This is a genomic window from Citrobacter sp. wls613 (assembly GCF_005281195.1).
Lineage (GTDB): Bacteria > Pseudomonadota > Gammaproteobacteria > Enterobacterales > Enterobacteriaceae > Citrobacter > Citrobacter gillenii.
Genome location: NZ_SZXN01000021.1, coordinates 1 through 57671, shown reverse-complemented (window position 1 = coordinate 57671; position 57671 = coordinate 1). Strand labels below are relative to the sequence as shown.

Below are 57671 nucleotides of genomic sequence, written 5' to 3'. Positions count from 1 at the left end.
GCCGGGGTGCTGTTCAACGCGCTGGATTTTGGAATCGACATCTCAATTCAGGCGGGCACCAAATACCTGATTGGCCATTCCGATGCAATGGTCGGTACGGCGGTATCAAATGCCCGCTGCTGGGACCAACTGCGCGAAAACGCCTATTTAATGGGGCAAATGCTGGATGCCGATACCGCCTATATGACCAGCCGCGGACTGCGGACTCTGGGCGTTCGTCTGCGCCAGCATCACGAAAGCAGCCTGAAGGTTGCCGAATGGCTGGCCGATCATCCGCAGGTCGCCCGCGTCAACCACCCCGCGCTTCCCGGCAGCAAAGGGCACGAATTCTGGAAACGTGATTTTACCGGCAGCAGCGGTCTGTTCTCGTTTGTGTTGAATAAGAAGCTGAACAATGACGAGCTGTCAGCGTATTTGGATCACTTTACGCTGTTCAGCATGGCCTACTCCTGGGGCGGGTTTGAATCACTGATTCTGGCCAATCAACCCGAACACATTGCCGCCATCCGTCCTGAAGGCAACGTGGACTTCAGCGGAACGCTCATCCGTTTACACATCGGTTTAGAAAATGTTGACGATCTGATTGCGGATTTAGCCGCCGGATTCGCCCGAATCGAGTAACATTGCCGCAGTTGGACATATATGCAGACACTTCTGGTGGAAAAGTCTGCAATTGTTGCGTCCGGGATCAAGGCATCCCGGACAATTCAGGAGTACAATCCACTCATAAATGCTGTTCCACAGGAAAGTCCATGGTAGTCATTCAAGATATTATCTCCGCGCTCTGGCAACACGATTTTGCCGCGCTGGCAGATCCGCACGTTGTGAGTGTGGTGTACTTCGTCATGTTTGCCACGTTGTTTTTAGAAAATGGTCTGCTGCCTGCTTCCTTTTTACCCGGAGACAGCCTGCTGTTACTGGCCGGAGCGCTGATCGCGCAGGACGTGATGAGCTTTCTCCCGACAATTGCTATTCTGACTGCCGCAGCCAGTCTGGGCTGTTGGCTGAGCTATATTCAAGGGCGCTGGTTGGGCAATACGCGGACGGTGAAAAGCTGGCTGGCGCAATTACCTGAAAAATATCATCAGCGTGCCACCTGTATGTTTGACCAACACGGTCTGATGGCGCTGCTCGCGGGACGTTTCCTGGCATTTGTTCGCACCCTGCTGCCAACAATGGCGGGGATTTCAGGTCTGCCTAACCGCCGGTTTCAGTTCTTTAACTGGCTGAGCGGCCTGCTGTGGGTCACCGTGGTCACCAGCTTTGGCTATGCTCTCAGCATGATCCCATTCGTTAAACGCCATGAAGATCAGGTGATGACCTTTCTGATGATCCTACCCATCGCGCTGTTAACTGCTGGTCTGCTAGGTACCTTGTTCGTGGTGATTAAAAAAAAATGCTGTAGCGCCTGAGTCGTCATCGTTGGCCGGGTAAAATCACCCGGCATTTTCGCCTGATGCCGCTTTGCTAATCAGGCCAACGGTGAACATCATTAACTTCCCTGCATCGTCCGAATTCTTGCCGCATCCTCCCCCGGCGTTACGCCAAAGTACCGTTTAAACTCGCGGCTAAACTGCGACGCGCTCTCATAGCCAACCCGCATTGCTGCCGCGCTGGCCTTCATGCCGTCGTGAATGATCATCATCCGAGCCTTATGCAGGCGATAACTCTTCAGATACTGCAGCGGTGAAGTGCTGGTCACCGATTTAAAATTATGATGAAACGCCGACACGCTCATGTTGGCTTCTGCCGCCAGTTGCTCAACGTTGAGGTTCTCGGTGTACTTGTTTTCGATGCGCTTCAGCACGCGACTGATCAAACTGAAATGCGTCTGACGACTGACCAACGCAAGCAGCGCGCCACCGCGTGGACCGGTCAGCACATGGTACAAAATCTCACGGATGATCTGTTTTCCCAGAATTCGCGCGTCCAGCGGTCGCTCCATCACATCCAGCAAACGCTCGGCCGCGCAAAGAATCTCATCAGAAAGCGTGGCCGAGTTTATTCCGCTCGCCGCCATTGCAGGCTGGAACAGTTCATCTTCGCCAATGTCCATCAGGAGTTCCTGCAATTGCAGGATATCGACATTCAGCCGCAGACCGGCCAGTGGAATCTCCGGTGTCGCATACGTTTCACATTCAAAGGGTAAAGGTACGGTGAGCAGCAGGTATTCGTTGGCGTCATAACGAAATACACGCTCATTGATGTAACCAATTTTATGACCAGAGAAGAGAAATATAATGCCAGGTTCATACATCACAGGGGTGCGCAGCCCAGGCTCCATGCCATACAGTAAACGCACATCAGGCAGCAATTTATTGAGTTTATTTTCATTATTTTTCAGCTGCTTAATTTTTTCCGTCAGCAGAAGGCAGACATCATCACGGTTCATAGAGCGCCCTTTCGTCATCGAATTGTAACGTCCACAGTGTGCGTATTTTTATCCGTTTTCTCCAGTAGTCTGTAGAAATAGGCAAGACATTGGCAGAAATGAGCATTGAGAGGAATGCGTCTGACGACCACAATGTTCACCATCAGGCAGACACTCACCTGCCCTCTTTTTTTACCCACACAAGGTAACGAGCAATGAATAACTTTAACCTCCATACCCCAACCCGCATTTTGTTCGGTAAAGGCGCTATCGCTGAACTGCGCGATCAAATCCCTCAGGATGCTCGCGTGCTGATTACCTACGGCGGCGGCAGCGTGAAAAAAACCGGCGTACTGGCACAGGTTCAGGATGCCCTGAAAGGTCTGGATGTACTGGAGTTTGGCGGAATTGAGCCGAACCCGTCTTATGAAACGCTGATGAATGCGGTCAACATCGTGCGTGATGAGAAGGTGACATTCCTGCTGGCCGTCGGCGGCGGCTCTGTTCTCGATGGCACTAAATTCATCGCCGCAGCGGCCCATTACGCTGAAGGTGTCGATCCGTGGCGCATCCTGGAAACTCACGGCAACGACGTAAAAAGCGCCATCCCGATGGGCTCCGTTTTGACCCTGCCGGCAACCGGCTCTGAATCAAACTCCGGCGCGGTAATTTCCCGCAAAACCACCGGCGATAAGCTGGCCTTTATGACACCGTTTGTCCAGCCGGTCTTTGCCGTGCTGGATCCGGTTTACACCTACACTCTGCCGCCGCGTCAGGTCGCAAACGGCGTAGTGGACGCGTTTGTTCACACCGTAGAGCAATACGTAACATACCCGGTCAACGGCAAAATACAGGACCGCTTTGCCGAAGGTATTTTGCTCACATTGATAGAAGAGGGCCCGAAAGCGTTGCAGGAGCCAGAAAACTACGATGTCCGCGCCAACGTCATGTGGGCAGCGACCCAGGCGCTGAACGGCCTGATTGGCGCAGGTGTACCGCAGGATTGGGCTACCCATATGCTCGGTCACGAACTGACCGCGATGCACGGTCTCGATCACGCACAAACACTGGCCATCGTTCTGCCGGCACTGTGGAATGAAAAACGCGACACTAAGCGCGCCAAACTGCTGCAATACGCGGAGCGCGTCTGGAATATCACCGAAGGGAGTGATGACCAGCGTATCGATGCCGCCATTGCCGCGACACGTCAATTCTTCGAGAAGATGGGCGTCCCAACCCGCATGTCCGACTACGGTCTGGATGGCAGTTCCATCCCGGCGTTGCTGGAAAAACTGGCAGCGCACGGTGGGACGAAACTGGGCGAACATCAGGACATTACGCTGGACGTCAGCCGCCGCATTTACGAAGCGGCACGCTAGGTTTTTTGACCTCTGACTTTCGTTTTTGGGTATTTATACCAGGCTTAAGTCACACAAGCCTCACCGGGGCTGCTCCGGTGAACTCAATTTACACCCAATCATTCATGGTGCATCGAGGCGGCAATTGAGTGAATCCCCGGGAGCGTACATAAGTACGTGACCGGGGTAAACGCAAGCAGCCAACAAAGAGGCAGCCTGAAGGATTCAGTGTAGGGGGGAATTATGACCAGTCCGACCATTATCAAGCTACAGGATGGTAACGTCATGCCTCAACTGGGCCTGGGGGTCTGGAAGGCAAGTAATGAGGAAGTCATCTCCGCGATCCATAAAGCGCTGGAAGTCGGTTATCGCTCTATTGATACCGCTGCCGCGTATAAAAATGAAGACGGTGTCGGTAAAGCATTACGCGACAGCGGCGTGCCCCGGGAGGAGTTATTCATCACCACTAAACTGTGGAATGACGACCAGAAACGACCCCGAGAAGCGTTGCTCGAAAGCATGGAGAAACTCCAGCTCGATTACCTCGATCTTTACCTCATGCACTGGCCCGTCCCGGCAATCGACCATTACGTTGAAGCATGGGAAAACATGATCGACCTGCAAAAACAGGGACTCATTAAAAGCATTGGCGTGTGCAACTTCCAGATCAACCATCTCCAGCGCCTGATGGATGAAACGGGCGTTGCGCCAGTGATTAACCAAATCGAGCTGCACCCGCTTTTACAGCAGCGGCAGCTTCATGCCTGGAACGCCACGCATAAAATCCAGACTGAATCCTGGAGCCCGCTGGCACAAGGCGGCAAAGATGTGTTCGATCAAAAGATAGTTCGCGATCTCGCCGAAAAATACGGTAAATCACCGGCACAAATTGTCATTCGCTGGCATCTGGATAGCGGCCTGGTGGTGATCCCTAAATCAGTCACTCCTGCGCGTATCGCGGAGAACTTTGATGTCTGGGACTTCCGCCTGGACAAAGATGAACTAGGCGAAATGGCCAAACTCGACCAGGGCAAACGTCTGGGGCCGGACCCGGACCAGTTCGGCGGCTAATCCCTTCTCTCCAGCCCGGCATCCCAGTCGGGCTCTTCCTGCATGGAAATATCAAGAAACAATTCACTTACATTTATTGATGTATTTATTTCAGTCGCTGGAGCAGCATTGCGCCACATAACCTACTAATTATTCACTAAATATATTCATACGGTGAATATATTCACAATGTATATAGGTGCATGACCGTGGCTGAAAAAAAATCGCAGGGAGTTAAATGGCTCCCATTAATTCTAATAATTTTGATTTCAGCCGGGCTCTGGCAACTTACCCCACCAACGGGATTAAGCGCTTCCGCCTGGCATTCGGCAATTATTTTCGTGGCCACTATCGCCTCTATCGTGGCAAAAGTTCTGCCCATTGGCGCAGTCGGTATTATTGGCATAACCGTCTTTGCCCTCGCCTATGCCGCCGGGGATAAAACCGCCAGCGGTGCGATTACCACCGCTCTGAGCGAACTGAACAGTTCACTCATCTGGCTGATCGTCGTTGCCTTTATGATTGCCCGCGGGTTTATCAAAACCGGCCTTGGTCGACGTATCGCCCTGCAGATGATCCGCCTGCTCGGCAAGCGCACGCTCGGACTTGCCTACGGCCTGGCGTTTGCCGATCTGATCCTCTCTCCGGCGATGCCCAGCAATACGGCACGCTGCGGCGGCGTCATCTATCCGATTGCCGACTCACTGGCGCGCAGTTTTCATTCCAATCCGGAAGATGAATCGCGCAGCAAAATCGGCACCTTCCTCATTACCTGCATTGGCAACGTCAACGACGTCACCGCCGCACTGTTTATGACCGGCTATACCGGCAACCTACTGGCAGTAAAACTGGCGGCCAACGCCGGGGTCACGCTAACCTGGGGAAGCTGGTTTATGGCGGCGCTGCTGCCTTGCATGGTGTCTTTGCTGTTGGTTCCGCTGCTGGTGTACTGGCTGGTGCGTCCGGAAATTAAACACACGCCGGATGCCCCGAACCTGGCCCGTCAGGAACTGGCGGAAATGGGCAGCATGTCACGCGGTGAGTGGTTGATGCTGGGTACCGTTGGCGTCCTGCTGGTGCTGTGGATTTTTGGCGATACGCTAGGCGTCGATGCCACCACCGCGTCGTTCGTTGGACTCTCAATTTTACTGCTCAGCGGTGTGCTGAGCTGGGAAGACGTCAAAAGCGAAAAAGGTGCATGGGACACGCTGATTTGGTTTGCCGCACTGCTGATGATGGCAAACCAATTGAAGAAGCTCGGTTTCACCACCTGGTTTGGTAATCTGATTGGCGATAGCCTCAGCAGTACCATGCATGGCACCAGTTGGGTGGTCGTCCTGCTGCTGCTTAACGCCGCCTACTTCTACACCCACTACTTTTTTGCGAGCGGAAATGCGCAGATCGCCGCATTGTACGCGGTATTCCTTGGCGTCGGCCTACATCTGAATATCCCGGCAGCCCCGACCGCGTTGATGCTGGCTTTCACCAGCAGCCTGTACTGCTCTCTCACCCAGTACACACATGCGCGTGGTCCGATCCTGTTTGGTGCGGGGTATGTGCCGACGGGCGTCTGGTGGCGAACAGGGTTTATCGTCAGCCTGTTTAACCAGGCAGTCTTTATTACCGTAGGTCTGATGTGGTGGAAGGTGTTGGGGCTGTACTAAAACAGATTTGCCGGATGGCGGTGCAAGCACCTCATCCGGCTTTCAAAGCAGTGGCCCAGTAAGCAGAGCGCTACCGGGCTTCAGGATTAACGCCCTGCTACTTTGCCACGTTTTTTATTCGCGGCGGGCGTCTGGCGCTGGTGTGCAACAGGCGTGTGCTTGGTCAGTGCCGGGCGAGTATGACGATTCTGGCGACGCGCTTCACGCATTTCTTCCAGCGTAGGCGACGGAACCAGACATTCACGACGACCGCCAATCAGGTGCTTTTTACCCATATCTTCCAGCGCCTGACGGATTAACGGCCAGTTAGCCGGATCGTGGTAGCGCAGCAGCGCTTTATGTAAACGACGCTGCTTATCGCCTTTCGGCACCACCACATCTTCACTCTTATAACCAATTTTACCCAGCGGATTTTTCCCGGTGTAATACATGGTTGTCGAGTTCGCCAGCGGTGATGGGTAGAAGTTCTGTACCTGATCAAGGCGGAAACGACGCTGCTTCAACCACAACGCCAGATTCACCATATCTTCGTCACGCGTACCCGGGTGCGCAGAGATAAAGTAAGGGATCAGATACTGCTCTTTACCGGCCTGCTTCGAGTAGGTGTCGAACAGCTCTTTAAAGCGGTCGTAGCTACCCATGCCCGGCTTCATCATCTTCGACAGCGGACCTTCTTCGGTATGTTCCGGTGCAATCTTCAGATAGCCACCAACGTGGTGGGTCGCCAGCTCTTTGATGTAGCGCGGATCTTCCACGGCGATGTCGTAGCGCACGCCGGACGCAATCAAAATCTTTTTGATGCCTTTCAAATCACGCGCGCGACGATAGAGGTTAATCGTCGGTTCGTGGTTGGTGTCCATATGCGGGCAGATGTCCGGATAAAGGCACGACAGACGACGGCAGGTCTGTTCCGCACGTGGCGACTTACAGCGCAGCATGTACATGTTGGCCGTTGGGCCACCCAGATCAGAAATCACGCCGGTGAAGCCCGGTACGGTATCGCGAATCGCCTCGATCTCGTTGATGATCGAATCTTCAGAACGGCTCTGGATGATGCGTCCTTCATGCTCGGTGATCGAACAGAAAGAACAGCCGCCAAAGCAGCCGCGCATAATGTTGATGGAAAAACGGATCATCTCGTAGGCCGGAATACGGCTGTTGCCATATGCCGGGTGCGGGACACGTTTATACGGCAGCGCGAAGACGCTATCCATCTCTTCGGTCGACAGCGGGATCGCCGGAGGGTTAACCCAAATGTAGCGGTCGCCGTGTTTTTGCATCAGGGCGCGCGCGCAGCCAGGGTTGGTTTCGTGGTGCAGAATACGTGAGGCGTGAGCGTACAACACTTTGTCGCCTTTCACCTTCTCATAAGACGGCAGCAGCACGTAGGTTTTTTCCCACGGCTTCGGACGCGCAGGCTGAACGGTCACCGCTTTGGCTTCCTGCTTTTTAGGCGCTACTGGCTTGTTATCTGCACACGGTAAATCTTCACCGTACGGATGCGGGATAGGGTCAATTTTCCCCGGCATATCCAGACGCGTGGAATCCACACCGCTCCAGCCGGGCAGCGCTTCTTTAACCATAATCGCGGTGTTACGCACGTCGCGGATTTGGTCGATGGTTTCACCCATCGCCAGGCGGTGCGCAACCTCAACCAGCGGACGTTCACCGTTGCCGAACATCAGCATATCCGCTTTGGAATCCACCAGCACCGAGCGGCGCACGGTATCAGACCAGTAATCGTAATGCGCGGTACGACGCAGGCTGGCTTCAATACCACCAAGGATCACCGGCACGTCTTTCCATGCTTCACGACAACGTTGGGTATAAACCAGTGTGGCGCGGTCCGGGCGCTTACCGGCGACGTTGTCCGGCGTATAGGCATCATCATGGCGCAGGCGACGATCGGCAGTATAGCGGTTGATCATCGAGTCCATGTTACCGGCGGTTACGCCGAAGAACAGATTCGGTTTACCCAGACGCATAAAGTCGTCTTTACTGTTCCAGTCCGGCTGGGCGATAATCCCGACGCGAAAACCCTGGGCTTCCAGCATACGGCCACAAATGGCCATACCGAAACTCGGGTGATCAACATAGGCATCACCGGTAACCAGAATAATGTCGCAGCTATCCCAGCCAAGTTGGTCCATCTCTTCTCGCGACATTGGCAGAAACGGCGCGGGGCCAAAACAGGCGGCCCAGTACTGCGGCCAGGAGAAAAGGTCTCTGTCCGGTTGGATCAGGGATATTGCGCTCATAATGCTTCCAAAAATGGTAAAAAAATAATCAAAGGCCGGGGATTATACGCTGTATGTCCGCCAGAAATGAAGCGGAGTCTGAGCCAGACGAGTAGAAAGTTAAATAAATTGTTAAATTTTACTACGCCTACTTTTATCTATACCCAAAATAATTCGAGTTGCATGAAGGCGGCAAGTGAGTGACAAATTCGTCAGGAAAGAATTTGAACAGCCAAAGGCTGGCCTCCGGTGAGGGACATGGATGTCCCTCATTAATCTCCAGGAGCATAGATAACTATGTGACTGGGGTGAACGAACATAGCTAACGCACATGCTACTTGAAGTATGACGGGTATATCATAATTGACATCATGTCTTGCCAGCCGTACCAGGTCTTTTTGGCGGGGGATTTTCCATTGCATCGCAACGAATCACTTAATATTTCCCAGCTGCGGGTTGTTCTTCACCTGTGCGGATTTCTGGTTCTCCTGTACAGCTTCTCTATGCTGCCGCCGATGGCCATCGCCTTGCTGAACAAAGAACGGAGTTATTTTGCTTTTTTGAGCACCTTTGCCGTTTTTTTTTCCCTCGGCGGCGGTGCCTGGCTGGCGACAAAACGTGCGGGCATTCAGCTACGAACCCGCGATGGGTTCGTCATCATCGTTCTTTTTTGGCTACTTTTTTCATTCATCAGCGCCATGCCGATGTGGATGGAAGACGGGTTAAATCTCTCCTTTGCCGACGCCCTGTTTGAAGGCGTCTCCGGTATTACCACCACCGGGGCGACGGTTATTGACGATGTCGGCGCGATGCCCAGATCTTATCTGTATTATCGGGCACAGCTCAATTTCATCGGCGGTCTTGGCGTTATCGTCCTCGCCGTTGCCGTCCTGCCGCTGCTGGGGATCGGCGGCATGAAGCTGTATCAGTCTGAAATGCCAGGGCCGTTTAAAGAAGAACGCCTGACCCCACGACTTGCCGATACCGCACGTACGCTGTGGCTAACCTATGTCACCCTGGGGTTTGTTTGTACGCTGGCCTACTGGATTGCCGGCATGTCGTTTTTCGATGCGTTATGCCATGGGCTTTCGACAGTCTCCCTCGGTGGGTTCTCCACCCGAAGCGAAAGTATCGGTTTTTATAACAGCCACGCCATTGAGCTTGTCGCCGGGCTGTTTTCGCTGCTATCTGCCTTTAACTTCACCCTCTGGTACGTCGCCATCGTCAAACGGACCTTCAAGCCCTTTCGCCGTAATGCCGAACTGCAGCTGTTTCTGATCATTGCGCTGGTGATCACCCTGATAGCCACCTGGCAGGTCTGGCGGGCAGGTATGTACAATTTAACGGACAGTCTGGTGCATGCTTTTTTTCTGGCAAGCTCAATGCTCACAGACAACGGCCTGTCGACGGCGGATTACGCCCAGTGGCCTTCACATACTATCTTCATGCTTCTCATCGCCAGTTTCTTCGGGGGGTGTATCGGTTCGACCTGCGGGGGTATTAAGGCGCTGCGTTTTTTAATTATGTTCAAGCAGTGCCGACAGGAATTACACCAACTGGCCCATCCTCGTGCATTGCTGAATATCAAAGTGGGTAATAGCGTGGTTAACGAGCGCGTGATCCGCTCAGTGTGGAGCTTCTTTTTTCTCTATGCTTTGTTTACCAGTTTTTTCGTCTGGGCGCTTAATCTGATGGGCTACGATCTCTTTTCCTCGTTCGCCACCGCCGCGGCCTGTATCAATAATATGGGGCTGGGATTTGGCGTCACGGCGGTCACGTTTGGTACTTTAAACGAAGAGGCAAAGCTGTTGATGTGCGCGGCCATGATCATGGGGCGTCTGGAAATCTACCCCATTTTGATCCTTTTCTCGCGCATGTTCTGGCGGGCGTAATAGCCTGCCCGGCACATTATGGCGCCGGGTTAACCAGCATCTGTCCGATCGAGCCACGATCGGCCATTTCCAGCGTCTGGCTGTTAAAGTAGAACGGGAAATGCGCCCAGGAAGGCTGTCCGTAATACACCAGCAGCTCAACCTGACCATCCACCCAAACGGTATCTTTCCAGCCCCGGTCTTCCGGGAACGGCATCGCGCCGTTCACATTGCGGATCAGGAAAGAGACGCCTTCGATATGGAAAGACTGCGGCATATCCGCCCGCACCGTCCAGCGCTCCCAGGAGCCCTGCTGAGCGGTAATGTCCATGCGGTTTACATCCCACAACTGCCCATTAATGCCGGGATCGTCATCAAGGCTGATCTCACGACTGCGAATCGGTGAGCCGCTTAAAATTTCCGTAGGCAACAAACGCATCGGCAGATTGTCGGTCACCAGCGGCAGCAGCCCGGTCGGGCGCAGGGTCAGTACCAGCGTGGAAATCAGAATACTGGAGGGCTCGAAGAAGCCGCGGATCCGGTCGACAATGCTGGCCGCCTCACCACAGGTGATCGACACTTCATCGCCGTTGGTCATGTCCACCAGAATCTCCCGGCGTTCGCCCGGGGCCAGCGAGAGTTGCTTCACCGAAACCGGCGCGGGTAAAAAGCCCTGATCGCCGGAAATCACATGCAGCGCGCGACCGTCACTCATTTGCAGTTGGTAACGACGCGAGTTCGACGCATTGAGTAAACGCAAACGCACCCAGCCGCGAGACACTTCCACATACGGGCTTTGTGCCCCGTTAACCAATAGCGTATCACCAACAAACCCGCCGCTGCCTGGCTCACTGTATTCAGGCGTGCCGAAGTTATCCAGGCGCTTGTCCTGAATAATGACCGGAAAATCATCCACGCCATAATGGTTGGGAATTGGCAGCGACTTACTGACTTCATCTTCAATCAGCCACATACCAGCCAGACCGTTATAGACCTGCTGCGCGGTACGGTTCGGCGTATTGGCGTGATACCACAACGTGGCGGCGTCCTGGCGAATGGGCAATACCGGCGCCCAGTCCGCATTCGGTGACATCATGCGTGCCGGCCCGCCCATCAGTGGGCCAGGAACCTGCAGCCCGGCGACGGTCATTGAAACATTCTCGGTAAGACGGTTGCTGTAAATAAGCTTGACGTCATCCCCTTTCCAGACGCGGATGGTCGGCCCCAGGTAACGCCCGTTAATCCCCCAGACCGGCGCGCGGGTGCCTTGCGTAAAGGACCAGTGAGCGCGTTGCAGGGTCATAAATAGCGGCTGTCCACGGCGAGACTCCAGCAGCGGTGGAACAGGTAACGGTTGTTGCTGACCGGCAGCATTAGCCTTCAGCGGAATAGCACCTGCACACAGTGCGATCCCCGATGTCTGAATGAACTGACGCCGACTGAGTGACATATAAGCTCCATGTAAAACTGGCGATTAACACGCAGGAAAGTATTTCCTGTAACAAACTCGGATGGCGCGAATCACACCTTACCGGTAGCTTCACGCTCGGCAACTTCTTTGTCGAGTTCGGCGATTTTTTGTTCCATTAACGTGCGGCAATGCGCGGCCAGTTCACGAACCTGATCCTTACCATAGTGGCTGATATCTACTGGCGGTAACATCTCGACGATCGCCAGACCATTATTTAATCGGTTAAGTTTAATCTTATTTGAGGTCGTTGAGACGCACACCGGGATCACCGGAACACCCGCGGCAATTGCCGCATGAAACGCGCCAGTTTTAAACGGCAGCAGACCACGACCACGGCTACGCGTACCTTCCGGGAACATCCAGATAGAGATACGACGTTTTTTAAAATGATTAACGACCGTCGCAATGGTGCTGTGCGCTTTGGCGCGATTGTTTCTGTCGATCAACAGGTTACCGGTGAGCCAGTACAGCAGGCCGAAGAACGGGATCCACAGCAGGCTTTTTTTACCGACCGTAACCGTCGGTGGTTGCACGATCTTCGCGGCGGTAACCATGTCATAGTTATTCTGGTGGTTACAAATATAGATAGCGTTGCCGTAGTCCTTTGCGTCCGGCGGCATGCGGCATTCCACCTTCAGGCCGTACAGGGGGGCCAGTCGACCAAACATATGGCCAAACGTCGAGACGTGTTTTGGATTTCGTGGGCTGAACAGACAATATATACAACCAAAAAAACAGACCAGAATGCAGTAAATTACGGTAATGAATAAACGAAAAATATATAGCATAACAACCTCTAAGGCCTAAGAGCCTGGCATTTTACGTCACCGGATGCAGAACCCTGCGTCAGGTTAGGGCTTTGTTAAGAGCGGCTCTCTGGAAAAGCGTATTGTTAATCGCAATGCACGAATAAACAACGGTTTCACGGGAATTTTTAATGTTGACTCTCCCTGCGTAAAAGCAGGGAGAGTCAGACGACAGCGTTATTCTTCGCTGTCGCCCTGACCGGCACGTCGTGGCGAGTCAATTTCGATACGGTCGATGCGCTGTAAACCGCGCATCAGCGTACCGCGACGCCCACGCTCGCCGGTCACCTTCTGCAGTTCTTCAGGACGCAGTTTAATTTTGCGTTTACCAACGTGAATGGTCAGCGTACTTTGCGGCGGCAACACGTAGAGGTGCGCCAGCCCATCATCCCCTTTCGCCGCTTCTGCAGACGGAATGTTGATGATCTTGTTCCCTTTCCCTTTCGACAATTGCGGCAGGTCACTGACCGGGAACATCAGCATACGCCCGGCATGGGTGATCGCCAGCAGCATGTCGCTTTCATCTTCAAGCACCACCGGCGGCATCACATGCGCGTTCTCCGGTAACGTAATCAATGCTTTACCTGCACGGTTGCGCGCCACTAAGTCATTGAAGGTGCAGACGAAACCGTAGCCAGCATCGGAGGCCATCAGCAGTTTCTGGTCATCACTTTCCATCAGCATATGCTCAACCGTCGCTCCCGGCGGTAGCGTCAGCTTACCGGTCAGCGGTTCACCCTGACCACGTGCCGACGGCAGCGTAATCGGGTCGATGGCATAGCTGCGCCCGGTTGAATCCACGAACACCACCGGCTGGTTGCTCTTGCCCTTCACCGCCGCCTTGTAGCTGTCACCCGCCTTATAGCTTAAGCCCGGCGCATCAATATCATGGCCTTTGGCGCTACGCACCCAGCCGCTTTGCGACAGTACAATGGTGACCGGCTCAGACGGCAGCATGTCGTGCTCGCTCATCGCCTTCGCTTCTTCGCGCTCTTTCAGCGGAGAACGGCGATCGTCGCCATAGGCATCTGAGTCTGCCTGCAGCTCTTTCTTCAGCAGGTTACTCATCTTGCGCTCAGAGGCCAGAATGCCCTGCAGCTGATCGCGTTCTTTCGCCAGCTCGTCCTGCTCGCCACGAATTTTGATCTCTTCCAGTTTGGCAAGATGACGCAACTTCAGTTCGAGGATGGCTTCAGCCTGGGTTTCAGAAATGCCAAACCGCGACATCAGCTCAGGCTTCGGTTCATCTTCATGACGAATGATTTCAATCACTTCGTCAATGTTGAGGAACGCCACCAGCAAACCTTCGAGGATGTGCAGGCGCTTGAGGACTTTTTCCAGACGATAGTTCAGACGACGACGCACGGTATCGCGGCGGAACGCCAGCCATTCGGTGAGGATCTCCAGCAGGTTTTTCACCGCCGGGCGACCGTCGAGGCCAATCATGTTCAGGTTGATGCGGTAGCTTTTTTCCAGATCGGTGGTGGCAAACAGGTGGTTCATCACCTGCTCCATATCCACACGGTTGGAGCGCGGCACGATCACCAGACGGGTCGGGTTTTCGTGATCCGACTCATCGCGCAGATCGTCCACCATCGGCAGCTTTTTATTGCGCATCTGGGCGGCAATCTGTTCCAGCACTTTGGCACCGGAAACCTGATGTGGCAGCGCGGAAATCACCACCGCGCCATCTTCTTTGGTCCAGACCGCACGCATACGCACGGAGCCACGTCCGTTTTCGTAAATCTTACGAATTTCTGCACGCGGGGTAATGATTTCTGCTTCGGTCGGGTAATCCGGTCCCTGGACGATATCCAGCAGCTGATCCAGCGTCGTTTTCGGCTGCTCAATCAGCGTAATCGCCGCTTTTGCCACTTCACGCAGGTTATGTGGCGGAATGTCCGTTGCCATGCCGACCGCAATACCGGTGGTGCCGTTCAGCAGAATATTCGGCAAACGCGCAGGCAGCATCTTCGGCTCCTGCATGGTGCCGTCGAAGTTTGGCACCCAGTCCGACGTCCCCTGGCCGAGTTCCCCCAGCAGCAGTTCCGCATATTTAGACAGTCGAGATTCGGTATAACGCATCGCCGCGAACGATTTCGGATCGTCCGGTGCCCCCCAGTTCCCCTGCCCGTCAACCAGCGGATAACGGTAAGAGAACGGCTGCGCCATCAGCACCATCGCTTCATAGCAGGCGCTGTCGCCGTGTGGGTGGTATTTACCCAGTACGTCGCCGACGGTACGGGCGGATTTTTTAAATTTGGCGCTGGCATTCAGCCCCAGTTCGGACATCGCGTAAACGATGCGTCGCTGAACGGGTTTCAGACCATCACCAATAAACGGCAACGCCCTGTCCATGATGACGTACATGGAATAGTTCAGATAGGCGTTTTCCGTGAATTCATGCAGCGCAAGGCGCTCTGCCATATCGCTCATTAATCGTGGTTCCTCAACTGTTAGCCCGAACAATACCCGGTATTCGTCAGGCAATATTGCCGCAGATACTACCCTATCTGGCGAGTTGAGTCACAAAGAAAAGGGCCGCGAACGCGGCCCTGATGGGGATTATTTGGTGACTTTGGTAATCTGTTTTACGTCGATTTCAACGGAGTTCCAGTCTTTATCCACTTCGCCCTGGATTTCTACGACATCCTGCGGCGTGACGGTTAAACCGTTCCAGCGCTTGTGGTCGATATCCACGTTCACCGTGCCAGATGCATCTTTAAACAGGTACAGATCGTCGGAGATACGCTCAACGATGTTACCGCGCAGCGTGACCCAGGTATCATCACGCAGCGATTTTGCGCTTTCTACCGTCGTGCTGCTGCCATTCGGACCCACAAATCCGCCCGCCTGGCTTTGCGTCGCCGTTGGGCCAGAGAATCCGCCCTGCTGCGCTGCCAGAACAGGTGCGGAACACAGTGCCATCACGGCAACCATTGCAGCTAATTTTTTCATCTTCATGTCTCCCTTATCATGTTGTTTCACGACTATTTAATAAGTTAATCCTTAACAACTTCTTAAGGCAAAAAAAGATTCTTTTTTTGCTGTACATCCCCGGTTGACACAAGGTTTACTGGCAGCCAACTGAGTGAGCGCAGGGAAGAACATATGCGTATTTTACTGGTAGAAGATGACGCGTTGATTGGCGACGGTCTGAAAACGGGCCTGAGTAAAATGGGGTTCACCATCGACTGGTTTACCGAAGGTCGTCAGGGTAAAGAGGCGCTTTACAGTGCGCCTTATGACGCGGTGATCCTCGACCTGACGCTGCCGGGTATTGACGGCCGCGATATCCTGCGCGAATGGCGCACAAAAGGAAAACAGGAGCCGGTGCTGATTTTAACGGCTCGCGACGCGCTGGCAGAACGTGTGGAAGGTCTGCGCCTCGGTGCGGATGACTACCTGTGTAAACCCTTTGCACTGATTGAAGTGGCCGCCCGACTGGAAGCGCTGGTACGTCGCGCCAGCGGTCAGGCTACCAGCGAACTACGCCACGGTCAGGTGACGCTTAATCCCGGCGCACTGGTCGCCACGTTCGCAGGCGAGCCATTGTCGCTCAAGCCGAAGGAGTTCGCACTGTTGGAACTGCTGATGCGTAATAAAGGGCGCGTCCTGCCCCGTAAACACATTGAAGAAAAACTGTATAACTGGGACGAAAACGTCTCCAGCAATGCGGTTGAAGTGCACGTCCATCACTTACGCCGTAAGCTCGGCAGTGATTTTATCCGCACCGTGCACGGTATTGGTTACACCCTGGGTGATGCATGAAATTCACACAACGCCTCAGCCTGCGCGTCAGGCTAACGCTTATCTTCACCATTTTGGTGCTGGTGACCTGGCTGATTTCCAGTTTTGTCGCCTGGAAGCAAACCACCGATAACGTCGACGAGATGTTTGACACACAGCTGATGCTGTTTGCCAAACGGCTGGTCACGCTGGATCTTGACGAACTAAAAGCCTCTGAGCGCTTTGCCCAAACGCCAAAGAAATTCAAACACGGCCATATTGACGACGATGTGCTGACCTTTGCGGTCTACACCCCGGACGGAAAAATGGTTCTGCACGACGGCGACAATGGTCAGTACATTCCCTATAGCTATCGCCGGGAAGGGTTTGACGACGGATATCTGAACGGTGACAACGATAAATGGCGCTTTATCTGGCTGACTTCAGCAGATAAAAAGTACCGGGTCGTGGTCGGTCAGGAGTGGGAATACCGCGAAGATATGGCGCTGGCGATTGTGACGGCCCAGCTGGTGCCGTGGCTGGTCGCCCTGCCGTTGATGCTGCTGATCCTGATTGTACTGTTAAGTCTTGAACTTAAGCCGCTGAAAAAGCTGGCGCAGGCTTTACGTTTGCGCGATCCGGAATCTGAAGAACCGCTGAGCTTGAAAGGCATTCCCGGCGAGGTTCGCCCACTGGTTGAGTCGCTCAATCAGCTGTTTACCCGTATTCACACCACCATGGTACGCGAGCGGCGCTTTACCTCAGATGCCGCGCACGAACTGCGTAGCCCGCTGACGGCGCTCAAGGTTCAAACCGAAGTGGCGCAACTGTCTGACGATGACCCGCAGTCACGACAAAAAGCGCTAATGCAGATGCAGACAGGTATTGACCGCGCCACACGCCTGGTCGATCAGCTGCTCACGCTTTCGCGTCTCGATTCGCTCAACAATCTTCAGGATGTCGCCGATATCTCACTCGAAGAGTTACTGCAATCCGCCGTCATGGATATCTACCACCCGGCACAGCAGGCCCACATCGACGTGCGCTTGCAGATTAACGCTCACGACGTTAAACGCACCGGCCAACCGCTGTTGCTTAGCCTGATGGTCCGCAATCTGCTGGATAATGCAATCCGCTACAGCCCGCAGGGTAGCGTCGTGGACGTGACGCTCAACAACCACTGTTTCAGCGTCAAAGATAACGGTCCGGGCGTTGCGCCAGAGGTATTACTGCACATTGGTGAGCGTTTCTATCGTCCACCGGGACAAAACGCGACCGGCAGTGGGCTGGGCCTGTCAATCGTCCGGCGTATTGCGACGTTGCACGGTATGTCCGTGTCATTCGCCAACGCCGCGGAAGGTGGATTTGAAGCCAAAATCAGCTGGTAGCGTTGAATTATTGCGCTACCAGCAAAAGACTTTGCACATTTTGCTAATTTCACCGCACCGATCATCGGCGTAAAATCGCTCTCAAACGTAATTCTTTGAGGACACAACATGAGCAACATTCTGATTATCAATGGCGCTAAAAAATTCGGCCATTCCAATGGTCAGTTGAATGACACCCTGACCGAGGTCGCGGACGGTATCCTGCGCGACCTCGGACATGATGTTAGAGTCGTGCGCGCAGACAGCGATTACGACGTACAAACAGAAGTGCAGAACTTTGTCTGGGCTGACGCCGTTATTTGGCAAATGCCGGGCTGGTGGATGGGTGCACCGTGGACAGTGAAAAAATACATCGATGATGTGTTCACTGCAGGGCACGGTACGCTGTACGCCAGCGATGGTCGCACACGTTCTGATACCAATAAAAAATACGGTTCTGGCGGCCTGATTCAAGGCAAAAAATACATGTTGTCCCTGACCTGGAATGCACCGATGGAAGCCTTTACTGACAAAGATCAGTTCTTCCACGGCGTCGGCGTTGATGGCGTTTATCTGCCGTTCCATAAAGCAAACCAGTTTTTAGGTATGGAAGCGCTGCCGACTTTTATCACCAATGATGTGATTAAAATGCCGGATGTCCCGCGTTATATCGCAGAATATCGCAAGCATCTGACCGAGATTTTTGGTTAACTAGTTACCTGGAATTAGAAGGAGTTAACCATGCTTACCGTTATTGCAGAAATCCGTACACGTCCAGGTCAACACCACCGCCAGGCGGTGCTGGATCAGTTTGCTAAAATCGTTCCAACCGTCCTGAAGGAAGAAGGCTGTCATGGCTACGCGCCGATGGTCGATCACGCCGCGGGTGTGAGTTTTCAGACCACAGCGCCGGATTCAATCGTGATGATTGAACAGTGGGAAAGCATTGCGCACCTTGAAGCGCATTTGCAAACCCCGCATATGAAAGCTTACAGCGAAGCCGTGAAAGGTGATGTGCTGGACATGAGCATTCGTATTCTGGAATCAGGTATTTAAGGTTGTTGATGTACCGGATGACGTCGCCCGCGACGTATCCGGTCTACACACGATCGGTAAGCCCGGTAAGCACAGTGCAACCGGGCCAATAAACTTACCAGTACAACTTCCAGCACTGCGTAAAACGGGTTAACGCCTCAACGTAAAAGTAATCTCCCCAGCTTGCGCACTCATCGACCCCTTTATTGCTCGCAAGATGGTAAACCGAGTGTTTCAGTAGCCCGTTGCCCTTCTCATCTTTGCCCATCAGATAATGCTGCGTCAGCGATGACATGATCCCCATCGCCCATTGTTGATAACGTTCACGATCCGGATCGGTCACCGGCAGGTGTTTAATCAACTCCAGCAGGCCACATACCGCAATGGCCGCCGAAGAAGAATCACGCAGCGCATCGGTGCCCACCAGCGCCAGATCCCAGTGACAAACGGCATCATCCGGCAGGCGATTGAGAAAGTAGTTGGCCAGTTTTTTCGACAGCTGCACCATCTCGCGATCGCCGGTATAGATATAGCTCAACAGAAAACCATAAATCCCCCACGCCTGCCCACGCGACCAGCATGAATCATCAGCGTAACCCTGCTGGGTATTACCGTAGCGCGGCGCGCCGGTTTGCACGTCCATGTAGTAGGTATGGAACGTCGAGGCATCTTCACGGATCAGATATTTCGCCGCCTGCGCCACGTGCGCTTTTGCCGCATTGGCAAAGCGCGGATCGCCCGTCTGTTCACTGGCCCAGTACAGCAGCGGCAGGTTCATATTGCAGTCAATGATCATCCGACCGGCCTGCTCGGGATCGCGGAGATCGCCCCATGCCTGAATGATCTGCGCCTTCTCGTGAAAACGTTCGAGCAGCGCTTCTGCCGCCATCAGCGAAAAACCGCGCGCATCGCGATTGCCCGTCAACCGCCAGGCCGCCACACAGGAGAGCGTGTACAGGAAGCCCAGGTCGTGGGTGTTGGTGTCATGACGCCCGGCAATACGCAAACCAAATGAGCGCACGTGCTTTTCGGCCATTTCACGAAATGTCGCTTCACCGCTCATTTCCCACGCCAGCCACAGTTGCCCAGTCCAGAAACTGGTGGTCCACTCCACATTATCCGTCAGCGGGTAATAACCGTTGACGCAGGTTTCGGCAGGAAAGTATTCACCGAATTCCGTTAAATGACGGCTAAGCAGCTCGAGGACATGTTCCCTGGCGCCATTCATTTGTTCCTGAAAGGCTGCGGTATTAAGCGGGCTACCAGGAAAAGCGCGCAACGTTTCCTCAACGATATGCTTTAACATATTTTTGTTCCTTATTACGTAGATTATCTTGTCGCGTTATTTTCGGCGATATCGAGCGCGGTATTATTGCGACGTTTACTTTGGCAGGCGGATAACGTAAATGTCGAAATCAGCGTAAAGGTCAGCGCAATAATACCCATAATGATATAGGTCTTTTCAAAACCAATTCGGTCATACATTAATCCGGCAGGTGAAGACACCACCACGTTGCCAACATACAGCATCGCCTGATAACCCAGTAAATACATGGTTGCGTTGACGCGTTTATCAAAATGTTCGGCAATGTATTTAAAGACAGAAACCAGCAATAAACAGATTTCCAGGCCATACAACGGTTTTAGCACTGAAATTAACAGATGCGAGTCGCACAGTCCGGAGATAACCAGACGCGCGCCAACCAGTGCCCCGACAATCAGCAATCCCCGCTTCGCGCCGATGTAGTTAACGAACAGCGGGATCACCATATACATAATAAATTCCATACCTGACTGCACGGTGCCCAGATATCCAAATACCGCATTGCCTTTATGTACATCAGCAAAGAAAGTGACAAAATAACGCGAGAATTGCTGTTCGGCGATAAACATCATCCACGCCACGCCTGCGACATACAGGCAAAACGCCCAGAACTTGCGGTTACGCAGCAGCGCGTAAACATCCACAGGAGAGATTTTATCTTTGGTCAGTACCTCTGAGGCATTGGCTGAATTTACGTTCACTTTCAGGCTTAGCAGGACAATCAGCATCACCACCGACGCCACACTACCTAACATAAAGTTATACGCCGGAGAGAGGTTAAACAGCAGCCCCGAGAACGACGACGCGACTGCCCAACCGAGCGATCCCCACATGCGGATTTGCCCAAACTCCATGCCGTTTAAACGACTGTAGCGGTCAGAATAGGATTCGCAGGCGGCCACACCGGCGTACCACGCAAAGCTTAAGTAAATTGCGCCGACAATAATACCCAGCAGGGTATTGGAGATTAATAGCGGCTGATATACATAAATAAAAAACGGTGCCATTAATGCCGACATAATCACGACAAAATAGAGCAGGTATTTACTCATACCGATTCTGTCGAGGATATAGCCATAAATCGGCTTCAGTATCACCGAGAAAATACCGTTCACAGCAAATACGGTACCGATAACCGTCCCACTTAACTGCGCTTTCTGCCCCAACCAAATGGCCAGCAAACCAATACTGGCCGACCAGGTAAAGAAATAAAGAAAAATAAAGCTACTAATTTTATAATATTCTGTTCTGTTACTCGCTGAACTCTTTTTCATACCATCCTCGCTATAAAAAGAACGACAACTGACGTGCACCGTCAGGTTCGCGAATAACGACCTGGTTACGGTTAATTTGCAGCAGTGGGACCGTGAGCACGTTTTTTTGCTTGCCGCTGGCATTCACGGCGCAGCACAGCCAGCTCTCGCCCGGCAGGATCTCGGTGGTCAGCGTCGGAATAGCCGCGCACTCGGCAAACATAATGCTGCTGTTAGGCGGCGTGACCACACTGTCCGGCTGGCGGATGATGACAGGCGACAGATCCACAATCGCACTGGTCCCGTTACGCGCTGCCAGCAGACATCCCCGTGCGCTGAGCTGCGGCTCTGTCTTCATCACTGCAAAGCCCCCTTCCACCGTTTGCAGCGTTCTCGCACTGTGAATGCGGTGCAAACGAATATGCCACTCGCCAAACGGCACCAGCCAGGTCTCAATACTGACGTCATGCCACGGCGACCAACGGGACCAGAGATAATTTTCATCAACGCGAACGTCATCGCACTGACGACGTCCACGGAAGTAATTATCGCCATCTGCCAGCAGCAGCATGGAATCGCACGCCGCATGTTTGATGCCGTAGCGCCCGCGCTCAATGGTGAAGCCAAAACGGCTGGAGTAGGCAAATTTGGTGTACTTGGCCTCGGTATTCACATAGTTGTTCAGCTCAAGCTGCCCTGACGCCAGCATCGTGACATGCGCAGAATCTTCGCTGTGTTGCAGGATCTGCCCGGCATGGGTAATCACCCGTTTTTCGTCAAGCACCGGGAGCGGCAACTCTTCAGCCTGCCAGAACGCGTGATCGTCTGGTAACGCGAGGATCAAAAAGACTTTCAGTGCCCAGTACGGCGATCCCGGCGAATTGTAGTCTTCACACATCGCCAGGTTTGGATAGGCAAAGCCCAACGTCAGGATGCCGTCTCGATCAAAAATCGGCTGCTGTTGCCACCAGCGCAGATGGCGCAGGATCACCCCTTTGATAACCCCGGGTGAGAACACATCCAGTTCAGCAAAGGCCACCGCACTCCAGAAGGCGACCATGGCAAAGCGGTAGGTCAGGCTGCGACCAAACGGCACCGATGCCCCGTCGGCGGCAGACATAAAGATAAAATCCGCGGCAAACAGCCGGGAACGTTCACGCAAGGTAGCGGCGCGACGGGTGTCCTCCGGGCTGAGGGTGGCATACAGCAGGCCATAAAAATGAAAGGCCATGGAGATGTAATAATCTTTAGGTCGCCCGGGACCGTCGGAATACCAGCCATCGCCGAGGTAGTAGGCGTCCATCATCTCAAATCGCCGATCGATAGCCTGTTGGTCAAACGGTAATCCTGCACGTTTAAAGCCAAGCTGCACGATAATGGCGAAATAGTTCCAGTTGCTGTCCGGCATCTGAGCATCGGTAATTTGATTCAACCAGCGGTGCAGATTGTCCTGCTCCATTGCGCTGAACATCCCGGTTAAACGCGTCTGCAATAACGCCAGGCCCAGACCATACGCCGCCATCTCGACCAGACGCTGATCGTAAGGACCGGTATCCCCCCAATAGTGCGAGCTGTGGGGATCGGTGCCGAGTTTTATCGCCTGAATATATTTGTCGGCAAACGGCACATCCGCCCCGCCGGCCATCAGCGGAAATAGCCCCCACAGCGCTCGGGAAAGCCCTTCCATGCAGGCAATATCCACGCTGTAATGCGCGCAGGTATCACCGAGAGAAAACTGAGCCTGTCCTGCTGGGAATTGCTTGTCGAGTGCCCGTAAAAGGGTATTAACGGCACGCGTAACGTCTTCGCGGGATGACAATGGATTTGATTTTTCTTCAGTTGCCGACCACATACTCTGCCCCTCTGAATTAAGTGGCTAAAGAATAGTGAATGGCAGACAAGCAGAAATGTTACTTCAATCACACCACAAACATTAAAATAAAACAGTGATTGAAGAAATTTAAAAATAGGGTTTATAAACAGGAATTCGCCGGCAAAAGTTTAAATTTATTGCACTATGAACTTATCTTCCCCTCAAGAGTACCTGGAGCTGATTGCCCTCAACGACGCGGTGGTGTCGTTCAGTCGTTTATTTGCCAATACGGTTCGTTATCACCATTGGCATCAGTGTCTGGAAGTGTTGTACGTGGAAGAAGGGTTTGGCGTGGTGACGGTCGATCATAAGCAATACACCATGCGTCCAGGACGGATGTTCTTTTTCCCGCCGTTTACGCTGCATAAAATTTTTGTCGACGAGCAGGTGCGGGACCGTTATCGGCGGACCATTATTCATCTCGACCAGCACGCAGTGCTGAAGGTGTTACGCGACTTTCCACTTCATCAACAGCGTCTACAACACCTGAGTGTACGCGGGAGCGAGGCGTGGGTCATCGACGCCGCAGACGTCCATACGCACATTGATTTTCTGTTCAGCCGCTATGCAAAACTGGCCGCGCAGAAACCGCTTAACACTGAGCACGTTGCCTGCCTGTTATTGAATTTATTCAGCCTGTTACCCGAAGATAACGTCAATATGCATGATAGTGATACGGGGATGGCCAGCCAGGTGATGTTCTGGCTTGATGAGCACTACATGCATAAATTTAGCCTGGTGACGCTGGCACAAGCGTTAGGAAAATCAAAAAGTTATGTTTCTCGGCGTTTTCAGGTAGAAACAGGCGAGAGCATCCTCGGGTATCTCAACACGCTGAGGTTGAGAAAAGCCTGCGAGGCGCTGTTACACAGCGAGGCAAGCGTCAGAGAGATTGCGCAAAAAGTGGGGTTTTCTGATGTGACTTATTTTATCAGCGCCTTCGGAAAAGGCATTGGCGAGACGCCGTTACAGTACAGGAAGCGGCATAAGCCGTAACGCCTGATGGCGACGCTAACGCGTCTTATCAGGCCTACGGGCACAATGCGAATGTAGGCCGGATAAGCGAAGCGCTATCCGGCATTCACAACATCATGCTTACCCTTCGAGATCTGCCAGATCGCCTTTCTCCTGCAGCCAGTTACGGCGATCTTCAGAGCGCTTCTTCGCCAGCAGCATATCCATCATGGCGTTGGTGCGCTGATCGTCTTCATCATCAATGATGAGCTGCACCAGGCGACGGGTATTTGGATCCAGCGTGGTTTCGCGCAGCTGCATCGGGTTCATTTCACCCAGACCTTTAAAGCGCTGGACGTTCGGCTTGCCTTTCTTACGCTTCAGCTGCTCCAGTACGCCCGCTTTCTCTTCTTCCGTGAGCGCGTAATACACTTCTTTCCCGAGGTCGATACGGTACAGCGGCGGCAGCGCTACGTAGACGTGTCCGTGTTTGACCAACGTGCGGAAGTGCTTCACAAACAATGCGCACAGCAGCGTAGCAATGTGCAGACCATCGGAGTCCGCATCCGCGAGGATACACACCTTGCCGTAGCGCAACTGGCTGAGATCGTCGCTGTCCGGATCGATACCGATCGCTACCGAGATATCGTGAACTTCCTGGGAGGCCAGCACTTCATCAGAAGAGACTTCCCAGGTGTTCAGGATCTTACCCTTCAGCGGCATGATCGCCTGATACTCACGATCGCGCGCCTGCTTGGCCGATCCGCCCGCCGAGTCACCTTCCACCAGGAACAGCTCGGTGCGGTTAAGATCCTGTGCGGTGCAGTCCGCCAGCTTACCCGGCAGTGCCGGACCGCTGGTGAGTTTTTTACGCACCACTTTTTTCGCTGCACGCAGACGACGCTGAGCGCTGGAAATCGCCATTTCCGCCAGCAGCTCTGCTGACTGCACGTTCTGGTTCAGCCACAGGCTAAAGGCATCTTTTACCACCCCAGAAACGAACGCCGCGCACTGGCGCGAAGAGAGACGCTCTTTGGTCTGACCGGCAAACTGTGGATCCTGCATCTTCACGGACAGCACGTAGGCGCAGCGATCCCAGATATCCTCCGCCGACAGCTTCACGCCGCGCGGCAGGATATTGCGGTATTCACAGAATTCACGCATCGCATCCAACAGACCCTGACGCAGGCCATTGACGTGCGTCCCGCCCTGCATGGTTGGGATCAGGTTAACGTAGCTTTCGGTCAGCAGTTCACCGCCTTCCGGCAGCCACAGCAGCGCCCAGTCCACCGCTTCCGTATCACCGGAGAACGTCCCGACAAAGGGTTTTTCCGGCAGCAACGGCAGGCCGTTCACCGCTTCGCTCAGGTAGTCGGTCAGGCCATCGGCGTAGCGCCAGGTCTGTTCGGTATCGTTGACCTTATCCTTGAAGATGATCTCCACGCCCGGGCAGAGTACCGCTTTGGCTTTCAGCAGATGGCTCAGGCGAGAAGCGGAGAAACGTGGGCTGTCAAAGAAGCTTTCATCCGGCCAGAAGTGCACGCTGGTCCCGGTATTGCGCTTTCCACAGGTGCCGGAAACGTGCAGGTCTTCGACCTTTTCACCATGTTCAAAGGCGATACTGTGAATCTGACCATCACGACGAACGGCCACTTCAACACGTTTTGACAAGGCGTTAACCACCGAAATCCCCACGCCGTGCAGGCCACCGGAGAACTGGTAGTTTTTGTTAGAAAACTTACCCCCTGCGTGCAAACGGCAAAGGATCAATTCAATGGCCGGGACGCCCTCTTCCGGGTGGATATCGACGGGCATGCCACGTCCGTCATCAATGACTTCCAGTGATTGATCGGCATGAAGGATAACCTCGACACGTTTCGCGTGCCCGGCCAGCGCTTCATCCACACTGTTATCAATAACTTCCTGCCCCATATGGTTAGGACGAGTCGTATCTGTGTACATCCCCGGGCGGCGGCGAACCGGCTCAAGCCCAGTGAGTACCTCAATGGCATCAGCGTTATAAGTTTGCGTCATGGTTTAAATTAGCAATTCGAATTGATCGTCAAAAACTGTGCAGTCCAAGGAAATCGACAATCTGGTTGAAATAATCTTCGAAGCCTGTGAATGCGTGGTTTCCGCCCTCAATAACAGTTTGACGGCAGGAGGCGTAATACGCCACCGCCTGGCGGTAGTCCAACACTTCATCGCCCGTTTGTTGTAGCAGCCAGAGCAAATCCGGCGCCTCCAGCGGGTCAATCTGCATGACTTTAAGATCGTAAATATGGCGAGACTCTAGCACATATTGCTGGCCCGTGTAGGGGTTCTCGTTTTGGCCAAGGTAGTCGACCAGCAGTTCGTAAGGCCGCACCGCAGGGTTCACCACCACCGCAGGCAACATAAAACATTGCGACAGCCAGGTGGCGTAATAACCCCCTAAAGAGGAACCAACAATCCCCAGCGACTCTCCGCCATGCTCAAGGACTATTGATTCCAGCATCTCTGCCGCTTGGGCAGGATACGGTGGCAGCTGCGGTACGATCATCTCAACGTGCGGGTGGTGCTCTGCCAGCCAGCTTTTCAGCAGACACGCCTTCGCCGAGCGAGGAGAGCTATTAAATCCGTGTAGATAGAGAAGCGTAGACATCAGTAGCCTTCTGAAGCGGTATCAGGGTGGAACCGAATTCCCGGCAGACGGCACACCTGAGTGTGCAGCGAACCATCAGCAAAAAGTTCCAGCGTACGCCAGCCGGGACTAATGGTATCTAACGTAAAGTTGGCACAATGCGGCTTGAACTGCACGCATGTCGACGGCGTAGCCAGCAGGCGGCGACCGTTCCAGTCGAGATCCAACTCCTGATGAATATGTCCACACAGCAGATACTTCACGCGCGGATAGTTCACCAGCACGTTGTCCAGCTCAGCAGCATTGCGCAGGCTGTGCTGATCGAGCCAGCTACAGCCCGAAGGCAGTGGGTGGTGATGCAAAAGCAGCAAGGTATTCCGTTCAGGCGCATCGGCAAGTTTTCGCTCCAGCCATTCAAGCTGGAACTCACTTAATTCTCCGTGGGGAACGCCAAAAACCTGGCTATCGAGCAGCAAAATTTGCCACTGTTCACCAATGAAGACGCGTTTCGCAGGTGAAATTCCGGCGTCCTGCAGGGCGCTGTACATGGCTGGCTGAAAATCATGATTGCCAGGTAACCAGACGCAAGGCGCACGAAAGCTTGCGATACCCTCAGCAAAATGCTGATACGCCGCAGCGGATTGATCCTGCGCTAAATCGCCTGTCGCCACGATCAGATCGAAGTCGGTCGACTCAGCATGTATAGCGTCCAATACGCACTGATAGCTGTCCCAGGTGTTCACTCCCAGCAGCGTTTCATGCTTTTCGGCAAACAGGTGAGTGTCTGTAATTTGCAAGATCCTGACTCTGGCCTCACCAGCCAAAGGAAGGGTTAACAGGCTTTCCAAATGGTGTCCTTAGGTTTCACGACGCTAATAAACCGGAATCGCCATCGCTCCATGTGCTAAACAGTACCGTAACCAGTCGGCCAGGAACTGATTAATTTGATGCTTTTCGTCGCGTTGATGCAACTTTTTATTTGGGTAATCATACCGCGCTTTGAAGCGAAAGATCTGCTGACTTGAACACACTTCAGCCACCCTCGCATCATGATACAGGCGGACGGTAAGCGATGGCAGGCTCCAGTAAGTGACAGCAGGCGCCGTCTGTTCGATCGCAACCAGCGTAGTGTATCGGGTCGATTCAACAATCGTTAACCGATATTGTGCGTTTGCCACCTGATAGCTCACTGTTTCGCCGACCACATCATTTCGCGGCAACAGACGGCGCAGTTGCGAAAAGTTGGTTTCGCACAGGCGCATCATTTCAGGGAAATCAGGTGTATAACGCTTCATTTTTTCCACTCAGTTTTTAACTCTTGATAGTGCAGCTGCAACCATTGCAAGGCGATGACAGAAGCCGCGTTGTCGATTTTTCCCTCTTCCACCCACTGATAAGCCTGTTCCCGGCTTACAACATGAACGCGAATATCTTCGTTTTCATCCGCCAGACCGTGGATCCCGCTTGCGGTCGTGGCGTCCACTTCGCCGACCAAAATGGACAGGCGCTCGCTCGTGCCGCCGGGGCTTGCCAGATAGCTCAGCACAGGTTTGGTTCGTTTTACGTCCAGTCCGGCTTCTTCCATCGCTTCACGGCGGGCAACGTCCTCAACGGTTTCACCTTCTTCGATCATCCCGGCGACCATTTCCAGCAGCCACGGGCTTTCGCTGGTATCAAATGCCGCAATACGAATCTGCTCAACCAGCACAACTTCGTCCCGCTCAGGGTCAAAGGGTAGCAAGACCGCCGCGTGTCCGCGCTCAAAAATTTCGCGCGTGACTTCCTCACTCATTCCACCGTTAAACAGGCGATGGCGGAACCGATAAAGATCCAGTGAAAAAAAACCGCGGTATAGCGTTTCTCGTGCAATAATTTCTACATCATTTTTCGTGAAAGTCATTGGCAAGCTGTCTGGTTTACGCATTGTGCTGTCCTGATACCAATAGTGATTAAAATGTGAATTTCAAGGTCGTTTGACTGCTGTTTGGGCGCCCTTGTGTTAAATTGATGCAAATTAACGCCGTATGGCACGTAACGCCAACTTTTTGAAGTGGTGGATTCTGCTAGAATCAACAATTATTTTTACCATTTGATCAGCGCTAAATACTGCTTCACAACAAGGAATGCAAATGAAGAAATTGCTCCCCATCCTTATCGGCCTGAGCCTGTCGGGGTTCAGTACTTTGAGCCAGGCAGAGAACCTGATGCAGGTTTATCAGCAAGCACGCCTGAGCAACCCGGAATTGCGTAAATCCGCCGCCGATCGCGATGCTGCATTCGAAAAAATTAACGAAGCGCGTAGTCCGTTACTGCCTCAGCTGGGCTTAGGTGCCGATTACACCTACAGCAATGGCTACCGTGATGCAAACGGCGTGAATTCCAACGCCACCTCTGCTTCGTTAACCCTGACTCAGTCTCTGTTCGATATGTCGAAATGGCGTGCCCTGACGCTGCAAGAAAAATCAGCGGGCATCCAGGATGTGACCTATCAGACCGATCAGCAAACGCTGATCCTGAATACTGCCACGGCCTATTTTAAAGTATTGAACGCGATTGATGTGCTGTCATACACCCAGGCACAGAAAGACGCAGTTTACCGTCAGTTGGATCAGACTACCCAGCGTTTTAACGTCGGCCTGGTCGCCATTACTGACGTACAGAACGCCCGTTCACAATACGATACCGTGCTGGCAAATGAAGTTACCGCACGTAACGATCTGGACAACGCGGTGGAAGAGCTGCGCCAGGTTACCGGCAACTACTACCCGGAACTGGCCTCGTTGAACGTTGACGGCTTTAAAACCAACAAGCCGCAGGCGGTGAATGCACTGCTGAAAGAAGCCGAAAATCGCAACCTGACCTTGCTGCAGGCGCGTTTAAGCCAGGACCTGGCGCGTGAACAAATTCGTCTGGCGCAGGACGGTCACCTGCCGACGCTGGATTTAACCGCCTCTACCGGTGTTTCTGATACCTCTTACAGCGGCTCTAAAACCCGCGCGGCAACCGGTACTCAGTATGACGACAGCAATATGGGTCAGAACAAAATTGGCCTGAATTTCTCGCTGCCGCTGTACCAGGGTGGCATGGTTAACTCGCAGGTGAAACAAGCACAGTACAACTTTGTGGGCGCGAGCGAACAGCTGGAAAGTGCGCACCGCAGCGTGGTACAGACCGTACGTTCATCCTTCAATAACATTAATGCGTCCATCAGTAGCATTAACGCGTACAAACAAGCGGTTGTCTCTGCACAAAGCTCTTTGGACGCGATGGAAGCCGGTTATTCCGTTGGTACACGTACCATCGTGGATGTGTTGGATGCCACCACCACGCTGTACAACGCCAAACAGCAGTTGGCTAACGCACGTTATACCTATCTGATTAACCAGTTAAACATCAAATCTGCGCTCGGTACGCTGAACGAACAGGATCTGGTGGCGCTGAACAATACGCTGGGCAAACCGATTCCGACCGCGCCTGACACCGTCGCGCCGGAAAACACACAGCAAGACGCTGCAGCAGACGGCTATACCGCGAGCAACAACGCGGCAGTCGCTCAGCCGACGGCAGCACGTTCAACCAGCAGCACCGGCAACAATCCGTTCCGTAACTGATGGTGATGACGGGGCTTCGGCCCCGTCTGAACGTAAGACAACGTAAAGATCCGCCCCTTCTTCCGCATTCTCGCCTCTTCCCGCTTCAATTTCGACCAGTCATCCTCTATTCTGAGCAGTATTTACCACTGGGTCCTGGAAGACATAAATGAAACGGACAAAATCTATACATCACGCGTCGTTCCGCAAAAGCTGGAGCGCACGCCACCTGACTCCTGTTGCCCTGGCTGTTACCGCCGTTATTATGCTGGCGGGCTGTGAGCAGAGCGACGAAACAGTATCACTTTACCAAAATGCGGACGACTGCTCGACGGCGAATCCGGGTAAAAGCGCTGAATGTACAACCGCATTCAACAACGCGCTGAAAGAAGCTGAGCGCACGGCGCCGAAGTACGCCACCCGCGAAGACTGTATCGCTGAATTCGGCGAAGGTCAGTGCCAGCAGGCACCTGCACAGGCCGGTATGGCACCAACGGGTGAAGGCCAGGCTCAGGCACAGAATCAAAGCAGCGGCAGCTTCTGGATGCCGCTGATGGCAGGCTACATGATGGGCCGCATGATGGGCGGCGGTATGGGCGCTCAGCAGCCGCTGTTCAGCTCGAAAAATCCGGCCAGCCCGGCCTACGGCAAATATACCGATGCTGGCGGAAAAAACTACGGCGCAGCAACGCCGGGCCGTACCATGACCGTACCGAAAACCGCCATGGCGCCGAAACCGGCAACCACATCAACCGTCACGCGCGGCGGCTTTGGTGAATCTGTCGCCAAACAAAGCACCATGCAACGTAGCGCCAGCGGTACCACCACGCGTTCAATGGGCGGCTGATCCACATGGAAAGAGTCAGTATTGTTGAGCGCCCGGACTGGCGCGAAAAAGCCACCGAATACGGTTTTAACTTTCACACCATGTACGGCGAACCGTACTGGTGTGAAGACGCCTACTACAAGCTCACGCTTGCACAGGTCGAAAAGCTGGAAGACGTCACCGCTGAACTGCACCAAATGTGCCTCAAGGTGGTTGAAAAGGTCATCGCCAGCGACGAGCTGATGACCAAGTTTCGTATTCCCAAACACACCTGGGGGTTTGTCCGCCAGTCATGGCTGACTCAGCAGCCGTCGCTCTATTCCCGCCTCGATCTGGCATGGGATGGCATCGGTGAACCTAAGCTGCTGGAAAACAACGCCGATACGCCAACCTCGCTGTACGAAGCTGCATTCTTCCAGTGGATCTGGTTAGAAGATCAGCTCAATGCCGGGAACCTGCCGGAAGGCAGCGATCAGTTCAACAGCCTGCAGGAAAAGCTGATTGAACGCTTCACCGCGCTGCGCGAACAGTATGGTTTTCAGCTACTGCACCTGACCTGCTGTCGTGACACCGTCGAAGATCGCGGGACCATCCAGTATTTGCAGGATTGCGCGGCCGAAGCGGAAATCGCCACCGAATTCCTCTATGTCGAAGATATCGGCCTCGGTGAGAAAGGTCAGTTCACGGACTTAGAAGATCAGGTGATTGCCAACCTGTTTAAGCTCTATCCGTGGGAATTTATGCTGCGCGAGATGTTCTCTACCAAGCTGGAAGATGCCGGCGTTCGCTGGCTGGAACCGGCCTGGAAGAGCATCATCTCCAACAAAGCGCTGTTACCACTGCTGTGGGACATGTTCCCGAACCATCCGAACCTGCTGCCTGCGTATTTCGCCGAAGACGACTATCCACAGATGGAAAAATTCGTCGTGAAACCGATCTTCTCGCGTGAAGGCGCTAACGTCTCGATCGTTGAGAACGGTAAAACGATCGAATCGGTGGAAGGCCCGTACGGTGAAGAAGGTATGATCGTACAGCAGTTCCATCAGCTACCGAAGTTTGGCGATAGCTACGTGCTGATCGGCAGTTGGCTGATTAACGATCAGCCAGCCGGGATTGGCATTCGCGAAGACAGAGCGCTGATCACTCAAGATCTTTCCCGCTTCTATCCGCATATTTTTGTCGAATGAATGAAAGTGCCGGGTGGCGGCTCTGCCTTACCCGGCCTACGACACGAACTGTAGGCCCGATAAGCGCAGCGCCATCGGGCATTAATCATCCAACCTGCACCGAAAGCATACTCAGACTACCCATCTCAATACCGTCCACAGGAATTGTCACGGGTTCTTTTCCATCCCACGCGCCTAATACGTAAAGCAGCGGCAGATAGTGATCCGCCGTTGGATTCGACAACGATCCGCCTTCATGATCCAGATAGTTGACCAGCGGATGTTGTTCAACCGGTCCCTGCCATGTCAGGTTGGCCTTCACATAATCGTTGAATGAGGACGCCCACGGGTATGGCGTATTTTCACCGTGCCAGCGTGCCGTGCGCAGGTTATGTACCACGTTACCACTGGCCACCAGCATAATACCTTCGTCGCGCAGCGCCGCCAGCTTACGACCCATTTCAAAATGCCAGGCGGCCGGCTTCGTGCTATCAATGCTTAATTGCACCATCGGGATGTCGGCATTCGGGTACATCTTGATCAACACGCCCCACGACCCGTGGTCAAAACCCCAGGCTTCTTTGTCTAAGGCGACAGGGACGGGAGACAGCAAATCCACCAGATGCTGCGCCAGTTCTGGCGATCCCGGCGCCGGATAATGTGTGTCATACAGAGCCTGCGGAAAACCACCAAAATCATGAATCGTTTTCGGTGCTTCCATGGCAGTTACGCCAGTGCCACGGGTAAACCAGTGCGCCGAAACCACGACTATGGCTTTCGGGCGCGGCAACGTTTCCCCCAGTTGCTGCCAGGCACGGGTATAAACGTTATCTTCCAGAACATTCATCGGGCTGCCGTGCCCCAAAAACAATGCTGGCATACGAGTTGAAGACATGATGATATCCTTACTGAGGGAGTCATTTTGATATCATCACAATACGCTTTTTCGGTTGATGAAGAACTCAGATAACCATGATGAAGATCATCAGTTATTTTGACGGTCTGGCCCGGACAGCTGATGGATAAGGAGTTGGATTTGTCGATGTCAGTACCTTTACTTCTGACTTTACTGGCGGGTGCCGCCACCTTTATTGGCGCCTTTCTTGGCGTGCTGGGACAAAAGCCCTCAAACCGCGTGCTCGCCTTTTCTCTGGGTTTTGCCGCGGGCATTATGCTGCTTATCTCCCTGATGGAGATGCTACCCGCCGCACTGGCTGCAAAAGGAATGTCACCCGTACTTGGCTACGGGATGTTTATCGTAGGCTTACTGGGCTATTTTGGTCTGGATCGTTTGCTGCCGCACGCCCATCCTCAGGATCTCGTGCAAAAAACAACACAACCTTTACCCGGTTCTATTAAACGCACCGCCATTTTGCTCACGCTTGGCATTAGTCTGCACAATTTCCCGGAAGGGGTCGCGACGTTTGTTACTGCCAGCAGCAACCTCGAGCTGGGTTTTGGTATCGCCCTCGCCGTGGCATTGCATAATATTCCTGAAGGTTTGGCCGTTGCCGGACCCGTGTACGCAGCAACCGGTTCGAAACGTACCGCGATATTTTGGGCTGGGATCTCCGGTATGGCGGAAATACTCGGCGGCGTACTGGCGTGGTTAATTCTGGGGAGTTTAATTTCACCGGTGGTCATGGCGGCAATTATGGCGGCTGTTGCCGGAATTATGGTCGCACTGTCCGTCGATGAACTGATGCCGCTGGCAAAAGAAATCGACCCGAATAATAACCCCAGCTATGGTGTACTCTGCGGAATGTCGGTGATGGGACTCAGCCTTGTCATCCTGCAATCAATGGGCATCGGATAATACAGACGGCGGATGCTGTCCTGCCCTGCAGGCCATCCGCCTCTACAACAGCAAAGCGACAGGGATTATTCATGCTCCCTGACCGTACCAGCCTCTTCGTTCGTACGGCGGAAGAGTTTGTTACGCGCCTCAAGCAACGCATCTCGGTCTTGTCGAAACGCGCGGCAATAACGCTTCATATGACAATAATAACCAATAGCAACGAGTGCAATTAATACCATCCAATACCAGGCAATAAACATTCTTTTACCCTTAAAATTTAACATCATTAAACATTTAACGTTAAAATTTCACATATCCTTATTCCAACCTACCACTATAGTGGCACATTACAGAAACAAATAGATGATTTCGATCATATAAACCAGCGGATAGAGCCAATTGAAAAACGTGCATTCAAAATAAAACAATACAGAACCTGCAAGCATCTATAAATAACATTAATTATAATAAGTACATTCCAAACTTACTTTATTTAATTAAATCAACACACTAGGGGTTGATAACAAACACACCTAAAACAATAAACACATTTACTTATCACAAAGATTTAGCCATATTCTTATATGGTAAAAAATACAAAAATAGCGCATGCGGAATATATTATATGTCGATAAAATATAAAGCAGTATATCCTCGTTAAAGGATACCGTTCGTCCGGGCAAAGCTAAATAGGCGGGCCGTAATAACAAAAAACCGAAGCCAGAAAACTGACTTCGGTTTTTTATTGCCACCGTAACTGGCGTGGTAAAGCGTGTGCTATCAGCTGGCTTTACGTTCGTGCGCCTGACGGTAAGCGACTAAATCTTCGATCGTGACCACAGCCATATTATGCTTGCCTGCAAATTCGATGCACGCTGGCGCACGCGCCATGGTGCCATCATCATTGGTCAGCTCACACAGTACACCAGCCGGTTTAAAACCTGCCAGCGTCATCAGATCGATGGTAGCTTCAGTATGACCACCGCGGGTCAACACGCCGCCAGCCTGAGCACGCAGCGGGAAGACGTGTCCCGGACGGTTCAGATCGGAAGGTTTAGCACCGTCTTTAACTGCCGCACGAACCGTGGTAACACGGTCAGCAGCAGAAACACCGGTAGTTACGCCTTCAGCGGCCTCAATGGTCACGGTAAAGCCCGTGCCGTAAGCGCTGGTGTTATTTTCCACCATCATTGGCAGATCGAGCTGCTTGCGTCGATCTTCAGTGATGCACAGGCAAACAATACCGCTACCGTGACGGATGGTAAGTGCCATCTGTTCAACGGTCATGGTTTCTGCCGGGAAAACCATATCGCCTTCGTTTTCACGATCTTCGTCGTCAAGCACCATCACACCGCGTCCTTCACGCAGCGCAGACAGCGCAAGTTCAACACGTTCGAAAGGCGTACCAAAAGAGGAAAGTAGCGTCTGATTCATGGTAAAAAAACCTCACTAAAATTATGGTTACCAGAATCAGGGCAGTCTTAGGAGTACCGTCTAAGCGGCAAAAAAATAACGTGAGCGGGTCCATGCCCGACTGGATCGTTACTCTCTCCCATCCGGACTCTAACCGTCGGCCCCGGAATTACACCGGATCTGCTGACCTTTTCGCGTTAACGAAAAGCGCTCGCGGGCTTTCAACATCAGTTGATTTACCGCCGGTGGGGAATTTCGCCCCGCCCTGAGAATAAGCGAGTTAACTATAACGCTATTGATTACCTTCATCAACGCCTTTGCTTGACTTCACTTCACACAATTCTGGTTTATGCCGCTGCCAGTTCGCACTACAATAGGCAGCAACACGTACCAGTTCAGGGAAACCACCATGATTGACCCGAAAAAAATTGAGCAGATTGCTCGTCAGGTCCACGAGTCGATGCCGAAAGGGATCCGCGAGTTTGGGGAAGACGTCGAGAAAAAGATTCGCCAAACGCTGCAGTCACAGCTGACGCGCCTGGATCTGGTAAGCCGCGAAGAGTTTGATGTACAAACCCAGGTTTTGCTGCGCACCCGCGAAAAGCTCGCTCTGCTTGAGCAACGCCTGACCGAGCTGGAAGCGCGCGAGAAACCGACTGAAGTGAAGCCTGCACCTGCTATCCCGCCCGTCGATCCGCAAGCGTAAAAACGACAACGGGCCGCAAGGCCCGTTTATCTGTTAGTGTTCCAGCTCTAATTTTTTCGCCTCAGTTGCCTGCTGGCAATACAGCGCGTAGCGTTTGCAAAACCAACTGCGGTGCTCCTCATCCATGTTGCCGGTTACGGCCTGGATATCAACAGGGTGCCCCTCAGCCTGCATCCTGGCAAAACTCCGGGCCAGGAAATCGAAATTGTTCAGTGAATACATATTGCTGTTCATGAGCATACCCTCCAGTTATTGAATATCTGTTAAGGCCATATGCTTTTTCTGATTTCAGTATTTCCCTATACAGAAAGTTGTTCTGTACATAATGTGCGCAAATTGAGAGCTATGCTTCACACTTTCCTACGAAATCTGAGAGGGGGAGATGTCTTTTTTCGGATGTAAGGAACCTGCAGAACTTCAGGCTCCGCTGATTGATTCGCTGTTAAATGAGATTGGTTTGTCCGGCGCTTCGCTTCACGCCCTGGCTGAGCCGCTGAAAAACAGTCCACAGCCTGTGGAGAAAACTGAAGCATAAGAGACAGAAATGCCGGATAAGGTGTTTATACCGCTATCCGGCAATCGACCAGACTATGACTTATCGCTGTCTTTCTGGATCTTTTTGATGATATTGGTCGTTGAGCAGCCGTCTTCGAAGTTCAGCACCAGCACTTCACCGCCGTTCGCCCATACCTCTTCGCTACCCGCAATTTGTTCCGGCTTGTAGTCACCACCTTTTACCAGCAGATCCGGCAGAACACCTGCGATCAGTCGCTGTGGGGTATCTTCTTCAAAAGAGACCACCCAGTCGACGGATTCCAGCGCACCCAGTACGATCATACGCTGCTCGAGAGGGTTGACCGGGCGCGTTTCACCTTTCAGACGTTTGGTGGATGCGTCGCTGTTTACCGCCACGATCAGACGATCGCCCAGCTTGCGCGCATTCGCCAGATAAGAGACGTGGCCCGCGTGCAGGATGTCGAAAACACCATTGGTCATGACCACCTTCTCACCGCGCTTGCGCGCACTGGCCACGGCTTGTTTCAGCTCGGCTTCTGTCATCACACCAAAACCGGTATCCGCACGACCGCGCACGGCGTTTTCCAGTTCGATAGGCGAAACGGTGGACGTCCCCAGCTTACCCACTACCACGCCCGCCGCAGCGTTAGCAAAATAACACGCTTCTTCCAGTGAGTTACCCGCCGCCAGCGTTGCCGCCAGCACGCCAATAACCGTATCGCCAGCACCGGTCACGTCATACACTTCCTGCGCCTGGGTCGGCATGTGCAGCGGTACTTTGCCCGGCTGCAGCAGCGTCATGCCCTGCTCGGAACGGGTGATCAACAGCGCGGAAAGATCGAAATCCGCAATCACCTTCATGCCGCGTTCAACCAGTTCTTCTTCGCTTTTGCACTTACCGGCAACCGCTTCAAACTCTGACAGATTTGGTGTCAGCAGCGTCGCACCGCGGTAGCGTTCAAAATCGGTACCTTTCGGATCGATAAGCACCGGTACGCCAGCCTTTCGTGCCAGCGCAATCATCTGCTGCACGCTGGCCAGCGCGCCTTTGGCGTAGTCAGACAGTACCAGAGCACCGATAGAACCCAGCGCCTGGTTAATACGATCGTGCAGCGGCTGTGGATCTACGCCTTCGAAACCTTCCTCGAAGTCCAGACGGATCAGTTGCTGGTTGCGGGAGAGTACGCGCAGTTTGGTGATCGTCGGGTGCGTCGGCACCGAAACGAAGTCACATTTCACATTCACGTCCGCCAGCGTTTTACTCAGCGCACGTGCCGCATCATCAATACCGGTCAACCCCACCAGACGGGAATTTGCGCCCAGAGAGGCAATGTTCATCGCCACGTTTGCCGCGCCGCCGGGACGTTCTTCAATGGTATCCACTTTGACTACCGGAACTGGGGCTTCTGGTGAAATACGGCTAGTAGGCCCGTACCAGTAGCGATCCAGCATCACATCACCGACAACCATGACTCCTGCACGTTCAAACTCTGGCAGCGTTACTTTCATTCCTGTCTCCTGAGAGATTCTCTGAGGGTCTTAAAATTTGCGCGCGATCATAGCACACTTCACTCGGCAACCAGCCACTTCTGCCAGCTGTCACGCACCAGCGCGCGCTCAGCGCTGAAGCACTCCGGCGCCACATGGCCCGGAAGTTCCTGCAAAGCAAGATGATGAAGTTCATCACGCAGCGTGGTATAGGCGCGGGTCAGCGCCAGGGCTTCTTGCTCTTCCATAATGTCGTTTTGTGCCAGTAATTCCAGAATGCGCACGTTATCTGACCAGCGCGTCAGTTTCGGTTTTTCATGGGCATAGCGCAGCACCAGATATTGAGTAATAAACTCAATGTCGGTGATCCCGCCTTCATCTGCTTTGATATCAAAGCGATCGCGATGCTTATTACCCAAATGAGCACGCATTTTCTCGCGCATTTCACGCACGTCGGTCTGCAACGTTTTTCCGTCACGAGCGAGCGTCATGATATCGCGACGCACCGCGTCAAACTGAGAGGTCAGCTGCGGGTCGCCATACACCACCCGAGCACGCACCAGCGCCTGATGCTCCCATGTCCAGGCTTCGTTGCGCTGGTAATCGGCGAAAGCCTCGGTTGATGTCACCAGCATGCCTGCGGCACCGGATGGGCGCAGCCGCGCATCCACCTCATATAAAATGCCGGAAGACGTGCGGGTACTGAAAAGGTGCATGATGCGCTGTGACAGACGCAGATAGAACTGCCGCCCGTCAATTTCACGCTCGCCGTCAGTCATCACGTCCATCGGACAATCGTGCAGGAAGATCAAATCAAGATCGGAGCTGTAGCCCAGCTCCCAACCGCCCAGCTTGCCGTAACCGACAACGGCGAAACCGCGGCCCTCGCGATCGCCAAGGTGCGTTGGTTGCCCGTAGCGGGCGACCATTTGCGTCCACGCCTGCTGAACCACGGCATCGATAATCGCTTCGGCCAGCCATGTTAAGTGGTCGCTCACCTTCATCACTGGCAGCGTCCCGGCGATATCGGCCGCCGCAATACGCAGCAGTTGAGTTTGCTTGAACTGACGCAACGCTTCCAGTTGCTGTTCTTCGTCATCCTCCGGCACACGCAGCAGATACTGACGTAGCTCATCACGGTAGGCATCGGTTGCGGTGGGCTGATACAGGGTGTTCGGATCCAGCAACTCGTCCAGCAGCAGCGGATAGCGCGCCAACTGGCTGGCGACCATCGGCGAGGCGGCGCACAGCGAAATCAGGTGCTTCAGCGCGCCGGGGAATTCACTCAACAGCTCCAGATAGGTCGTACGGGTGACAATGCCCACCAGCAGCGGAGTAATACGCGACAGCGGCACCGAGGCATCAGCGCGGGAGCAAACATCGCTCAGCAAGTGTGGCATCAAATGATCCAGCACCTGGCGTCCACGTGGGCCGATGGTGCGCTTATCCAGCTCTTTACGGAAATCGGCGATCAGAGTCAGCACGCGGCGCTGATCGTCTTCCGCAAGATGCGCCAGCACTGGCGTGGTGTCATCTTCCTGCAAAGCATCCTGCCACAGTTCGCGCCACTGTTCCGACAACGACTCTTCCTGGGTTTCGGTTTCATCATCACCGATTAACTCATTGAACACCCGACGCACGTTGCCCATGTGAACGTTCAGGACAGCCGTCAACTGCGACCAGTCATCCGCCCCCATGGCCCATGCCAGACGTGCGCGATTTAGCTCATCGCCCGGCAGCGTCTGGGTCTGTTCATCGTTGATACTCTGCAGCAGGTTTTCCAGACGACGTAAAAAGAGATAGGCACTTCGTAAATGCTCCGCATCGGTATCAGACAGTAGATGCAGCGCGTTGATGGCGCTGAGCGTAGGTAACAGCGCGCGGGATTGTAGCGATGGCTCACGCCCGCCGCGAATCAGTTGGAAGACCTGAACGATAAATTCGATTTCACGAATACCGCCCGCCCCCAGCTTGATATTGTCTTTCAGACCACAGCGGCGGACTTCACGGGCAATCATCCCTTTCATGTTACGCAGCGACTGGATCACGCTGAAATCGATATAACGACGAAAAACAAAAGGCCGCAGCATGGCGCGCAGTTCAGCGACGTAAGTACCGTCAGCATCCCCCATAATACGCGCCTTAACCATCGCGTAGCGTTCCCAGTCACGCCCTTGCTCCTGGTAATAATCCTCCAGCGCCGAGAAGCTCAGCACCAGCGGACCGCTGTCACCAAACGGGCGTAAACGCATATCCACCCGATAGACAAATCCATCCATAGTCGGCTGATCCAACACTTTAATCAGCCGTTGGCCCATACGCGTAAAGAACTGCGCGTTATCCAGCTCACGCCGTCCGCCCTGCGTCGAACCGTGTTCTGGCCAGGCAAAAATCAGGTCGATGTCGGAGGAAAAGTTAAGCTCGCCGCCGCCCAGTTTTCCCATCCCTAAAATCAGCAGCGGCTGCGGGACACCGTCAGGGTTGCACGGCGTTCCCCACTCACGACAGCAGGCGTCATACAGCCAGTCTCGTGCAGCGATAATCAGCGTTTCAGCCAGATGGCTTAACTGCTGCAAAATGCTCTCTTCCGTCACCAGCGACAGCGTCTGCGCCCAGGCAATTCGCACCATGATGCGACGGCGAAACATGCGCAGCTCACGCATCAGCGCCGCTTCATCACCAACGTCAGCTAATGCTTGCTGCAACCAGACGCCATAGTGCTGCCATTCATCCGCCAGCGGCGGCGCGCTTTCCAGCTCTGCCAACCACTCGGGATGGGCGATAACGCTGTCGCGAACAAAATCACTGAATGTGAGCACTGACTTCGCCTGCAGGCTGAGTGACGCTTCAGGTATTGCTGCTGGCAGCCGATCAACAACGGTCGGCCAGTACTGTTGTAACGGTGAAGAGAGCTGCTGCATTTACGGGTTATCCTTTAAATGATGCCGGATAGTGGCGTTTCGCCTTATCCGGCCTACAAGACATTTACGCCCATCGCGTAGGCCTGATAAAGGCATCCTGATCTCGGTCCTGATTATCGTTTACCGCTGTGCAGCCAGAACGGCTCCTCAGAGATCGCTTCATTACGATAATGTTCAATTTCAATATGTTGGCGCGTCATGATGGCATGACGTAAACCCTGCCAAGTCGCAATCCATTCCGATGCCACCTTCTCATCGTAATAGCCTGCCAGCATCAGAATACTGTCAATGTTTCGCGTCAGGCGCGGGATTTGGTCGGCATATTGATCGCCCAATGGCTGACCAAACACCGTTTTCAGTTCAGCCGCATGACGTGAAAGATGGGTATCAGAGAAACGCTTGAAGGAGTCGGCGATTTTGGCCTGCGCTTTCGCATCGAGGAACGGTTGCCACCCTTTAGTCACCAACCACTCGGTGAGTGCCAGTTTTGCCATTGCCGTTTGCGGGTTGTAAACCGCAGATACCGCAGAAGTTTCAGCGGCAATAATCGCTTCCGACTGGGTCAGCAAATCACGTAAGTGAGCGCTCGCTTTACGTGGAACATTCCCGCCAAACAGCATCAGGATGTGGCGTACCAGCCCCATCGCCGCCAACACTTCCGATTTGGCGCCTTTTACGCCGCGAACCCATAACTCCTCATGGTACTGCCATTGCGACAATGCTAGTTCCAGCGCGGCTTCAAGCCCCTGCTCAATGCTGGCCTTGGCCGGGACTTTCAGAATACGCGTCGGCTTCAGCTCGCGTGGGGCATTCCCCTGCGCCAGATGATAACCCCGTGCCGCCTTACTCAGGCCACCCAGGCGTAAACCCTCCTCGGCAACCAGCTGATTTGCCAACTTCAACACCGCACGGGTATCGCCGCTGACCAGTTCCAGTTCAAGCTCACAGAGCGGTTCAGCGAACTCTCCGGCCTTCACTTCACCCAGATCGAGGGCGAGTTCAATCTGGCTACCGTCAACCTCAAGCAGCCATTTCTCACGGTTAAAATCAGTGCTGAACAGCGGTTGTAGCTGGGAGGCGAGATCGGCTGGCAGTTCGCCATTTGGCCAGACTTCGGCTGGAAGCAGCGCAAGATCCAGTTCTGGCTCGCTCAACGCAACATTATACTCTGGTCGCTGATGCAACCCCCCCGTGACCCGTCCGGCAATTTTCAGGGTCATTTCATAACGACCGTTCTCACCGCGAATACGCAGCCCCATATCATGGCTACGCAACCACCCATCCGGCGTTTCATAGTAGATATTCAGCAACTGGCTGGGCGCATGATGCTCTCCCCCCAGCGTATTCAGACGTTCGCGTAATGCATCAACAGCATCATTATTGACGATAAATTTTAATTCGATTTCCTGGGTCATGATCTTGTACTTATGGGTTATGTCACAGTTGAGAAAACAGACTGCGAACTAAGTGCGTTCTTGATTGTCAGTAGATAGTATTTTGCGCCAAATTGCCATGCAACGAGCAATTTGACGGGCGTAAAAGTTTCGAGTGGTGGCAAAAAGGACACAGATGATTCCGATTGATGTTGAATGCTTTGCGTAGAGACACTGATGCCACTACTATCGTTCCACTTTCTATGACAATAACGACAGCCTGATGCCAAAATTACGCCTGATTGGATTAACTTTACTCGCACTTAGCGCCACTGCCGTCACCCATGCAGAAGAAAAGCGCTATGTCTCTGATGAACTGAACACCTGGGTCCGCAGCGGTCCGGGAGATAATTATCGCCTCGTGGGTACGGTTAACGCCGGCGAGGAAGTCATTCTGTTACAGACCGATGCCAGCACCAACTACGCCCAGGTAAAAGACAGTACCGGACGTACGGCCTGGATCCCGCTGAAAGAGCTGAACAGCACGCCAAGCCTGCGTACCCGCGTTCCGGAACTGGAAAACCAGGTAAAAACACTGACCGATAAGCTCAATAATATTGATACCACCTGGAACCAGCGTACCGCCGATATGCAGCAAAAAGTGGCGCAAAGCGACAGTGTGATCAATGGGTTGAAAGAAGAAAACCAGAAGCTAAAAAACGAGCTGATTGTGGCGCAGAAAAAGGTCAGTGCCGCGAATTTGCAGCTTGATGACAAGCAGCGCACCATCATCATGCAGTGGTTTATGTATGGCGGCGGCGTACTGGGTCTGGGTCTGTTGCTCGGTCTGGTTCTGCCACACATGATCCCAACCCGTAAACGCAAAGATCGCTGGATGAACTGAATCGCCTTCTCCGCCACACTGACATATGATTAAGGGATGATTTTTTTCAAAAGGAAAGTGGCGTGAAGATTTATCTGGTCGGTGGGGCTGTTCGGGATGCGTTATTAGGGCTACCGGTTAAAGATAAAGATTGGGTTGTCGTCGGCGCCACGCCGCAAGAGATGCTCGACGCGGGCTACCAGCAGGTAGGCCGCGATTTTCCTGTTTTTCTCCATCCGCAAACACGCGAAGAATATGCGCTGGCGCGAACCGAACGAAAATCAGGTTCAGGCTACACCGGATTTACCTGCTATGCCGCAGCAGACGTAACGCTGGAAGCCGATCTCCAGCGCCGCGACCTGACGATCAACGCGCTGGCCCGCGATGATGACGGCGAGATTATCGACCCGTATAACGGGCGTCGCGATCTGGAAAATCGTCTACTGCGCCATGTTTCCCCTGCTTTTAGCGAAGATCCGCTGCGCGTACTGCGCGTGGCGCGCTTTGCCGCGCGTTATGCACACCTCAGCTTCCGTATCGCCGATGAAACCCTGGCCTTAATGCGCGAGATGACCGCTGCCGGAGAACTGGCACATTTGACGCCGGAACGAGTCTGGAAAGAAACGGAAAATGCGTTAACTACCCGTAATCCACAGGTCTTTTTCCAGGTCCTGCGCGACTGCGGCGCACTGCGCGTTCTGTTCCCGGAAATAGACGCTCTGTTTGGCGTCCCGGCGCCGGCTCAATGGCATCCGGAAATCGACACCGGTATTCACACGCTGATGACGCTGTCGATGGCGGCCATGTTGAGCCCAAACGTAGATATACGTTTTGCCACGCTGTGCCACGATCTTGGCAAGGCTCTGACGCCAAAAGCGCTGTGGCCACGTCATCATGGTCACGGCCCGGCGGGTGTCAAACTGGTAGAGCAGTTATGTCAGCGTCTGCGGGTGCCCAATGACATCCGCGATTTAGCCAAACTGGTGGCGGAATTCCACGATCTCATTCATACGTTCCCGATCCTGCAGCCGAAAACTATCGTGAAGTTGTTTGATTCCATCGATGCCTGGCGTAAACCGCAGCGTGTGGAACAAATTGCCCTGACCAGTGAGGCCGACGTCCGGGGTCGCACCGGTTTTGAAGCAGCAGATTACCCGCAAGGTAGGCTGCTGCGGGAGGCCTGGCAAGTCGCACAGACTGTGCCGACGAAGGAGGTCGTTGAGGCAGGATTCAAAGGGTCGGACATTCGCGAGGAGCTGACACGACGTCGCATTGCGGCGGTGGCCAGTTGGAAGGAACAGCGTTGCCCAAAAGCGTAGGCAGTATGTTGCCGGATGCGCTGCGCTTATCCGGCCTACGGGGTCAACATCTCGTTCCGTAGGCCCGGTAAGCATAAGCGCCACCGGGCACACAAAAGTTAGAAGAACACCACGTAAACAGCGGCGGCGACCACAAAACGATAAATCGCAAATGGAATAAACGAGATACGTTTAATCAGCTGCAGGAAGGTTTTGATCGCCACCAGCGCCACGACAAATGCCGTCACGAAGCCCACAGCAAACATTGGAATGTCTGACGCGCTCAGGAACGACCAGCTTTTGTAGAGATCTAACGCCGTGGCACCCATCATCATTGGTACCGCCAGCAGGAATGAGAATTCCGATGCGGCATAGCGGCTCACGCCCATCAGCATACCGCCTGAAATGGTCGCTCCGGAACGGGAAAATCCCGGCCACAGCGCCAGGCACTGGAAGCAGCCAATCATAAACGCCTGACGATAAGTCATATCATCCAGACCCGGCGCGCGCGGCTCTTTCGGCTTCAGGCATTCTGCGGCTATCAGCAGCACGCCCCCCACCACCAGCGCATACATCACGTTGATCGGGTTAAACAATGATTTGATGGTATCGTGGAAAATCAGTCCCAGTACCACGGCCGGGATCATCCCTAACAGGATATGCCCCAGCGTTAGTCGTCCCTTGCCGGTTCCTTCATGCGGGGCTTTACCAAAGTGAATGCCAATCAGGCCAAACAAGCGGCGCCAGAACATCACCACAACAGCCAAAATGGAACCCAGTTGAATAACCACTTCAAATGTCTTTGCGGTAGCGCCTTCAAACCCCAGCAGATGGCCAACAATAATCATATGGCCGGTGCTGGATACAGGCAAAAACTCCGTCAATCCCTCGACCACACCCAAAATTGCCGCCACCAGCAGCGAGTGCATATCACTCATCAATTAACCCCTAGATAGAAAACCACGGCAAAAAAGAGCCAACGTTAGGACTCTTTTATACCTGTTAGGTTTAGATATTATTAATTTAATTACTTTCTTTCAGATTATTGCCACGCTCAATGATAACGCCGACGTTTGCCGCTCTCGCCACCGCCCCCGGCTTGCTGAGCTTGATGCGTACCCATGGGGAATTAAAACGGCTAAGCAGGAGGTCTGCCACCTCTTCAGCCACGCGTTCAACCAGCGCAAAACGTCCGCCTTCCACATGGCTGACCACCGTTTGTGCGATATCAGCATAGCTCAGGCAATCGGCAACATCGTCGCTTTTCGCTGATTTGCGGTTATCCCATGCCATTTCGATATCGAACACCAGTTTTTGTTCGATAGTCTGTTCCCAGTCATAAACACCAATAGTGGTGATTACCGAAAGTTGCTCTATAAATACAATATCCATCACGACCTGCCTGCTTTTTGGCTAACCCGGATACCACTTCCGGCGAAATATGCGTATTATCCACGGAAGTAGTGTTTTACACGACATTTTCAAAACGGAACAGCTTATGAGTGCAATCGCGCCTGGAATGATTATCTTCGCGTACCTCTGCGGCTCAATTTCCAGTGCTATTCTGGTATGCCGCCTCGCTGGATTGCCGGACCCACGTGATAGCGGTTCTGGAAATCCGGGCGCGACAAACGTATTGCGAATTGGTGGCAAAGGAGCCGCCGTCGCCGTGCTGATTTTTGACGTCCTGAAGGGTATGTTACCCGTGTGGGGTGCATACGCGCTAGGCGTTAGTCCTTTCTGGTTGGGCTTGATTGCTATCGCCGCCTGCCTGGGACACATCTGGCCGGTGTTCTTCGGTTTTAAAGGTGGGAAAGGCGTCGCCACCGCCTTTGGCGCCATTGCGCCGATTGGCTGGGATTTAACCGGCGTCATGGCGGGCACCTGGTTGCTGACCATCTTGCTGAGCGGTTATTCCTCATTAGGGGCCATCGTCAGCGCCCTGATAGCCCCATTCTATGTCTGGTGGTTCAAACCCCAGTTCACCTTCCCGGTATCCATGCTGTCGTGCTTAATTCTGCTGCGCCATCATGACAACATCCAACGTCTGTGGCGTCGACAGGAGCCGAAGATCTGGACCAAGCTGAAGAAAAAGCGCGAAAAAGATCCCGAGTGACGATACTGCCGGATGATGATGCGACGGTGTCTTATCCGGCTTACAGGATCTGATACCCGTCAACCGGCTTACCCAACCGCTGCTGGCACCACGTTGCCAGAAACTCTACGCACACCCGTAGCTTTACGCTGCGATACAATGGCTCCTGATACACCGCCCAGATATTGGCGCTCTGCGCATATTCTGGCAACACGCGAACCAGTTCACCGCTGAGCAGAAACGGCTGTACGTCCCACTCAGAACGCAGCATGATCCCTTTTCCCTGTAACGCCCACTGCAACACAATCTCGCCGCTGTTAGAAGAAAGATGCCCCGCCACCTTGACCGATTTTTTCTCATGCCCATTATCAAGTTCCCAAACCCCGTGCGTCATATCGCGCTCTTTGGTAACCAGGCAATCATGGCGACTTAATTCCTGTAACGTCTTTGGATCCCCGTATTCTCGTAAATATGTCGGTGCAGCACACAATATTCTTTTATTTTTCGTTAACAAATGCGCAATATAATAATCGGGAATTTCATCATTAATACGAATATCCAGATCGATATTATCCTGCGCTAAATCAATTTGCCGATCGTACAGTTCAAAATGCACCTGTAATTCAGGATAGCTATGCATCAATTCGGTAATCGCTGGGGCGATATAACTGCGCCCAAACCCAAAGCTACAACCAATACGGATCATCCCTTCCGGACGCGTTTTGATTTGCGTGACGTCATCCACCAGATGCTGATAGCGGGCGAGGATCTCCTGCGCATGTTCATAGCACCGCTGACCGCTTTCCGTTAACGCCACGCCGCGTGCGGAGCGGTTAAGCAGCGTGGCCCCTAGCGTAGACTCCAGAATCTGAATGCGTTTTGTCACAAACGCTGGCGTCTGCCCAAGGGTCGCTGCCGCCGCGCTAAAGCTGCCGCTATGCACAATTTCAACCAGCACCTGCAGGTCTTTCGCCAGGGGATAGGTGTTCAGCATGTTCAGGATATCCGTGAGGGTGTGAATCGCAGTGTAATTCCCCTGGACATAATAAACCCTGCCTTTGCGCAATTTTTATTATCTTAAGCGGACATCATTCACGAACTGTTAATTGGTTATTCACAGCGCTAAAAAATATAAAACCACATTTTTAGTGGTAGTTTGTCCGGGAGAATTTATTTCCAGATAAATAAAAGAACTGGAGTTGACATGATGAGCCATCAAAATAACCAACATGCGATAAATACGCTGACTAACATTGTCGCTGATTTTACCGCCATGATTTCTACCCGTATGCCCGACGATGTCGTAGATAAATTAAAACAGCTACGCGAAGGCGAAACCTCGCCGATGGGTAAAATTATCTACCACACCATGTTTGACAACATGCAGAAGGCGATCGACCTGAATCGCCCGGCGTGTCAGGACACCGGTGAAATCATGTTCTTTGTGAAGGTCGGTTCCCGTTTTCCACTGCTGGGCGAACTGCAAAGCATCCTTAAGCAGGCCGTTGAAGACGCCACCGTGAAAGCGCCGCTACGCCACAATGCGGTAGAGATTTTTGACGAGGTAAACACCGGCAAAAATACCGGTACCGGCGTGCCATGGGTCACCTGGGACATCATCCCCGACGCTGACGACGCAGAAATTGAAGTCTATATGGCGGGCGGCGGCTGTACGCTGCCGGGGCGTTCCAAAGTGTTAATGCCTTCCGAAGGCTACGAAGGTGTCGTGAAGTTTGTTTTTGAGAATATCTCCACGTTAGCAGTAAACGCCTGCCCACCGGTGCTGGTCGGCGTAGGTATTGCGACCTCCGTTGAAACCGCCGCCGTGCTGTCACGCAAAGCCGTACTGCGCCCGATTGGCTCACGCCATCCTAATCCCAAAGCTGCCGAGCTGGAACTGCGTCTCGAGGAAGGACTTAACCGTCTGGGTATTGGCCCACAGGGGCTAACGGGTAACAGCTCCGTGATGGGCGTACATATCGAATCTGCCGCACGCCACCCGTCGACTATCGGCGTGGCCGTTTCTACCGGCTGCTGGGCGCACCGTCGCGGCACGCTGCGGGTTCATGCCGATCTCTCCTTCGAAAATTTGTCTCACACCCGGAGCGCGTTATGAAAAAGATCCTGACAACCCCGATCAAAGCCGAAGATCTGGCAGACATTCGCGTCGGCGATGTCATTTACCTGACCGGTACGCTGGTGACCTGTCGCGACGTGTGTCACCGCCGTTTGATCGAACTCAAGCGCCCGATCCCGTACGATCTAAACGGTAAAGCCATTTTTCACGCTGGCCCGATCGTGCGTAAGAACGGGGAAAAATGGGAGATGGTCTCCGTCGGCCCAACCACCAGCATGCGTATGGAAGCCTTTGAGAAAGAGTTCATCGAGCAAACCGGCGTCAAACTGGTGGTCGGCAAAGGCGGCATGGGACCGTTGACCGAAGAAGGGTGTAAGCAATTCAAAGCACTGCACGTGATCTTCCCGGCTGGCTGCGCGGTTGTTGCCGCCACGCAGGTTGAAGAAATTGAAGAAGTGCACTGGACGGAATTGGGCATGCCGGAATCCCTGTGGGTGTGCCGGGTTAAAGAGTTTGGCCCGCTGATTGTTTCCATCGATACCCATGGCAACAACCTGATCGCCGAAAACAAAAAGCTGTTCGCTGAACGTCGCGACCCGATCGTCGAAGAAATCTGCGAGCACGTGCACTACATCAAATAACCCTCCCGGAGAGGCGCATACCTCTCCCCCTTTCGCAGGGATACAACAATGGCACCTTTAGCTGGTTGGTGGCGATACCTGGCTCCGCTGGTGGTCATCGCCATTATTGCTGTTTTGCCCGTTCCTGGCGGTCTTGAAAGCCACACCTGGCTCTATTTTGCCGTCTTTACCGGGGTCATCGTCGGACTTATCCTGGAACCTGTTCCCGGTGCGGTAGTGGCGATGATTGGTATTTCTATCATTGCCGTGCTGTCGCCGTGGCTGTTGTTCAGCCCTGAGCAACTCGCCCAGGACGGATTTAAATTTACCGCCAAATCGTTATCATGGGCTGTGTCGGGGTTTTCTAACTCGGTTATCTGGCTGATTTTCGCCGCCTTTATGTTCGGTACCGGTTACGAGAAAACGGGTCTGGGTCGGCGTATCGCGCTGATGCTGGTAAAGAAGATGGGGCATCGCACGCTGTTTCTCGGCTATGCGGTGATGTTCTCCGAACTGATCCTTGCCCCCGTGACACCGTCTAATTCCGCACGCGGCGCAGGCATTATCTACCCGATCATTCGTAACCTGCCGCCGCTGTATCACTCTCAACCCAACGATCCCAGCGCCCGCTCCATTGGCTCTTACATTATGTGGATGGGGATCGTCGCCGACTGCGTCACCAGCGCTATTTTTTTAACGGCGATGGCACCAAATCTGCTGTTAATTGGCCTGATGAAAGGTGCTTCCCATACAGCGTTAAGCTGGGGTGACTGGTTCTTAGGCATGCTGCCGCTGAGCATTTTACTGGTGTTGATCGTGCCCTGGCTGGCCTACGTGCTGTACCCACCGGTGCAGAAATCTGGCGATCAGGTCCCGCGCTGGGCGGAAACCGAGCTGAAGGCGATGGGGCCACTGTGCGCGCGTGAGAAAAAGATGCTGGTATTGATGGTGGGAGCGCTGGTGCTGTGGATCTTTGGCGGTGACTATATTGATGCCGCAATGGTCGGCTACAGCGTGGTGGCGTTGATGCTGGTACTGCGCATCATTAGCTGGGATGACATTGTCAGTAATAAAGCGGCATGGAACGTCTTTTTCTGGCTGGCTTCGCTGATTACCCTTGCCACCGGGCTGAACAATACTGGCTTTATCTCCTGGTTCGGCAAACTGCTGGCAAACGGACTCAGCGGCTACTCGCCGATAATGGTAATGGTGGCGTTGATCGTGGTGTTCTATCTGTTGCGTTATTTCTTTGCCAGCGCCACGGCCTATACCTCTGCCCTCGCGCCAATGATGATTGCAGCCGCGTTGGCGATGCCGGACATCCCGCTGCCGGTATTCTGCCTGATGGTCGGTGCCGCCATTGGTCTGGGCAGCATTTTGACCCCGTACGCTACCGGACCAAGCCCGATCTACTACGGCAGCGGCTACTTGCCGACGGCCGATTACTGGCGACTGGGCGCCATCTTCGGCCTGATATTCCTCGTCCTGCTGGTGATAACCGGCCTGCTGTGGATGCCTCTGGTTTTACTGTAAATCCCGCCGGGGCGGCGTAGTGTCGCCCCTTTTCCCTACGCATCTCACCAGTCCGCTCCCGGTGCGCTTACGCCGCCGGTAACTCCGCCAACGGCCAGCGTGGACGCACGGTGACACCAAGGTCTGCCGTTGCTCCGGATTTAAAACGCACCATGCCCGCATAGGCGATCATCGCCCCGTTATCGGTACAAAATTCCGGGCGCGCATAGAACACTTCGCCACGACGTTTTTGCATCATTTCCGCAAGTGCGGCCCGCAGGGTACGGTTAGCGCTCACGCCCCCCGCCATCACCAGACGCTTAAAACCGGTTTGATCCAGCGCGCGTTTGCACTTGATCATCAGCGTATCGACCACCGCATCTTCAAATGCACGGGCGATATCCGCACGGGTCTGATCGTCGTTTTCGTTATTACGAATGGTATTTGCGGCAAACGTTTTCAAGCCTGAGAAGCTGAAATCCAGCCCCGGACGATCGGTCATCGGGCGCGGGAAGACAAAACGCTTTTCCACGCCCTGAGACGCCAGCTTAGACAGCATCGGGCCACCTGGATAATCCAGCCCCAGCAGTTTGGCCGTTTTATCGAACGCTTCACCGGCCGCATCGTCAATCGATTCGCCCAGCAACTCATACTGTCCAATACCGGTGACGCTAATTAGCTGCGTGTGTCCGCCAGAAACCAGCAGCGCTACAAAAGGATATTCCGGCGGATTATCTTCCAGCATCGGTGCCAGCAAATGGCCTTCCATATGGTGTACAGGAATGGCCGGAACATTCCAGGCGAACGCCAGAGAACGCCCTACGGTCGCCCCCACCAGCAGCGCACCGACCAGACCCGGTCCTGCGGTATAGGCCACCGCATCAATATCTTTTGCCGTTAACCCTGCTTCAATCAGCGCCGCCTGAATCAACGGTACGGTTTTACGCACGTGATCGCGCGAAGCCAATTCAGGCACAACCCCACCGTAGTCAGCGTGCAATTTCACCTGACTATACAATTGGTTGGCTAAAAGACCTTTTTCATCGTCGTAAATGGCGATGCCGGTTTCATCGCAGGATGTTTCAATTCCCAGTACACGCATGACTTGTTTTACCTCGCTCTAATACCGCGCAGTGTAGGTCGAATGCGGGTTGATGTAAAACTTTGTTCGCCCAAGGAAGAACCCTCGTGTATACTCCTCACCCTTATAAAAGTCCCTTTCAAAATCGCGTCGGTGCTTTACAAAGCAGCAGCAATTGCAGTAAAATTCCGCACCATTTTGAAATAAGCTGGCGTAGATGCCAGCGGCAAACCGAATTTATAAAGGTGAGAGTTACATGCCGGTAATTAAAGTACGTGAAAACGAGCCGTTCGACGTAGCACTGCGTCGCTTCAAGCGTTCCTGCGAGAAAGCAGGTGTTCTGGCGGAAGTTCGTCGTCGTGAGTTCTATGAAAAACCGACTACCGAACGTAAGCGCGCTAAAGCTTCTGCTGTGAAACGTCACGCGAAGAAACTGGCTCGCGAAAACGCACGCCGCACTCGTCTGTACTAATCTATTGGGAGCTAAGGCTCTCAATTCAGACTGAGTTGTAGTTGTAAGGCCGTGCTTCCGGAAGGAATGCGCGGCTTATTTTCGTTTATACATCAGTAACTACACAAAATCATTCACACTGTATCAAGACGGCAAGTGAGTGAATCCCCGGAGCTTACTTAAGTAAGTGACAGGGGTGAGCGAGCGCAGCCAACGCAGAGACAGTTTGAAGGATGAAGTGTAATAACGGGGCATATGGCTGGACGAATCCCACGTGTATTCATTAATGACCTGCTGGCAAGAACCGACATCGTCGATCTCATCGATGCACGAGTTAAGCTGAAAAAGCAGGGCAAAAATTATCATGCGTGTTGTCCGTTCCATAACGAGAAAACCCCCTCTTTCACCGTAAACGGTGAAAAACAGTTTTATCACTGCTTTGGGTGTGGCGCGCACGGCAACGCCGTCGACTTTCTCATGAACTACGACAAGCTCGAGTTTGTGGAAACCGTCGAAGAACTGGCCGCAATGCACAACCTTGAAGTGCCTTATGAAGCAGGCAACGGCCCCAGTCAGATAGAGCGCCATCAACGGCAAAGCCTCTATCAATTGATGGACGGCCTGAACACTTTTTATCAACAGTCTCTGATACAACCCGCCGCTACCCCTGCGCGCCAGTACCTGGAAAAGCGAGGACTCAGTAGCGACGTGATCGATCGTTTTGCTATTGGTTTTGCCCCCCCCGGTTGGGACAACGTCCTGAAACGGTTTGGCGGCAATCCTGAGAATCGCCAGGCATTGATTGACGCGGGTATGTTGGTGACCAACGATCAGGGACGCAGTTACGATCGCTTCCGTGAGCGAGTGATGTTCCCTATCCGCGACAAACGCGGTCGGGTCATTGGTTTTGGTGGACGCGTGCTGGGCGATGCCCTGCCGAAGTACCTGAACTCCCCGGAAACCGATATTTTCCATAAAGGTCGCCAGCTGTATGGCCTTTATGAAGCCCAGCAGGATAACGCCGATCCGCAGCGCCTGTTAGTGGTTGAAGGCTATATGGATGTGGTGGCGTTGGCCCAATACGGCATTAACTACGCCGTGGCCTCCCTCGGGACGTCAACCACTGCCGATCACATCCAGCTGTTGTTCCGTGCGACGAACCAAGTGATTTGTTGTTACGACGGTGACCGGGCCGGACGCGATGCCGCATGGCGCGCGCTGGAAACTGCACTGCCGTATATGACGGACGGACGCCAGCTGCGCTTTATGTTCTTACCTGACGGTGAAGATCCCGATACGCTGGTGCGTAAAGAAGGGAAAGAAGCCTTTGAAGCCCGGATGGAGCAGGCCTTACCGCTCTCCGCGTTTCTGTTTAACAGCCTGTTACCACAGGTAGATTTGAGTACCCCGGACGGACGAGCACAGCTCAGTACGCTGGCCTTGCCGCTGATCACTCAAGTCCCGGGCGAAACGTTGCGCATTTATCTGCGGCAGGAGTTGGGAAACAAGCTCGGCATTCTGGATGACAGCCAGCTTGAACGTTTAATGCCAAAACTGGCAGAAAATGGAGCTTCCCGCCCTGTTCCACAGCTAAAACGTACGACCATGCGTATACTTATAGGGTTACTGGTACAGAACCCAGGTTTAGCCCCGCTGGTGCCGCCGTTAGGCGCTCTGGATCAAAATAAGTTGCCCGGCCTTGGCTTATTCAGAGAACTGGTCAACACTTGTCTGGCCCAGCCAGGTCTGACCACCGGACAACTGTTAGAACACTATCGTGGCACAAATGATGCGGCCACCCTTGAAAAACTGTCGATGTGGGACGATATAGCAGATAAAGATATCGCGGAAAAAACCTTCACCGACTCACTCAACCATATGTTTGATTCGATGCTTGAACTGCGCCAGGAAGAGTTGATAGCTCGTGAGCGCACACATGGTTTAAGCAACGAAGAACGCCGGGAACTCTGGACGCTGAACCAGGAACTGGCCAAGAAATAAGAGAAAGACAAAACAAAGACAAAATCATTCTCGTTGTATCAAGGCAGCAAGTGAACGAACGCCTGGGAGTGTACATAAGTACATGACCAGGAAGAGAGAACGCAGCTAACGCAGAGACAACGTGAAAGATGAAGTATTTAACGGCTTAACTGCCGAATATCGATCGGGAAGCCCCCGACAGCCGCACGGAGAGGCAGCGGCAAAATATAAGTATGCCCTCGTTTTGCCGTTGGCGGTTTTACCGCCCAACACCAATCAAACGAATTAAGTGTGGATACCGTCTTATGGAGCAAAACCCGCAGTCACAGCTGAAGCTACTTGTCCAACGTGGTAAGGAGCAAGGCTATCTGACCTATGCCGAGGTCAATGACCATCTGCCGGAAGATATCGTCGATTCAGATCAAATCGAAGACATCATCCAAATGATCAATGACATGGGTATTCAGGTGATGGAAGAAGCACCGGATGCCGATGATCTGCTGCTTGCTGAAACCTCCAACAGCACCGATGAAGACGCGGAAGAAGCGGCTGCCCAGGTTCTGTCCAGCGTTGAGTCCGAAATCGGTCGTACAACTGACCCGGTGCGCATGTACATGCGTGAAATGGGTACCGTTGAACTGTTAACCCGTGAAGGCGAAATTGACATCGCTAAACGTATCGAAGACGGGATTAACCAGGTTCAATGCTCCGTTGCAGAATACCCGGAAGCCATCACCTATCTGCTCGAGCAGTACGATCGCGTAGAAGCTGAAGAAGCGCGTCTTTCCGACCTGATCACCGGCTTTGTCGATCCGAACGCGGAAGAAGACATGGCACCAACGGCGACGCACGTCGGGTCTGAACTCTCTCAGGAAGAGATGGATGACGACGAAGACGAAGATGAAGAAGAAGACGACGACAGCAGCGATGACGACAACAGCATCGACCCTGAATTAGCGCGCGAGAAATTCGGTGAACTGCGTACTCAGTACGAAATCACCCGCGACACTATCAAAGCGAAAGGCCGCAGCCATGCTGCCGCGCAGGAAGAAATTCAGAAGCTGTCTGAAGTGTTCAAACAGTTCCGCCTGGTGCCGAAGCAGTTCGACTACCTGGTAAACAGCATGCGCGTCATGATGGACCGCGTGCGTACTCAGGAACGTCTGATCATGAAGCTCTGCGTTGAGCAGTGCAAAATGCCGAAGAAAAACTTCATCACCCTGTTCACCGGCAACGAAACCAGCGAAACTTGGTTCAACGCGGCTATCGCGATGAACAAACCGTGGTCTGAAAAACTGCACGACGTGGCAGATGATGTCCACCGCGGCCTGCAGAAACTGCGTCAAATTGAAGAAGAAACCGGCCTGACTATCGAGCAGGTTAAAGACATCAACCGTCGTATGTCCATCGGTGAAGCGAAAGCCCGCCGTGCGAAAAAAGAGATGGTTGAAGCGAACTTGCGTCTGGTTATCTCTATCGCTAAGAAATACACCAACCGTGGTCTGCAATTCCTCGATCTGATTCAGGAAGGCAACATCGGTCTGATGAAAGCGGTAGATAAGTTTGAATACCGTCGTGGTTATAAGTTCTCCACCTATGCAACCTGGTGGATCCGTCAGGCGATCACCCGCTCTATCGCAGATCAGGCGCGTACCATTCGTATTCCGGTGCATATGATTGAGACCATCAACAAGCTCAACCGTATCTCCCGCCAGATGCTGCAAGAGATGGGCCGCGAGCCAACGCCGGAAGAGCTGGCTGAACGCATGCTGATGCCGGAAGACAAGATCCGTAAAGTGCTGAAGATTGCCAAAGAGCCTATCTCCATGGAAACGCCGATCGGCGACGATGAAGATTCGCATCTGGGTGATTTCATCGAGGATACCACCCTCGAGCTGCCGCTGGACTCTGCCACTACCGAGAGCCTGCGTGCCGCAACGCACGACGTTCTGGCTGGCCTGACAGCGCGTGAAGCAAAAGTTCTGCGTATGCGTTTCGGTATCGATATGAACACCGACCACACGCTGGAAGAAGTCGGGAAACAGTTCGACGTTACCCGCGAACGTATCCGTCAGATCGAAGCGAAGGCGCTGCGTAAACTGCGTCACCCGAGCCGTTCTGAAGTGCTGCGTAGCTTCCTCGACGATTAATCTCGCCGTATAAACATCAACGCCACCGCAAGGTGGCGTTTTTTTTCACATCCCACGCATAACCAGCGCGTCATCTAATTCCCGATACGCCGCCACTAACTTATCCAGCGTAATCCGGCTTAACCCACTCGGGTTCGGCAACACCCAGATCTGCGTCGCGCCAATCGCCAGCGTCTGTTTCCCCCACTGTGCACCACGCTGGCTAAAGCCTTGCTCAAATGCCTGCTTTCCCAAAATAGCGAGCGCCGCTGGCTGATAGTCTTCAATCTTCTCAATGAGCTGACGACCACCGCTACGCATCTCCTCGAGCTTCACTTCATTGGCCTGCACCGTTGGCCTGTCGACAAATTTGGTGACGCCACAGCGAAAATCCAGCAGGTGTTGTGCCTCTTCTGGCTTAAGCAGGCGATCGGTAAATCCCGCCTGATGGATGACCTTCCAAAAGCGGTTAGCAGGATGCGCAAAGGGAAAACCTGTACCTGCCGAAGAGAGCCCCGGATTGATGCCGCAAAAAACCACCCGCAGCCCCGGCGCCAGTATGTCCTTAACCATAATCACTCCGCACAATACATCAGGCAACCAGTATAACGGACTGAAAACACATTGTTTATAAAAACAGCATCCGTACGCTTATGGCTGGATTGCAACGCAGAGTTACTTTATAATCCACCGCCACGGCCCCTTAGCTCAGTGGTTAGAGCAGGCGACTCATAATCGCTTGGTCGCTGGTTCAAGTCCAGC

At 53.4% G+C, this 57671-nt stretch carries 51 protein-coding genes, 1 pseudogene and 1 riboswitch (1 of these 53 running past the window's edge); of the genes and pseudogenes, 26 read left to right on the top strand and 26 right to left on the bottom strand.

Annotation, left to right across the window (positions count from 1 at the left end):
- On the top strand, positions 1–621 hold the 3' portion of the coding sequence (gene metC, locus FDX01_RS03900; protein ID WP_137399268.1) for a cystathionine beta-lyase. 567 nt of this gene lie to the left of the window's left edge; the window shows 621 of its 1188 coding nt (coding positions 568–1188); its start codon lies off the left edge, out of view; the stop codon is at positions 619–621.
- A 131-nt stretch (positions 622–752) separates the two neighbouring features.
- Positions 753–1412: a DedA family general envelope maintenance protein YghB gene (gene yghB / locus FDX01_RS03895; RefSeq protein ID WP_115257486.1), complete on the top strand. Its 660-nt coding sequence runs from the start codon at positions 753–755 to the stop codon at positions 1410–1412.
- A gap of 80 nt (positions 1413–1492) precedes the next feature.
- Here yghB and FDX01_RS03890 read toward each other — a convergent pair whose 3' ends face one another.
- Positions 1493–2392: an AraC family transcriptional regulator gene (locus FDX01_RS03890; RefSeq protein ID WP_135953045.1), complete on the bottom strand. Its 900-nt coding sequence runs from the start codon at positions 2390–2392 to the stop codon at positions 1493–1495.
- Positions 2393–2586: 194 nt separating this feature from the next.
- Between FDX01_RS03890 and yqhD the strand changes: the two genes are divergently transcribed.
- From yqhD to FDX01_RS03875, 3 genes are all read left to right on the top strand, one after another.
- Positions 2587–3750 (top strand): alcohol dehydrogenase, encoded by a 1164-nt coding sequence (gene yqhD, locus FDX01_RS03885; protein ID WP_137399267.1) that lies wholly within the window; start codon positions 2587–2589, stop codon positions 3748–3750.
- Between the two features lie 222 nt (positions 3751–3972).
- Positions 3973–4800, top strand: a complete 828-nt coding sequence (gene dkgA, locus FDX01_RS03880; RefSeq protein WP_135911403.1) for a 2,5-didehydrogluconate reductase DkgA — start codon at positions 3973–3975, stop codon at positions 4798–4800.
- 182 nt (positions 4801–4982) lie between these two features.
- On the top strand, positions 4983–6443 hold the full coding sequence (locus FDX01_RS03875) for a DASS family sodium-coupled anion symporter (protein ID WP_170974751.1): 1461 nt from the start codon (positions 4983–4985) through the stop codon (positions 6441–6443).
- An 86-nt stretch (positions 6444–6529) separates the two neighbouring features.
- Here FDX01_RS03875 and FDX01_RS03870 read toward each other — a convergent pair whose 3' ends face one another.
- Positions 6530–8701, bottom strand: coding sequence for a YgiQ family radical SAM protein (locus FDX01_RS03870; RefSeq protein ID WP_137399265.1), 2172 nt, complete (start codon positions 8699–8701; stop codon positions 6530–6532).
- 395 nt (positions 8702–9096) lie between these two features.
- Here FDX01_RS03870 and FDX01_RS03865 point away from each other — a divergent pair, with 395 nt between their 5' ends.
- Positions 9097–10572, top strand: coding sequence for a TrkH family potassium uptake protein (locus FDX01_RS03865; protein WP_115257482.1), 1476 nt, complete (start codon positions 9097–9099; stop codon positions 10570–10572).
- 16 nt (positions 10573–10588) lie between these two features.
- Here FDX01_RS03865 and ftsP read toward each other — a convergent pair whose 3' ends face one another.
- From ftsP to FDX01_RS03845, 4 genes are all read right to left on the bottom strand, one after another.
- Positions 10589–12001, bottom strand: a complete 1413-nt coding sequence (ftsP, locus tag FDX01_RS03860) for a cell division protein FtsP (protein ID WP_115257481.1) — start codon at positions 11999–12001, stop codon at positions 10589–10591.
- A gap of 71 nt (positions 12002–12072) precedes the next feature.
- Positions 12073–12810, bottom strand: a complete 738-nt coding sequence (gene plsC, locus FDX01_RS03855; RefSeq protein ID WP_117342675.1) for a 1-acylglycerol-3-phosphate O-acyltransferase — start codon at positions 12808–12810, stop codon at positions 12073–12075.
- A 195-nt stretch (positions 12811–13005) separates the two neighbouring features.
- The gene (gene parC, locus FDX01_RS03850; protein WP_096755658.1) at positions 13006–15264 is read right to left on the bottom strand and encodes a DNA topoisomerase IV subunit A; all 2259 of its coding nucleotides are present in this window, start codon (positions 15262–15264) and stop codon (positions 13006–13008) included.
- A 129-nt stretch (positions 15265–15393) separates the two neighbouring features.
- Positions 15394–15786, bottom strand: a complete 393-nt coding sequence (locus FDX01_RS03845) for a YgiW/YdeI family stress tolerance OB fold protein (protein WP_096755657.1) — start codon at positions 15784–15786, stop codon at positions 15394–15396.
- 153 nt (positions 15787–15939) lie between these two features.
- Between FDX01_RS03845 and qseB the strand changes: the two genes are divergently transcribed.
- From qseB to FDX01_RS03825, 4 genes are all read left to right on the top strand, one after another.
- Positions 15940–16599 (top strand): quorum sensing response regulator transcription factor QseB, encoded by a 660-nt coding sequence (gene qseB, locus FDX01_RS03840; RefSeq protein WP_096755656.1) that lies wholly within the window; start codon positions 15940–15942, stop codon positions 16597–16599.
- The gene (gene qseC / locus FDX01_RS03835) at positions 16596–17945 is read left to right on the top strand and encodes a quorum sensing histidine kinase QseC (protein WP_115257478.1); all 1350 of its coding nucleotides are present in this window, start codon (positions 16596–16598) and stop codon (positions 17943–17945) included. Before qseB ends, qseC begins: the two co-directional genes overlap by 4 nt.
- Positions 17946–18053: 108 nt before the next feature.
- Positions 18054–18635, top strand: a complete 582-nt coding sequence (locus FDX01_RS03830) for an NAD(P)H-dependent oxidoreductase (protein WP_137399264.1) — start codon at positions 18054–18056, stop codon at positions 18633–18635.
- 30 nt (positions 18636–18665) lie between these two features.
- Positions 18666–18980 (top strand): putative quinol monooxygenase, encoded by a 315-nt coding sequence (locus FDX01_RS03825; protein ID WP_096755653.1) that lies wholly within the window; start codon positions 18666–18668, stop codon positions 18978–18980.
- A gap of 94 nt (positions 18981–19074) precedes the next feature.
- Here FDX01_RS03825 and FDX01_RS03820 read toward each other — a convergent pair whose 3' ends face one another.
- From FDX01_RS03820 to FDX01_RS03810, 3 genes are read right to left on the bottom strand one after another with little or no spacing between them, the layout of a single operon-like run.
- The gene (locus tag FDX01_RS03820) at positions 19075–20265 is read right to left on the bottom strand and encodes a glycoside hydrolase family 88 protein (protein WP_137399263.1); all 1191 of its coding nucleotides are present in this window, start codon (positions 20263–20265) and stop codon (positions 19075–19077) included.
- Positions 20266–20288: 23 nt separating this feature from the next.
- Positions 20289–21557, bottom strand: a complete 1269-nt coding sequence (locus FDX01_RS03815) for an oligosaccharide MFS transporter (protein WP_137399262.1) — start codon at positions 21555–21557, stop codon at positions 20289–20291.
- 10 nt (positions 21558–21567) lie between these two features.
- A complete protein-coding gene (locus tag FDX01_RS03810; protein WP_137399261.1) occupies positions 21568–23388 on the bottom strand; it encodes a DUF2264 domain-containing protein in 1821 nt (606 codons plus the stop codon).
- Between the two features lie 165 nt (positions 23389–23553).
- Between FDX01_RS03810 and FDX01_RS03805 the strand changes: the two genes are divergently transcribed.
- Positions 23554–24405 carry an AraC family transcriptional regulator gene (locus FDX01_RS03805; protein ID WP_137399260.1) on the top strand — a complete coding sequence of 284 codons (852 nt, stop codon included), beginning with the start codon at positions 23554–23556 and terminating at the stop codon, positions 24403–24405.
- 99 nt (positions 24406–24504) lie between these two features.
- On the opposite strand, the gene parE is transcribed toward FDX01_RS03805, so the two are convergent.
- From parE to nudF, 5 genes are read right to left on the bottom strand one after another with little or no spacing between them, the layout of a single operon-like run.
- Positions 24505–26397 (bottom strand): DNA topoisomerase IV subunit B, encoded by a 1893-nt coding sequence (parE, locus tag FDX01_RS03800; protein ID WP_096755648.1) that lies wholly within the window; start codon positions 26395–26397, stop codon positions 24505–24507.
- 28 nt (positions 26398–26425) lie between these two features.
- Positions 26426–27007, bottom strand: a complete 582-nt coding sequence (gene yqiA / locus FDX01_RS03795) for an esterase YqiA (protein WP_115257472.1) — start codon at positions 27005–27007, stop codon at positions 26426–26428.
- Positions 27007–27834 (bottom strand): 3',5'-cyclic-AMP phosphodiesterase, encoded by an 828-nt coding sequence (gene cpdA, locus FDX01_RS03790; RefSeq protein ID WP_096755646.1) that lies wholly within the window; start codon positions 27832–27834, stop codon positions 27007–27009. Before cpdA ends, yqiA begins: the two co-directional genes overlap by 1 nt.
- A gap of 24 nt (positions 27835–27858) precedes the next feature.
- A complete protein-coding gene (locus FDX01_RS03785; protein WP_096755645.1) occupies positions 27859–28281 on the bottom strand; it encodes a DUF1249 family protein in 423 nt (140 codons plus the stop codon).
- Entirely contained in the window at positions 28278–28910 is a 633-nt protein-coding gene (gene nudF, locus FDX01_RS03780; protein ID WP_096755644.1) for an ADP-ribose diphosphatase, read from the bottom strand. The genes FDX01_RS03785 and nudF overlap by 4 nt, the downstream gene beginning before the upstream one ends.
- Positions 28911–29109: 199 nt before the next feature.
- Between nudF and tolC the strand changes: the two genes are divergently transcribed.
- The 3 genes from tolC (at position 29110) to FDX01_RS03765 (ending at position 32589) form a co-directional block, all read left to right on the top strand.
- The gene (tolC, locus tag FDX01_RS03775; RefSeq protein WP_137363335.1) at positions 29110–30597 is read left to right on the top strand and encodes an outer membrane channel protein TolC; all 1488 of its coding nucleotides are present in this window, start codon (positions 29110–29112) and stop codon (positions 30595–30597) included.
- 148 nt (positions 30598–30745) lie between these two features.
- Positions 30746–31423 carry a DUF1190 family protein gene (locus FDX01_RS03770; protein WP_115257469.1) on the top strand — a complete coding sequence of 226 codons (678 nt, stop codon included), beginning with the start codon at positions 30746–30748 and terminating at the stop codon, positions 31421–31423.
- Between the two features lie 5 nt (positions 31424–31428).
- Positions 31429–32589 (top strand): glutathionylspermidine synthase family protein, encoded by a 1161-nt coding sequence (locus FDX01_RS03765; RefSeq protein WP_096755641.1) that lies wholly within the window; start codon positions 31429–31431, stop codon positions 32587–32589.
- An 85-nt stretch (positions 32590–32674) separates the two neighbouring features.
- Here the strand turns inward: FDX01_RS03765 and ygiD are convergent, their stop codons facing one another.
- Positions 32675–33463: a 4,5-DOPA dioxygenase extradiol gene (gene ygiD, locus FDX01_RS03760; protein ID WP_096755640.1), complete on the bottom strand. Its 789-nt coding sequence runs from the start codon at positions 33461–33463 to the stop codon at positions 32675–32677.
- Positions 33464–33610: 147 nt separating this feature from the next.
- On the opposite strand from ygiD, the gene zupT reads away from it, so the two are divergent.
- A complete protein-coding gene (gene zupT, locus FDX01_RS03755) occupies positions 33611–34384 on the top strand; it encodes a zinc transporter ZupT (protein WP_096755639.1) in 774 nt (257 codons plus the stop codon).
- Positions 34385–34449: 65 nt separating this feature from the next.
- Here zupT and FDX01_RS22975 read toward each other — a convergent pair whose 3' ends face one another.
- Together FDX01_RS22975 and ribB are read right to left on the bottom strand one after the other, a co-directional pair.
- Positions 34450–34626 (bottom strand): hypothetical protein, encoded by a 177-nt coding sequence (locus tag FDX01_RS22975; protein ID WP_115257468.1) that lies wholly within the window; start codon positions 34624–34626, stop codon positions 34450–34452.
- 520 nt (positions 34627–35146) lie between these two features.
- Positions 35147–35800 carry a 3,4-dihydroxy-2-butanone-4-phosphate synthase gene (gene ribB / locus FDX01_RS03750; RefSeq protein ID WP_115257467.1) on the bottom strand — a complete coding sequence of 218 codons (654 nt, stop codon included), beginning with the start codon at positions 35798–35800 and terminating at the stop codon, positions 35147–35149.
- A gap of 106 nt (positions 35801–35906) precedes the next feature.
- Positions 35907–36056, bottom strand: a riboswitch (FMN riboswitch).
- A gap of 132 nt (positions 36057–36188) precedes the next feature.
- Between ribB and ubiK the strand changes: the two genes are divergently transcribed.
- Positions 36189–36485: a ubiquinone biosynthesis accessory factor UbiK gene (gene ubiK / locus FDX01_RS03745; protein WP_137363333.1), complete on the top strand. Its 297-nt coding sequence runs from the start codon at positions 36189–36191 to the stop codon at positions 36483–36485.
- 33 nt (positions 36486–36518) lie between these two features.
- Here ubiK and glgS read toward each other — a convergent pair whose 3' ends face one another.
- Positions 36519–36725: a cell surface composition regulator GlgS gene (glgS, locus tag FDX01_RS03740; RefSeq protein WP_096755633.1), complete on the bottom strand. Its 207-nt coding sequence runs from the start codon at positions 36723–36725 to the stop codon at positions 36519–36521.
- Positions 36726–36903: 178 nt separating this feature from the next.
- On the opposite strand from glgS, the pseudogene FDX01_RS23335 reads away from it, so the two are divergent.
- Positions 36904–37020 (top strand): annotated as a pseudogene (locus tag FDX01_RS23335) (hypothetical protein); the annotation flags it as partial.
- 53 nt (positions 37021–37073) lie between these two features.
- Here the strand turns inward: FDX01_RS23335 and hldE are convergent.
- From hldE to FDX01_RS03725, 3 genes are all read right to left on the bottom strand, one after another.
- Positions 37074–38510, bottom strand: coding sequence for a bifunctional D-glycero-beta-D-manno-heptose-7-phosphate kinase/D-glycero-beta-D-manno-heptose 1-phosphate adenylyltransferase HldE (hldE, locus tag FDX01_RS03735; protein ID WP_137399259.1), 1437 nt, complete (start codon positions 38508–38510; stop codon positions 37074–37076).
- A 59-nt stretch (positions 38511–38569) separates the two neighbouring features.
- Positions 38570–41410: a bifunctional [glutamate--ammonia ligase]-adenylyl-L-tyrosine phosphorylase/[glutamate--ammonia-ligase] adenylyltransferase gene (gene glnE / locus FDX01_RS03730; RefSeq protein WP_137399258.1), complete on the bottom strand. Its 2841-nt coding sequence runs from the start codon at positions 41408–41410 to the stop codon at positions 38570–38572.
- Between the two features lie 113 nt (positions 41411–41523).
- Entirely contained in the window at positions 41524–42825 is a 1302-nt protein-coding gene (locus FDX01_RS03725) for an inorganic triphosphatase (protein ID WP_137399257.1), read from the bottom strand.
- Positions 42826–43066: 241 nt separating this feature from the next.
- On the opposite strand from FDX01_RS03725, the gene FDX01_RS03720 reads away from it, so the two are divergent.
- Both FDX01_RS03720 and FDX01_RS03715 read left to right on the top strand, forming a co-directional pair.
- Complete coding sequence (locus FDX01_RS03720; protein WP_137363330.1) at positions 43067–43687, top strand: TIGR04211 family SH3 domain-containing protein; 621 nt, start codon at positions 43067–43069, stop codon at positions 43685–43687.
- A 62-nt stretch (positions 43688–43749) separates the two neighbouring features.
- Positions 43750–44985, top strand: coding sequence for a multifunctional CCA addition/repair protein (locus FDX01_RS03715; RefSeq protein WP_137399256.1), 1236 nt, complete (start codon positions 43750–43752; stop codon positions 44983–44985).
- A 98-nt stretch (positions 44986–45083) separates the two neighbouring features.
- On the opposite strand, the gene bacA is transcribed toward FDX01_RS03715, so the two are convergent.
- Positions 45084–45902 carry an undecaprenyl-diphosphate phosphatase gene (bacA, locus tag FDX01_RS03710; protein WP_096755624.1) on the bottom strand — a complete coding sequence of 273 codons (819 nt, stop codon included), beginning with the start codon at positions 45900–45902 and terminating at the stop codon, positions 45084–45086.
- Between the two features lie 85 nt (positions 45903–45987).
- Positions 45988–46356, bottom strand: a complete 369-nt coding sequence (gene folB / locus FDX01_RS03705) for a bifunctional dihydroneopterin aldolase/7,8-dihydroneopterin epimerase (RefSeq protein ID WP_096755623.1) — start codon at positions 46354–46356, stop codon at positions 45988–45990.
- Positions 46357–46462: 106 nt separating this feature from the next.
- Between folB and plsY the strand changes: the two genes are divergently transcribed.
- On the top strand, positions 46463–47080 hold the full coding sequence (plsY, locus tag FDX01_RS03700; protein ID WP_096759329.1) for a glycerol-3-phosphate 1-O-acyltransferase PlsY: 618 nt from the start codon (positions 46463–46465) through the stop codon (positions 47078–47080).
- A gap of 40 nt (positions 47081–47120) precedes the next feature.
- Here the strand turns inward: plsY and FDX01_RS03695 are convergent, their stop codons facing one another.
- The gene (locus FDX01_RS03695; protein ID WP_135911392.1) at positions 47121–48053 is read right to left on the bottom strand and encodes a LysR family transcriptional regulator; all 933 of its coding nucleotides are present in this window, start codon (positions 48051–48053) and stop codon (positions 47121–47123) included.
- Positions 48054–48263: 210 nt separating this feature from the next.
- Between FDX01_RS03695 and ttdA the strand changes: the two genes are divergently transcribed.
- The 3 genes from ttdA to FDX01_RS03680 are packed head-to-tail and all read left to right on the top strand — an operon-like array spanning position 48264 to position 51289.
- Complete coding sequence (gene ttdA, locus FDX01_RS03690; protein ID WP_096755621.1) at positions 48264–49175, top strand: L(+)-tartrate dehydratase subunit alpha; 912 nt, start codon at positions 48264–48266, stop codon at positions 49173–49175.
- Positions 49172–49777, top strand: coding sequence for a L(+)-tartrate dehydratase subunit beta (ttdB, locus tag FDX01_RS03685; protein ID WP_115454410.1), 606 nt, complete (start codon positions 49172–49174; stop codon positions 49775–49777). The genes ttdA and ttdB overlap by 4 nt, the downstream gene beginning before the upstream one ends.
- A 48-nt stretch (positions 49778–49825) precedes the next feature.
- On the top strand, positions 49826–51289 hold the full coding sequence (locus FDX01_RS03680; protein WP_137399255.1) for an anion permease: 1464 nt from the start codon (positions 49826–49828) through the stop codon (positions 51287–51289).
- 67 nt (positions 51290–51356) lie between these two features.
- Here FDX01_RS03680 and tsaD read toward each other — a convergent pair whose 3' ends face one another.
- On the bottom strand, positions 51357–52370 hold the full coding sequence (gene tsaD, locus FDX01_RS03675) for a tRNA (adenosine(37)-N6)-threonylcarbamoyltransferase complex transferase subunit TsaD (RefSeq protein ID WP_096755618.1): 1014 nt from the start codon (positions 52368–52370) through the stop codon (positions 51357–51359).
- 235 nt (positions 52371–52605) lie between these two features.
- Here tsaD and rpsU point away from each other — a divergent pair, with 235 nt between their 5' ends.
- The 3 genes from rpsU to rpoD all read left to right on the top strand — a co-directional run bounded on the left by rpsU (position 52606) and on the right by rpoD (position 56930).
- Positions 52606–52821 (top strand): 30S ribosomal protein S21, encoded by a 216-nt coding sequence (gene rpsU, locus FDX01_RS03670; protein ID WP_001144069.1) that lies wholly within the window; start codon positions 52606–52608, stop codon positions 52819–52821.
- Between the two features lie 234 nt (positions 52822–53055).
- The gene (gene dnaG / locus FDX01_RS03665; protein ID WP_117342687.1) at positions 53056–54801 is read left to right on the top strand and encodes a DNA primase; all 1746 of its coding nucleotides are present in this window, start codon (positions 53056–53058) and stop codon (positions 54799–54801) included.
- A 284-nt stretch (positions 54802–55085) separates the two neighbouring features.
- The gene (rpoD, locus tag FDX01_RS03660) at positions 55086–56930 is read left to right on the top strand and encodes an RNA polymerase sigma factor RpoD (protein ID WP_096755616.1); all 1845 of its coding nucleotides are present in this window, start codon (positions 55086–55088) and stop codon (positions 56928–56930) included.
- A 45-nt stretch (positions 56931–56975) separates the two neighbouring features.
- On the opposite strand, the gene mug is transcribed toward rpoD, so the two are convergent.
- On the bottom strand, positions 56976–57482 hold the full coding sequence (mug, locus tag FDX01_RS03655) for a G/U mismatch-specific DNA glycosylase (protein WP_137399254.1): 507 nt from the start codon (positions 57480–57482) through the stop codon (positions 56976–56978).
- Positions 57483–57671: the final 189 nt, after the last annotated feature.

Excerpts from the sequence above, each read along its gene's own strand:
- FDX01_RS03770 (WP_115257469.1), top strand. The coding sequence starts at position 30,746 with ATGAAACGGACAAAATCTATACATCACGCGTCGTTCCGCAAAAGCTGG.
- qseB (WP_096755656.1), top strand. The coding sequence starts at position 15,940 with ATGCGTATTTTACTGGTAGAAGATGACGCGTTGATTGGCGACGGTCTG.
- hldE (WP_137399259.1), bottom strand. The coding sequence starts at position 38,510 with ATGAAAGTAACGCTGCCAGAGTTTGAACGTGCAGGAGTCATGGTTGTC.
- FDX01_RS03875 (WP_170974751.1), top strand. The coding sequence starts at position 4,983 with ATGACCGTGGCTGAAAAAAAATCGCAGGGAGTTAAATGGCTCCCATTA.
- ftsP (WP_115257481.1), bottom strand. The coding sequence starts at position 12,001 with ATGTCACTCAGTCGGCGTCAGTTCATTCAGACATCGGGGATCGCACTG.
- FDX01_RS03765 (WP_096755641.1), top strand. The coding sequence starts at position 31,429 with ATGGAAAGAGTCAGTATTGTTGAGCGCCCGGACTGGCGCGAAAAAGCC.
- dnaG (WP_117342687.1), top strand. The coding sequence starts at position 53,056 with ATGGCTGGACGAATCCCACGTGTATTCATTAATGACCTGCTGGCAAGA.
- mug (WP_137399254.1), bottom strand. The coding sequence starts at position 57,482 with ATGGTTAAGGACATACTGGCGCCGGGGCTGCGGGTGGTTTTTTGCGGC.
- ttdA (WP_096755621.1), top strand. The coding sequence starts at position 48,264 with ATGATGAGCCATCAAAATAACCAACATGCGATAAATACGCTGACTAAC.
- FDX01_RS03785 (WP_096755645.1), bottom strand. The coding sequence starts at position 28,281 with ATGAAGCGTTATACACCTGATTTCCCTGAAATGATGCGCCTGTGCGAA.
- yghB (WP_115257486.1), top strand. The coding sequence starts at position 753 with ATGGTAGTCATTCAAGATATTATCTCCGCGCTCTGGCAACACGATTTT.
- ygiD (WP_096755640.1), bottom strand. The coding sequence starts at position 33,463 with ATGTCTTCAACTCGTATGCCAGCATTGTTTTTGGGGCACGGCAGCCCG.
- FDX01_RS03830 (WP_137399264.1), top strand. The coding sequence starts at position 18,054 with ATGAGCAACATTCTGATTATCAATGGCGCTAAAAAATTCGGCCATTCC.
- ubiK (WP_137363333.1), top strand. The coding sequence starts at position 36,189 with ATGATTGACCCGAAAAAAATTGAGCAGATTGCTCGTCAGGTCCACGAG.
- FDX01_RS03890 (WP_135953045.1), bottom strand. The coding sequence starts at position 2,392 with ATGAACCGTGATGATGTCTGCCTTCTGCTGACGGAAAAAATTAAGCAG.
- tolC (WP_137363335.1), top strand. The coding sequence starts at position 29,110 with ATGCAAATGAAGAAATTGCTCCCCATCCTTATCGGCCTGAGCCTGTCG.
- rpoD (WP_096755616.1), top strand. The coding sequence starts at position 55,086 with ATGGAGCAAAACCCGCAGTCACAGCTGAAGCTACTTGTCCAACGTGGT.
- FDX01_RS03820 (WP_137399263.1), bottom strand. The coding sequence starts at position 20,265 with ATGTTAAAGCATATCGTTGAGGAAACGTTGCGCGCTTTTCCTGGTAGC.
- nudF (WP_096755644.1), bottom strand. The coding sequence starts at position 28,910 with ATGCGTAAACCAGACAGCTTGCCAATGACTTTCACGAAAAATGATGTA.
- glnE (WP_137399258.1), bottom strand. The coding sequence starts at position 41,410 with ATGCAGCAGCTCTCTTCACCGTTACAACAGTACTGGCCGACCGTTGTT.
- dkgA (WP_135911403.1), top strand. The coding sequence starts at position 3,973 with ATGACCAGTCCGACCATTATCAAGCTACAGGATGGTAACGTCATGCCT.
- plsY (WP_096759329.1), top strand. The coding sequence starts at position 46,463 with ATGAGTGCAATCGCGCCTGGAATGATTATCTTCGCGTACCTCTGCGGC.
- FDX01_RS03825 (WP_096755653.1), top strand. The coding sequence starts at position 18,666 with ATGCTTACCGTTATTGCAGAAATCCGTACACGTCCAGGTCAACACCAC.
- parC (WP_096755658.1), bottom strand. The coding sequence starts at position 15,264 with ATGAGCGATATGGCAGAGCGCCTTGCGCTGCATGAATTCACGGAAAAC.
- rpsU (WP_001144069.1), top strand. The coding sequence starts at position 52,606 with ATGCCGGTAATTAAAGTACGTGAAAACGAGCCGTTCGACGTAGCACTG.
- FDX01_RS03720 (WP_137363330.1), top strand. The coding sequence starts at position 43,067 with ATGCCAAAATTACGCCTGATTGGATTAACTTTACTCGCACTTAGCGCC.
- glgS (WP_096755633.1), bottom strand. The coding sequence starts at position 36,725 with ATGCTCATGAACAGCAATATGTATTCACTGAACAATTTCGATTTCCTG.
- FDX01_RS03680 (WP_137399255.1), top strand. The coding sequence starts at position 49,826 with ATGGCACCTTTAGCTGGTTGGTGGCGATACCTGGCTCCGCTGGTGGTC.
- ttdB (WP_115454410.1), top strand. The coding sequence starts at position 49,172 with ATGAAAAAGATCCTGACAACCCCGATCAAAGCCGAAGATCTGGCAGAC.
- yqiA (WP_115257472.1), bottom strand. The coding sequence starts at position 27,007 with ATGTCTACGCTTCTCTATCTACACGGATTTAATAGCTCTCCTCGCTCG.
- qseC (WP_115257478.1), top strand. The coding sequence starts at position 16,596 with ATGAAATTCACACAACGCCTCAGCCTGCGCGTCAGGCTAACGCTTATC.
- yqhD (WP_137399267.1), top strand. The coding sequence starts at position 2,587 with ATGAATAACTTTAACCTCCATACCCCAACCCGCATTTTGTTCGGTAAA.
- zupT (WP_096755639.1), top strand. The coding sequence starts at position 33,611 with ATGTCAGTACCTTTACTTCTGACTTTACTGGCGGGTGCCGCCACCTTT.
- ribB (WP_115257467.1), bottom strand. The coding sequence starts at position 35,800 with ATGAATCAGACGCTACTTTCCTCTTTTGGTACGCCTTTCGAACGTGTT.
- FDX01_RS03870 (WP_137399265.1), bottom strand. The coding sequence starts at position 8,701 with ATGAGCGCAATATCCCTGATCCAACCGGACAGAGACCTTTTCTCCTGG.
- FDX01_RS03815 (WP_137399262.1), bottom strand. The coding sequence starts at position 21,557 with ATGAAAAAGAGTTCAGCGAGTAACAGAACAGAATATTATAAAATTAGT.
- FDX01_RS22975 (WP_115257468.1), bottom strand. The coding sequence starts at position 34,626 with ATGTTTATTGCCTGGTATTGGATGGTATTAATTGCACTCGTTGCTATT.
- FDX01_RS03695 (WP_135911392.1), bottom strand. The coding sequence starts at position 48,053 with ATGCTGAACACCTATCCCCTGGCGAAAGACCTGCAGGTGCTGGTTGAA.
- plsC (WP_117342675.1), bottom strand. The coding sequence starts at position 12,810 with ATGCTATATATTTTTCGTTTATTCATTACCGTAATTTACTGCATTCTG.
- FDX01_RS03845 (WP_096755657.1), bottom strand. The coding sequence starts at position 15,786 with ATGAAAAAATTAGCTGCAATGGTTGCCGTGATGGCACTGTGTTCCGCA.
- FDX01_RS03810 (WP_137399261.1), bottom strand. The coding sequence starts at position 23,388 with ATGTGGTCGGCAACTGAAGAAAAATCAAATCCATTGTCATCCCGCGAA.
- bacA (WP_096755624.1), bottom strand. The coding sequence starts at position 45,902 with ATGAGTGATATGCACTCGCTGCTGGTGGCGGCAATTTTGGGTGTGGTC.
- FDX01_RS03725 (WP_137399257.1), bottom strand. The coding sequence starts at position 42,825 with ATGACCCAGGAAATCGAATTAAAATTTATCGTCAATAATGATGCTGTT.
- parE (WP_096755648.1), bottom strand. The coding sequence starts at position 26,397 with ATGACGCAAACTTATAACGCTGATGCCATTGAGGTACTCACTGGGCTT.
- FDX01_RS03805 (WP_137399260.1), top strand. The coding sequence starts at position 23,554 with ATGAACTTATCTTCCCCTCAAGAGTACCTGGAGCTGATTGCCCTCAAC.
- tsaD (WP_096755618.1), bottom strand. The coding sequence starts at position 52,370 with ATGCGTGTACTGGGAATTGAAACATCCTGCGATGAAACCGGCATCGCC.
- folB (WP_096755623.1), bottom strand. The coding sequence starts at position 46,356 with ATGGATATTGTATTTATAGAGCAACTTTCGGTAATCACCACTATTGGT.